49 protein-coding genes, 2 pseudogenes and 1 riboswitch (1 of these 52 running past the window's edge) are annotated in these 57671 nt (G+C 44.7%); of the genes and pseudogenes, 23 read left to right on the plus strand and 28 right to left on the minus strand.

Features of this window, described 5'->3' with window-relative positions:
• The 3 genes from EYS00_RS05685 to EYS00_RS05695 all read left to right on the plus strand — a co-directional run.
• Positions 1-958, plus strand: a 958-nt coding sequence (locus EYS00_RS05685) for an ATP-binding protein (RefSeq protein ID WP_130635605.1), incomplete at its 5' end; no start/stop codon positions are given.
• Between the two features lie 87 nt (positions 959-1045).
• Positions 1046-3136 carry a TonB-dependent siderophore receptor gene (locus tag EYS00_RS05690; RefSeq protein ID WP_130635606.1) on the plus strand — a complete coding sequence of 697 codons (2091 nt, stop codon included), beginning with the start codon at positions 1046-1048 and terminating at the stop codon, positions 3134-3136.
• Positions 3137-3162: 26 nt separating this feature from the next.
• On the plus strand, positions 3163-4278 hold the full coding sequence (locus tag EYS00_RS05695) for a PepSY domain-containing protein (protein WP_130635607.1): 1116 nt from the start codon (positions 3163-3165) through the stop codon (positions 4276-4278).
• Between the two features lies 1 nt (position 4279).
• Here the strand turns inward: EYS00_RS05695 and yfbR are convergent.
• Together yfbR and EYS00_RS05705 are read right to left on the minus strand one after the other, a co-directional pair.
• A pseudogene (yfbR, locus tag EYS00_RS05700) lies at positions 4280-4838 on the minus strand (5'-deoxynucleotidase).
• A 41-nt stretch (positions 4839-4879) separates the two neighbouring features.
• Positions 4880-6100, minus strand: a complete 1221-nt coding sequence (locus EYS00_RS05705) for a pyridoxal phosphate-dependent aminotransferase (protein WP_130635608.1) — start codon at positions 6098-6100, stop codon at positions 4880-4882.
• A 244-nt stretch (positions 6101-6344) separates the two neighbouring features.
• Here EYS00_RS05705 and EYS00_RS05710 point away from each other — a divergent pair, with 244 nt between their 5' ends.
• From EYS00_RS05710 to EYS00_RS05720, 3 genes are all read left to right on the plus strand, one after another.
• A complete protein-coding gene (locus EYS00_RS05710; RefSeq protein ID WP_130635609.1) occupies positions 6345-6866 on the plus strand; it encodes a lecithin retinol acyltransferase family protein in 522 nt (173 codons plus the stop codon).
• A gap of 233 nt (positions 6867-7099) precedes the next feature.
• Positions 7100-7894: a DUF2189 domain-containing protein gene (locus EYS00_RS05715; protein WP_130635610.1), complete on the plus strand. Its 795-nt coding sequence runs from the start codon at positions 7100-7102 to the stop codon at positions 7892-7894.
• Between the two features lie 371 nt (positions 7895-8265).
• Positions 8266-8586: a DUF3718 domain-containing protein gene (locus tag EYS00_RS05720; protein ID WP_130635611.1), complete on the plus strand. Its 321-nt coding sequence runs from the start codon at positions 8266-8268 to the stop codon at positions 8584-8586.
• Between the two features lie 77 nt (positions 8587-8663).
• On the opposite strand, the gene EYS00_RS05725 is transcribed toward EYS00_RS05720, so the two are convergent.
• From EYS00_RS05725 to EYS00_RS05745, 5 genes are all read right to left on the minus strand, one after another.
• Positions 8664-11729 carry an efflux RND transporter permease subunit gene (locus EYS00_RS05725; RefSeq protein ID WP_130635612.1) on the minus strand — a complete coding sequence of 1022 codons (3066 nt, stop codon included), beginning with the start codon at positions 11727-11729 and terminating at the stop codon, positions 8664-8666.
• Positions 11716-15015: an efflux RND transporter permease subunit gene (locus tag EYS00_RS05730; protein ID WP_130635613.1), complete on the minus strand. Its 3300-nt coding sequence runs from the start codon at positions 15013-15015 to the stop codon at positions 11716-11718. The genes EYS00_RS05725 and EYS00_RS05730 overlap by 14 nt, the downstream gene beginning before the upstream one ends.
• Before the next feature lie 26 nt (positions 15016-15041).
• Positions 15042-16124, minus strand: a complete 1083-nt coding sequence (locus EYS00_RS05735) for an efflux RND transporter periplasmic adaptor subunit (RefSeq protein WP_165399323.1) — start codon at positions 16122-16124, stop codon at positions 15042-15044.
• A 181-nt stretch (positions 16125-16305) separates the two neighbouring features.
• Positions 16306-16710, minus strand: a complete 405-nt coding sequence (locus EYS00_RS05740; protein WP_130635615.1) for an OsmC family protein — start codon at positions 16708-16710, stop codon at positions 16306-16308.
• Positions 16711-16725: 15 nt separating this feature from the next.
• Positions 16726-17595 (minus strand): S1 RNA-binding domain-containing protein, encoded by an 870-nt coding sequence (locus EYS00_RS05745; protein ID WP_130635616.1) that lies wholly within the window; start codon positions 17593-17595, stop codon positions 16726-16728.
• A gap of 65 nt (positions 17596-17660) precedes the next feature.
• On the opposite strand from EYS00_RS05745, the gene EYS00_RS05750 reads away from it, so the two are divergent.
• The 4 genes from EYS00_RS05750 to EYS00_RS05765 are packed head-to-tail and all read left to right on the plus strand — an operon-like array spanning position 17661 to position 20934.
• Positions 17661-18401: a 5-oxoprolinase subunit PxpA gene (locus EYS00_RS05750; protein WP_130635617.1), complete on the plus strand. Its 741-nt coding sequence runs from the start codon at positions 17661-17663 to the stop codon at positions 18399-18401.
• Positions 18402-18423: 22 nt separating this feature from the next.
• Positions 18424-19143 (plus strand): allophanate hydrolase subunit 1, encoded by a 720-nt coding sequence (locus EYS00_RS05755; protein WP_130635618.1) that lies wholly within the window; start codon positions 18424-18426, stop codon positions 19141-19143.
• Positions 19136-20077: a biotin-dependent carboxyltransferase family protein gene (locus tag EYS00_RS05760; RefSeq protein ID WP_130635619.1), complete on the plus strand. Its 942-nt coding sequence runs from the start codon at positions 19136-19138 to the stop codon at positions 20075-20077. The genes EYS00_RS05755 and EYS00_RS05760 overlap by 8 nt, the downstream gene beginning before the upstream one ends.
• Positions 20068-20934: an aminotransferase class IV gene (locus tag EYS00_RS05765; protein ID WP_130635620.1), complete on the plus strand. Its 867-nt coding sequence runs from the start codon at positions 20068-20070 to the stop codon at positions 20932-20934. Before EYS00_RS05760 ends, EYS00_RS05765 begins: the two co-directional genes overlap by 10 nt.
• A 51-nt stretch (positions 20935-20985) precedes the next feature.
• Here EYS00_RS05765 and fur read toward each other — a convergent pair whose 3' ends face one another.
• Positions 20986-21414 carry a ferric iron uptake transcriptional regulator gene (fur, locus tag EYS00_RS05770; RefSeq protein ID WP_130635621.1) on the minus strand — a complete coding sequence of 143 codons (429 nt, stop codon included), beginning with the start codon at positions 21412-21414 and terminating at the stop codon, positions 20986-20988.
• Between the two features lie 386 nt (positions 21415-21800).
• Here fur and EYS00_RS05775 point away from each other — a divergent pair, with 386 nt between their 5' ends.
• Positions 21801-23807, plus strand: coding sequence for a methyl-accepting chemotaxis protein (locus tag EYS00_RS05775; RefSeq protein ID WP_130635622.1), 2007 nt, complete (start codon positions 21801-21803; stop codon positions 23805-23807).
• Positions 23808-23865: 58 nt separating this feature from the next.
• Here EYS00_RS05775 and fldA read toward each other — a convergent pair whose 3' ends face one another.
• From fldA to EYS00_RS05800, 5 genes are all read right to left on the minus strand, one after another.
• Entirely contained in the window at positions 23866-24390 is a 525-nt protein-coding gene (gene fldA / locus EYS00_RS05780) for a flavodoxin FldA (RefSeq protein ID WP_130635623.1), read from the minus strand.
• 48 nt (positions 24391-24438) lie between these two features.
• Positions 24439-24657, minus strand: a complete 219-nt coding sequence (locus tag EYS00_RS05785) for a DUF2788 domain-containing protein (RefSeq protein ID WP_130635624.1) — start codon at positions 24655-24657, stop codon at positions 24439-24441.
• Positions 24658-24769: 112 nt separating this feature from the next.
• Positions 24770-25546 (minus strand): alpha/beta fold hydrolase, encoded by a 777-nt coding sequence (locus tag EYS00_RS05790; RefSeq protein WP_130635625.1) that lies wholly within the window; start codon positions 25544-25546, stop codon positions 24770-24772.
• Positions 25547-25619: 73 nt separating this feature from the next.
• A complete protein-coding gene (locus tag EYS00_RS05795; protein ID WP_130635626.1) occupies positions 25620-26015 on the minus strand; it encodes an H-NS family nucleoid-associated regulatory protein in 396 nt (131 codons plus the stop codon).
• Between the two features lie 99 nt (positions 26016-26114).
• Entirely contained in the window at positions 26115-27761 is a 1647-nt protein-coding gene (locus tag EYS00_RS05800; protein ID WP_130635627.1) for an electron transfer flavoprotein-ubiquinone oxidoreductase, read from the minus strand.
• A 353-nt stretch (positions 27762-28114) separates the two neighbouring features.
• Between EYS00_RS05800 and EYS00_RS05805 the strand changes: the two genes are divergently transcribed.
• Positions 28115-28867, plus strand: a complete 753-nt coding sequence (locus tag EYS00_RS05805) for an electron transfer flavoprotein subunit beta/FixA family protein (protein ID WP_130635628.1) — start codon at positions 28115-28117, stop codon at positions 28865-28867.
• Positions 28864-29790, plus strand: coding sequence for an electron transfer flavoprotein subunit alpha/FixB family protein (locus EYS00_RS05810; RefSeq protein ID WP_130635629.1), 927 nt, complete (start codon positions 28864-28866; stop codon positions 29788-29790). Before EYS00_RS05805 ends, EYS00_RS05810 begins: the two co-directional genes overlap by 4 nt.
• A gap of 61 nt (positions 29791-29851) precedes the next feature.
• Here EYS00_RS05810 and EYS00_RS05815 read toward each other — a convergent pair whose 3' ends face one another.
• Positions 29852-30160, minus strand: a complete 309-nt coding sequence (locus tag EYS00_RS05815; protein ID WP_130635630.1) for an isoamylase early set domain-containing protein — start codon at positions 30158-30160, stop codon at positions 29852-29854.
• A 346-nt stretch (positions 30161-30506) separates the two neighbouring features.
• Here EYS00_RS05815 and EYS00_RS05820 point away from each other — a divergent pair, with 346 nt between their 5' ends.
• The 4 genes from EYS00_RS05820 (at position 30507) to EYS00_RS05835 (ending at position 37513) form a co-directional block, all read left to right on the plus strand.
• Positions 30507-31742 carry an efflux RND transporter periplasmic adaptor subunit gene (locus EYS00_RS05820; protein WP_130635631.1) on the plus strand — a complete coding sequence of 412 codons (1236 nt, stop codon included), beginning with the start codon at positions 30507-30509 and terminating at the stop codon, positions 31740-31742.
• A complete protein-coding gene (locus tag EYS00_RS05825; RefSeq protein WP_130635632.1) occupies positions 31742-34891 on the plus strand; it encodes an efflux RND transporter permease subunit in 3150 nt (1049 codons plus the stop codon). Before EYS00_RS05820 ends, EYS00_RS05825 begins: the two co-directional genes overlap by 1 nt.
• Positions 34892-34919: 28 nt before the next feature.
• On the plus strand, positions 34920-37022 hold the full coding sequence (locus EYS00_RS05830; protein WP_130635633.1) for a prolyl oligopeptidase family protein: 2103 nt from the start codon (positions 34920-34922) through the stop codon (positions 37020-37022).
• A 137-nt stretch (positions 37023-37159) separates the two neighbouring features.
• Positions 37160-37513 carry a hypothetical protein gene (locus tag EYS00_RS05835; RefSeq protein WP_242618669.1) on the plus strand — a complete coding sequence of 118 codons (354 nt, stop codon included), beginning with the start codon at positions 37160-37162 and terminating at the stop codon, positions 37511-37513.
• A 54-nt stretch (positions 37514-37567) separates the two neighbouring features.
• Here EYS00_RS05835 and EYS00_RS05840 read toward each other — a convergent pair whose 3' ends face one another.
• A complete protein-coding gene (locus tag EYS00_RS05840; RefSeq protein ID WP_130635634.1) occupies positions 37568-39841 on the minus strand; it encodes a TonB-dependent receptor in 2274 nt (757 codons plus the stop codon).
• Between the two features lie 200 nt (positions 39842-40041).
• A complete protein-coding gene (locus tag EYS00_RS05845) occupies positions 40042-41034 on the minus strand; it encodes a GlxA family transcriptional regulator (RefSeq protein WP_130635635.1) in 993 nt (330 codons plus the stop codon).
• Positions 41035-41171: 137 nt separating this feature from the next.
• Between EYS00_RS05845 and EYS00_RS05850 the strand changes: the two genes are divergently transcribed.
• From EYS00_RS05850 to EYS00_RS05865, 4 genes are all read left to right on the plus strand, one after another.
• Complete coding sequence (locus EYS00_RS05850) at positions 41172-42974, plus strand: acyl-CoA dehydrogenase (protein ID WP_130635636.1); 1803 nt, start codon at positions 41172-41174, stop codon at positions 42972-42974.
• A 74-nt stretch (positions 42975-43048) separates the two neighbouring features.
• Entirely contained in the window at positions 43049-43813 is a 765-nt protein-coding gene (locus EYS00_RS05855) for an SDR family NAD(P)-dependent oxidoreductase (protein WP_130635637.1), read from the plus strand.
• A gap of 10 nt (positions 43814-43823) precedes the next feature.
• Complete coding sequence (locus EYS00_RS05860; protein WP_130635638.1) at positions 43824-44585, plus strand: SDR family oxidoreductase; 762 nt, start codon at positions 43824-43826, stop codon at positions 44583-44585.
• Between the two features lie 21 nt (positions 44586-44606).
• Positions 44607-45065, plus strand: a complete 459-nt coding sequence (locus tag EYS00_RS05865; protein WP_130635639.1) for a YaiI/YqxD family protein — start codon at positions 44607-44609, stop codon at positions 45063-45065.
• Positions 45066-45127: 62 nt separating this feature from the next.
• On the opposite strand, the gene EYS00_RS05870 is transcribed toward EYS00_RS05865, so the two are convergent.
• From EYS00_RS05870 to EYS00_RS05910, 10 genes are all read right to left on the minus strand, one after another.
• Positions 45128-46585 (minus strand): sodium:solute symporter, encoded by a 1458-nt coding sequence (locus tag EYS00_RS05870; protein WP_130635640.1) that lies wholly within the window; start codon positions 46583-46585, stop codon positions 45128-45130.
• A 75-nt stretch (positions 46586-46660) separates the two neighbouring features.
• Positions 46661-47671 (minus strand): HesA/MoeB/ThiF family protein, encoded by a 1011-nt coding sequence (locus tag EYS00_RS05875; protein WP_130635641.1) that lies wholly within the window; start codon positions 47669-47671, stop codon positions 46661-46663.
• Positions 47668-48270 carry a thiamine phosphate synthase gene (locus EYS00_RS05880; RefSeq protein ID WP_130635642.1) on the minus strand — a complete coding sequence of 201 codons (603 nt, stop codon included), beginning with the start codon at positions 48268-48270 and terminating at the stop codon, positions 47668-47670. The genes EYS00_RS05875 and EYS00_RS05880 overlap by 4 nt, the downstream gene beginning before the upstream one ends.
• Positions 48271-48280: 10 nt before the next feature.
• On the minus strand, positions 48281-49054 hold the full coding sequence (locus EYS00_RS05885) for a thiazole synthase (RefSeq protein ID WP_130635643.1): 774 nt from the start codon (positions 49052-49054) through the stop codon (positions 48281-48283).
• A gap of 2 nt (positions 49055-49056) precedes the next feature.
• Positions 49057-49257: a sulfur carrier protein ThiS gene (gene thiS / locus EYS00_RS05890; RefSeq protein WP_130635644.1), complete on the minus strand. Its 201-nt coding sequence runs from the start codon at positions 49255-49257 to the stop codon at positions 49057-49059.
• A complete protein-coding gene (locus EYS00_RS20665) occupies positions 49258-49644 on the minus strand; it encodes an FAD-dependent oxidoreductase (protein WP_242618670.1) in 387 nt (128 codons plus the stop codon).
• Positions 49645-49681: 37 nt separating this feature from the next.
• Entirely contained in the window at positions 49682-50272 is a 591-nt protein-coding gene (locus EYS00_RS20670; RefSeq protein WP_207301685.1) for an FAD-dependent oxidoreductase, read from the minus strand.
• Positions 50272-51105, minus strand: a complete 834-nt coding sequence (gene thiD / locus EYS00_RS05900; RefSeq protein WP_207301686.1) for a bifunctional hydroxymethylpyrimidine kinase/phosphomethylpyrimidine kinase — start codon at positions 51103-51105, stop codon at positions 50272-50274. The genes EYS00_RS20670 and thiD overlap by 1 nt, the downstream gene beginning before the upstream one ends.
• Before the next feature lie 59 nt (positions 51106-51164).
• Positions 51165-51270: riboswitch (TPP riboswitch) on the minus strand.
• A 143-nt stretch (positions 51271-51413) separates the two neighbouring features.
• Positions 51414-52604, minus strand: a complete 1191-nt coding sequence (locus tag EYS00_RS05905; protein WP_130635645.1) for an amino acid aminotransferase — start codon at positions 52602-52604, stop codon at positions 51414-51416.
• 133 nt (positions 52605-52737) lie between these two features.
• The gene (locus EYS00_RS05910) at positions 52738-53505 is read right to left on the minus strand and encodes an NRDE family protein (protein WP_130635646.1); all 768 of its coding nucleotides are present in this window, start codon (positions 53503-53505) and stop codon (positions 52738-52740) included.
• A 185-nt stretch (positions 53506-53690) separates the two neighbouring features.
• Between EYS00_RS05910 and EYS00_RS05915 the strand changes: the two are divergent.
• Positions 53691-54937, plus strand: a pseudogene (locus EYS00_RS05915) (cystathionine gamma-synthase family protein).
• Between the two features lie 75 nt (positions 54938-55012).
• Here the strand turns inward: EYS00_RS05915 and EYS00_RS05920 are convergent.
• Positions 55013-56386, minus strand: a complete 1374-nt coding sequence (locus tag EYS00_RS05920; RefSeq protein WP_130635647.1) for a DUF4397 domain-containing protein — start codon at positions 56384-56386, stop codon at positions 55013-55015.
• A gap of 427 nt (positions 56387-56813) precedes the next feature.
• Positions 56814-57299: a glutathione peroxidase gene (locus EYS00_RS05925; RefSeq protein ID WP_242618698.1), complete on the minus strand. Its 486-nt coding sequence runs from the start codon at positions 57297-57299 to the stop codon at positions 56814-56816.
• Positions 57300-57515: 216 nt separating this feature from the next.
• Here EYS00_RS05925 and EYS00_RS05930 point away from each other — a divergent pair, with 216 nt between their 5' ends.
• Positions 57516-57671, plus strand: the start of a protein-coding gene (locus tag EYS00_RS05930) for a prolyl oligopeptidase family serine peptidase (RefSeq protein WP_130635649.1). It continues 2331 nt past the right edge of the window; the window shows 156 of its 2487 coding nt (coding positions 1-156); it begins with the start codon at positions 57516-57518; the stop codon falls past the right edge of the window.

A 57671-nucleotide genomic window follows, 5' to 3' on the forward strand; every position in this document is an offset into this window, starting at 1 on the left:
TTTACTGGTAGCATTGCCACCAAGAATGCGCCCCGGTTCGTACTGGACCATCACTCGAATTACACTACAAGTTTTGTTACCCATGGGCGTTTTGATCTTGCTCTCTACGGTGCTTTATCACCATATCATGAACCCGTTGCGTGAGCTTGATGCTGCTACACAAGCTTTCAGTAATGGGAACTATCTAGTGCGCGTGAAGGAGCAACTTGGCTCCCGTGACGACGAATTGGCTCATCTGTCACAAACTTTTGATTCCATGGCTGACCACATTGGTGATCTTATTATGCGTCAGAGGCAGCTCATCACTGACTTGTCTCACGAGCTTCGAACGCCGCTGACAAGACTCGATATTGCTACCGAAACACTGTTAACGACAGATAAAGCCGACGCTGAAACACTGCAACGCAACTTATCTCGAGTACACAGAGAGTCGGCACACATACGAAAGCTTGTAGATGACACTCTAACCTTATCTTGGTTAGAGAATGAGCAACCTGATTTGCGCAACGAGTCTGTAGATATTGCTGAGTTGATTGGGATCATTGTAGAAGATGCGCGATTCGAATATCCCGACAGAACCTTAGTAGTCAATATGCCTGGTAGCGCCATTATTGAAAATACTAACCACAGGGCATTGGGCCAAGCAATCGAGAACATACTTCGCAATGCGTTGCGATATACGCCCGCGGGACTTGATGTCATTGTCGATTTAATCGCCTCTGAGAGCGGTTACGAAATTCACGTTTCTGACAAGGGACCTGGTGTTCCCGACCAACATTTACGCGCTATATTTCGTCCCTTCTATCGAGTTGAAAAATCTCGTCCGACAGATGGCTCCAGCTTTGGGCTGGGTTTAGCCCTTGCACAACGTCAATTAAAAGCGATATGCGCTTCTATCAAAGCTGACAACTTAGCTCAAGGTGGGCTAAAGGTGTCGATACAGTTGCCGCACAGATAACACAATTCAACGCTCTAGTAATGTTGCATTCAGCAACAAATGTAACAAATGTAAAAGTGATAGCGATTGATATAGATGTTAATGATAATGGTTGTTATTATCATAAAAACAAAAGCAGGAACACACGTGAACAAAGTTGCCTTACTTGGACTCGCTGTTGCAACACATGCTACAGCGGTAAACGCAAATGATACAGATACTGACAGCCTAAAAGGAATTGAACAAATTTCAGTTGTTGGTGCCGCTACTAACCTTAATATTGACGCTGAAGATCTAGAAAATATTCAAGCTAATGACCTGTCAGATGTATTTCGCCTATCTCCATCAGTAAGTGTCGGTGGCTCAATTGGTATCGCTCAAAAAGTGTATATCCGTGGTTTAGAAGATTCCATGCTGAATGTCACTGTAGACGGTGCTCAGCAAACATCGACGTTATTCCATCATATCGGACGCGTGAATATTGACCCTGATCTACTTGAACGTATCGAAATTCAGGCCGGCGCGGGTGAAGCAACAAGTGGCCCAGGTGCAATAGGCGGCTCTATTCGTTTTAAAACAAAAGACGCAAACGACCTACTTGCAGATGATGAAGTATTCGGCGGTCGGTTGAAAGCGAACTACTTTTCAAATGACGGCACACGATACAGCGGCACAGTGTATGGCAGATTGAGCGACGATTGGGGCGTACTCGGCTATTACAGTGATGTTGAACGAGATAATATGGAAGATGGCAATGGTGATCCAATTCTGGGGTCTGCAGCCGATCAAACCATGTTGTTCGTGAAAGCGAGCGGCTCTATTGGTGAGAATCAGTACCTTTCAGTGAGTGCTGAGCGTCGTGACGAAGAAGGAGCATTCTCTGCACGCCCTAACTGGATTGTACAAGAAGGGGACGCCCTTTATCCAAGTGATGCAGAACGTACCACTTACGTAGCTAACTATCATATTAACCATAGCGAGTTAGTGAATATTGAGGCGACAGCTTATTCAACATCGTCATCTTTCCGCGGTGGACGTTTTGATTGGTTAGCAGAAATCGATACCTTTGGGTTTGACCTGAGAAATTCTAGTGACTTTGGTGATCATACTTTCATTTATGGTGTGGATTATCGAAGTGACGAAGTCGACAGCGGATATGCTATACCACAGCCAGAAGAAGACCACGCAGAAGAAGGTAGTGTGACTGGTTTGTATGCCCAAGGTTACAGCGATATCACACCTCAGTTACTGGTAAGTTATGGTGTTCGTGTTGATGATTACAGCTACGAGCAAAAGATCTTACTCGATGATTACTACGGCGACGTTATTACCGACGAGCCAGCAACATTAGACGACACTGAAGTCAGTATTAATCTCGGTTTGTCATACACAGTTAATGAGTTCTGGACCCTTGGGCTAGGTTATGCAGAAGCTGCGCGTGGAAAGCAAATTGGTGATGGTTTTACCTTAGACAGCTACTTATATGACCGCACTGAAAATCCAGTGGTTAACGACGATCTTAAACCCGAAACCGTTGCTAACATTGAAGCGTCAGTAGAATACAGCGGTGAGAATCTATCGGCTAAATTTGCGGTATTCCAGTCAGCCCTTGACGATGTTATTTTTGACGGCGCCAACGCAACGTCAGTCTATAACAATATCGGTACTATTGATTCTGACGGTATTGAGTTTGATGTGGCATATCGTTGGAACGATCTCAACTTGTTCTTTGGTGCTTCAACGGTAGATGCCGAACTCGATCCTCGCGATGGCTTATATGCTGTGGACTATAGCTCTGTTCCTCTGAACAGCTATGCATTCAATGCGTTAGGTAATAGTCGCGGAGACACGTTTGTTCTTGGTGCCGAATATGAATTAAGTGAAGACATTCAGTTTGGCGCGAATATTACTCGTGTTAGCTCACTCACGATAGAAACTTTGCATTCAGATTTGGATCAAGGTTGGGTTGATGCGCTCTATCAATTGAATAAGCCGGGTTACACAACTGTTGATACGTTTGCTAAATGGCAAGTTACCGATAGTGTGCTTGTGAATCTGGCGGTGACCAACTTGTTTGATAAGCTGTATCGCGATCATTCAAGCGTTGGTGATTACAGCGGAGTACCCGGTTACGGTATCGTTGTTGGGCCTAACGAAGCTGGGCGAGATATTCGCCTCTCAGTGTCATTTGATTTCTAATCATATCGCGAAGTAGTACCTAAACAATGCTGAATGTGGTTAAACAAGTACTGTTTTGGTCGCACTTGGTGTCAGGACTTATCGCAGGTGTTGTGATATTTGTCCTGGCACTGTCAGGTGCCTTGCTGACCTATGAACGCCAAATTCTTGAATGGGATGAGGTTCGTCACACCGTTGTGACCCCTCAGCCTGCTCAAAAGGCATCTAAAACAGCCCTGTTACAAAAACTATCCTCACTTGCTCCAGATGAACATCACATATTTATGCGATTTGTGAATCGCGAAGGAGCAGCGGTTCCCGTTTGGGCAGGCTCTAATGCCTTTTTACTGGACCCTCACACAGGTGAAGTTCTCAGAGATGGACCGGGAGCATTGGCTATCGCGTTTTATGTAGTGAAGAACATTCATCGTTGGTTAGCTTTTAGTGGCGACTATCAAGACATTGGTAAAAGTGTTACCGCGTACGCTAACTTGGTTTTCATTTTTCTTCTGTTTTCTGGATTGTATTTATGGTTCCCTCGCAAATTTACTAGGCGGGGGTTAAAACAACAGTTGTTGTTAGGAAGCAAATACGCCAATAAACATTCAAAATATCGTCGATGGCATTTTGTTTTTGGCTTTTGGAGTCTAATTCCGTTAATTGTTATTGCGACAAGCGCGACGATTTTTCACTTTAAGTGGGCTAACGAATTTGTTTACGCTTTCTATGGTGAATCTGTGCCCCAGCGCGAAACCCATGAAGAACTCACGCACTTTGATACTCGTAGTATTGACATAGATGCTTTATTTGATGTGGCAACGCAACATGCAAAAGACAATGGTGCTGAAGATTGGTATTCAATGTGGCTAGAGCTTGGAGAAGTGGACAACGAAGCGCGATTTTTTATCGACAAAACCATTGGCCATCAACATGATCAAGCATATTCTTTGTTTGTGGATACGCGAACTCACGAAGTCTTAAGGGCTAAATTTCAAGGCGATTGGTCTAAAGGTGATCAAGCCTGGGATGTGGTTCGCTTTCTCCACACTGGTGAGTACTTTGGAGTAGTGGGGCAAACCATCGCGGGTGTTGTTTCTTTGTTCTGCTGTTTGCTTATATACACTGGGTGGTTATTGGCCTGGAAACGGCTCAAGAGGGCGTAATTTACGCTTCCTCTTGAGTAATTTCGTCTAAACTCAATGAAAAGCTGGGCACATACTGGGTTAAAAAGTAGTCCACCTCATCTGAGTGGTAGTCTTTAAGCTGTGCATCTAAGCGCTTTTTCGCTAACTTAAATTCTTGATTACCTGCCGCCAGTTCTTCCAACGTTTTCAAGTAGGCACAAAGTACATCCGCTGCTTTAACGATGAATGCTTCTTCCGGTGAATGATGGTGACCATCAATCAATCGCGCATAATCGTCTTTAAAGGCTTCAGGCGCCATTTCAATCAAACGGTTTTCAGCAATCTTTTCAATCTTTTTGTATTCGTCTTTAATTGCCGGATTGAAGTACTTCACTGGGGTAGGTAAGTCGCCAGTCAGCACTTCAGATACGTCATGAAAGAGAGCAATCGTCGCTATTCGCTCTGGGCTTAAGGTTCCACCGAAAAACGATTTTTATCAATGCTAAGGCGTGAGCCACCATGGCTACTTGCAAACTGTGTTCTTGAACGTTTTCGGTGCGTACGTTGTGCATCAAAGGCCAGCGATTGATGAGTTTCATTCTGGCCAAGTGAGCAAAAAAGTGGCTTTTATCTGACACGGTTACGGCGCTTGTTGATAGTGTTGAAAGAAATTGCCTATACGGTCCATGGCAGGTACAAGAACATCGCTATGCGGAAGAAACACCAATCTAAAATATACTCCGTCTTGCAAGTTAAATGCTCGTCCATGAACTAATAGTATTTTTTCCGAACTCAGAAGATCTAACACCATTTGTTCGTCATTTTTAATATTGAATTTTTTCTCATCAACCCGAGCAAAACAATACATAGCACCTTTGGGCTTAACACAATGAATGCCATCTATGCTATTTAGCATATCTGATGCAACATCGCGCTGAATGCGTAAGCGACCTTCTGCGTGAATAAGGTCGTTGATGCTTTGGTATCCACCAAGCGCCGTTTGAATAGCACTTTGACAAGGCACGTTGGCACACATGCGCATAGACGACAGCATGTTGAGGCCTTCAATGTAACCTTTTGCTATGCGCTTGTTACCGCTAACGACTAACCATCCAGCGCGAAAGCCTGCAACGCGATAGTTTTTAGACAAACCGCTGAAAGTCACAAAGAATACGTCATCTGCCAGCGACGCTATACATGTGTGTTTTGCATCGTCATAAAGGATCTTGTCGTAAATTTCATCGCTGAACACAACAAGATTATGTTCTCTTGCTAGCTCGACAACTTCTTGAAGCAGTGCTTTGTCGTAAACCGCTCCCGTCGGGTTATTTGGATTAATGAGTACGATGGCGCGTGTTTTACTGGTGATTTTACTTTTGATATCAGCAATATCAGGGAACCAACCGGCTTGCTCATCACATCGATAGTGTACGGGCGAACCAGAAGATAAACTTACCGCCGCTGTCCATAGGGGATAATCTGGGCTTGGTAACAGCACTTCATCACCTTGGTTAAGCAAGGCTTGCATCGCCATCATGATAAGTTCGCTAACACCATTACCAATAAAAACGTCGTCAACGCGAATACCCTTGATATTCATTTGCTGGTAATACTGCATTACCGCAACCCGGGCTGCATAAATACCTGTTGAGTCTGAGTAACCCTGTGACGTGGGTAAATTGTGGATCACGTCTTTCAGAATATCGTCTGGGGCTTCAAAGCCGAATGGGGCAGGGTTTCCTATATTCAATTTAAGAATACGGTGGCCTTCGTCCTCCATCTTTTTTGCTTGTGCAGCAATGGGGCCTCGAATGTCGTAGCAGACGTTATCTAATTTATGCGAGCGTGATACAGAGTTCATGATGTTATTGGTTGATTTACATACCCCGAGAGTAACGTAAAGTTAATACCGTTGCGATGCTATTTTCGTCGATTTTTAATAAAAATGCGCATGATCGACCACAATTTGAACGACCTTATTGTAATGCTATGTGCTAGCACATAATTTTGCGGTATACGACACGTTTTGAAACATAGTTTTATGTGGGTTTTGCACAAAAAAGCGCCATACTAACGGTTGGATAGCATACGTTTGGAGGTGGAACATGCCTGCGCCACTTATTTGGTTAGGATTAGGGTTAGCAGCTACCTATGCAGGGACGCAATACGCTCGTCAACAGCAGATCGACAGTGGAGACTTACGCCATTTTCCAGGTGATTGCTCAATCAAAGTGAAACCCAAAAACGGTTCAATCGTGTGCTGCGGTATATATGAAGTGTTTCAACACACAGGCATATGGGTAGATGACAGTATTATAGAGTTACGCGGGAACGGACTTGTTCGCAGTATTTCACCCTCGCGATTTTTGTCGGACCGGTCTGGTGAAAGGATATATGTCGCCTGCGATGACAATCTTGACCCCCTGTGCAAAGATGAGATCGCCGAACGCGCACTGGCGAACGTTTTTACTTACCTTGATTACGATGTGATTAAAAACAACTGTAATCGATTTACTCACTATTGCTTAACCGGGCAATGGGCCGGCATCACGCGTTTCGCTGAGCTTAATCAAGCTGTCCGAGAACACTACCAATCGTCAATTTCTTGGCAACCTATAACCAGCTAAGTTGTAGGTTGCGCAATCAAACTGTACAAACTGAACCTTGGCGTAATAAAAGACGCTACTCAGGGGATCAGCGCTCTCTTACTAGATCAACAAAGTCGCATGGCGCTTTATTAGCTGTTTTTTCTGTTAAAAATTTGTGAACTTATAAATCTCTGCCTATCGTATTAATAGTGCTTCAAGAAATGACAGCACAAGACAACGCTATAGGATCGACGAGTAGAGGTAACCTATCTATGTCTCACAAATTCGAAGAAACGCCGGAAAACGCAATAACACAGAGCGGTATAGCCAGAGTTATACCATGTAAAGAATTAGACTTGGGCGACCCTATTAAGTGGTTGTCCCTTGGACTCAGAGATGCCCTAAGAACTCCTGGGCTTACACTATTTTATGGATTGCTTTTTGCCGTCATTCCGTGGGCAATCGTTGCATTAGTACAAATGACGGGATGGCATTTAGTTATTCTGCCTGCCATTGTTTGCTTTATGTTGGTGGGGCCTTTCCTTGCGGCGGGCTTGTATGATACCAGCTGGGAATTAGAAAAAGGCCACAAACCTTCTTTGTGGCATTCCATTAAAGCTATGAAAAGAAACGCGGTTAACGAGTGGGGTTTTGGCATATTGCTAATGGTATTGATGATATTTTGGTTGCGTGTCGCGTCTCTCATTCATGCGTTATACCCTTCAAATGTTGAAACTACCCTTGAATCTCTCATGCCCTTCTTAGTGCTTGGTACTATTGTTGGCGCAGTGTTTACCGTTGGAATGCTATTTATCACCGCGTTTACTCAACCAATACTGATGGAGCGGAAAGTGGATCTAGGCACTGCCGTGCTCACGAGTGTCAATGCGGTTTGGGTAAACAAAGTACCCATGATGATATGGGGCGCTATTATATTTACGGCTGTTGCCATTGGTTTTGTTACCGGATTTGTAGGCTTTATCGTGCTCATGCCTCTCATAGGATATGCTTCGTGGCATGCTTATATTGATACTATCGAAACCAAAGTTGCTCGAAAATATGAGTAAATTTTGAAATAAAATTACAAAATTGCGTGTTTTTGGCTAGTTTAAGTACGTTAAAAACACGTTATTTTGTAAAAATTACGATAATTTCGTATTTTTATTACAGCTTTTTCGTCTTTTTATTAGAGTTTTTTAAACTAAAAATAAATAAATATATTCTTTGTAGTTATATTGGTTGAATCTATATTTATAAATATCAATGACTTATGTAAAGTTAACTGTTGTAACATTAAACTTTACTACAGGTTTACCGAGTAGATACAAACTTTCAACAGAAATGCTTTCAGTTTTCAGGCTTAATTAAATGGCGTTGAGGGGAAACATCAAAACCCAAAACGTATTAACGAGTTTGCCAAAATTTAGAGGATTTAATCATGAAAGTATTAAAAGTATTATCTGCTGCTGCAACATTGTTCTTCGCCGTTAGCGCTTCGGCTGCTGATTCATCAAAAGACCTTCGCTTTACAGGTGACACCCAGTTTTCTGGTTTCTGCAAAGCAATCGTTTTAGACGACGTACGTGTACTACGTTCTAGCCTAGCACGTAATGTTGGTCGTATCGGTGGAAGTCAACGCGAAGTTCTACGCTTAGTAACTGCGGAAGATGGCTTGACATGTAACGGCGTTAGCCTAATTGAGTTTTCAGTTGAGCGTGATGCGAACTCAGTACATGAATTCCTAGTTTCACGCAGCTAATCATGGCTTGCACAAGCACGCGGGTGAACTCGTTATAACCTAACGAACCACCCGCTGCGAAATGCGGTTATCCCTTCTTAAACTCTTACCCACTTCGAAACTCTAGCTTTGCTATCTTGTATCATACGCTGCGTATGATAACGCGCTTTAAGTAGTAATACGTATGCCAGCGGAACCAAGTACAAGCTGGTTAATGTTGAAAATACCAAACCACCAATAATAGCGATTGCCATCGGTGAATAAGGTGGGCCGTCACCACCGATTCGTGTTGTTCCCATAGCCAATGGAACAAGTCCAAGTACTGTCGTAGCCACAGTCATGAGTATGGGGCGAATACGAGTTGATGCTCCGAGTAATACAGCATCGTATAAACTCATGCCTTGCTCAACGAGTTGATTTATTCGGTCCACAAGTACAATACCGTTGTTGACCACAATACCCATTAATATAAGCATGCCTATCATACCCATCACTGACATTGGTGTGCCTGTTACCATAAAGGCCCAAAAAACGCCGGTAAATGAGAACAGTAAGGACGTGATCACTGACGTAGGCAACACAAGCGATTCAAATAGCGCGGCCATTACTACGTAGATCATACAAATGGCGAGTAACATGTTCATCTGCATAACCGCAGCTGCTTCATCTTGACGTCTGAATCCACCATCTAGTGTCCACTCGTAGCCTGTTGGTAGGTTCACATGTGCCATAGCCTGTTCTATGCGATCTCGGGCTTGGTCCATAGTCGTGTCGTCACCGAGATTAGCGCCAATGGTAAGCGATGTTTGTCTGTAACGACGGTTAATCTGAGACAGCTGCGGTTTTACTGTGAAAGTTGCGATTGATGACAATGGGATAGACTGTCCTTGCAAGAAGGATACACTAACATTCTTGAGCTCAGACAAAGACTGCTGTACGTCGCTACCGAACTTTAATTGAACATTAACTTCGCCTGCATCACCATACCGGAAAGTACGTAAATTAGTGCCTCTGAGTGCCGTACCTACTAGGCGTGCGACATCCCCAACATTGACACCTAATCTATTTGCCTTTTCACGATCAATACGTATTTGTACTTCATCTCGTTGAGAGCCCGTATCCGCTTTCACATCCTCAAGCCCCTCAAGGTTTGAAAGAATTGGGGTTAGATTGTCTGCGAGTTCTAATAGCTTTTCTGACGATTCACCTAATAAAGTCACACGTACACCACCCCCATTGCCGCTACTCCATTCAAAAGAAGGGCGTGCACGCACAAATGCAGGCATGTTTTCACGAATATCTTCTTTGATTGAGGCTACGGTTACCGGTAAGTCTTCGTTTAGCGTAATACCGCTCACCGCATGACCTGGTGTGAAATAGGTGTATACCTGTTTAATGTGAAAACGTTCCTGGTTTTCATACAAGTAGGCTTCCATGATATCCACAGTTTTTTCAACTTCACTCAAGGTGTAATTTTGGGTGATGTGATAGTTCATCCAAATTCTTTCTTGATTGTCATTGCCCTCATCATCAGAAGACACTACACCAATCGGAATCGCGGTAGAGGCGAGAATGAATACGGCAATAAGTGACGTCTTGCCCTGGTTTTTCATAGACCAAGCTAATGTTCTTTCATAAAAGTCCATGTAGAAGGGCTTTTTAACTTCAGTTTCTTCAGGAATCGCAATTTTAGTCGTCAGTAGTGGTATCAGCGTTTTTGCGATAAACAGCGAAGCGAACAAGGAAATACAAATAGCAATTGCAACGTGTTCAAGGAACACGGTCACGTCAATTTTTACCCCGACAATATTCGGTAGGAATACGATTGCCGTAGTAGCCGTGCCTGCAATTACTGCCAGACTTACATTGTTTACACCTCTTTGTGTGGCTACTGGTATATCGCTACTGTTGCGACGTTCCTGGAATACGCTTTCTGTGATAACTACCGCGTTATCAACGAGCATACCCACCGCGAGCATAAGTCCCATTAACGACAAGATGTTTAAGGTGTACCCCAACAAGTACATTACACCAAGAGTAATACAGATAGAGAAGGGGACCGACAATACAACAATCAATGTGGTGGAGAGTTGTCTTAGAAACAGGTACAACACCACAATCGAAAGTAGGGCACCTATCAGCCCGGCATTCAGTAAGTCAGACAAGGAAGACGTTACACTCTTCGCGGTGTCGTCCATAATGAAAAGGTTAATACCGTTGAATGCAGGGTCTGTTTTCGCCTCTTCGATGACTGTCATTACACGGTCAGATACTTCTACTAAGTTACTGCCAGATTCTCGAAAGATGTTGAATCCCACAGCAAAGGTACGATCTAAATGTCGGCCTTCACCTCTTTCTGGTAGTTCGTAACTAACGGTAGCAATATCACTCAACACCACATTATTGCTAACCCACATATCTTCAAAGTCTCTAATGTCACCAAACTCACCTTGAGGGTTAACTAGGATCTTCTCGTTGTCGTCATACATGTAGCCGGCAGTCATCGAGAAGTTTGCGCTTTGTAGAGTTTCGGAAAGTCTTGTGGCATCAATTTGGTATGCTGCCATCTTTTTGGGGTCTAAGCGTATGGTGATTTGACGCTTTAATGTACCGTAGAGCTCAACTCTGGAAACACCCGCAACACGTTCAAGTGGGCGCTTAAGGTTGCGGTCAAGCAGGTCATAAGCACTGGATAAATCTCTATCACTCGATACCCGAAGCTGAAAAATAGGCATGTCACTGGTGTTAAATTTGTACACCATAATGCGTTCAACATCGTCTGGTAGTAGATGTCGAATGGCGTCTATTTTTTCGCGAGCTTCAATGCTTTTGGCTTTGAGGTTCTCGTCCCAATCAAATTGAACAACCACCTGAGATCTGTCTTCAAAAGACGTCGCCCACATACGTTTTATGCCCGACATGGTCGCTACGGCTTCTTCTACCGGGCGAGTGATCATGGTTTCAACTTCTACTGGCGTCGCATCTGGGTAGGGGATCTCCACGACCATTTCAGGAATATCGATACCCGGAAACTTTTCTAAGGGTAGCAGTCGGCCAGCCACTGCGCCGAACAGCAGCATGGAAAGAAACACCATGCTAACCGTAACAGGGCGGTTTAATGCAAATCGAGCTAAAGCTGCGCCTAATCCATCAAGCTTTCTCATAGCTTTGCTCCTCTGCGTCTACGGTCATATCCTGTTTAACATCAAACATGCTGTACATGACAGGAAGCAACACTAGGGTAAGTAAACTAGAGAATAGCAAACCAAAAATAACGGTAATTGCCATTGGCGTGCGAACTTCAGCACCTTCGCCGACGCCAAATGCCATAGGTAATAAGCCAAGTACTGTGGTGAGCGTGGTCATTACAATAGGGCGTAGTCGTGTTTTACCGGCGTCCATGATGGCTGCGTGTTTTTCCATACCTTGACGACGCAGTTGGTTAATTCTGTCAACCAGTACAATGGCGTTATTGACCACAATACCGCACAACATAATTAGACCAATAAACACCACCACATTCAGCGGAGTACCTGTAAGCCACAATCCGTATACTGAGCCTGCACCGGCAAGGGGAACCGCGAACAAAATGAGTAGTGGGTGAAGTAGCGATTCAAACTGCGATGCCATTACTAAGTAGACCATAAATACCGCAAGCATCAGAGCAAATTGAAGAGATTGGAAGCTTTCTTCCATATCTTCGCTTTGACCGGTAACTTCAGCTTTGAGCGTGAGAGGAAGTACAGTGTTATCTAATATTCCTTGTACTAATTGAACTGCTTCATCAAGATTGCCTTTTGATACGTTTGCTGAAATGAGTGCTACTCGCTGTTGTCCTACACGGGTAATCTCACTTGGACCAACGCTCATATAAACATCGGCAACCGCGCTTAATGGAAGTGGCTGAGCCGCACCGGGATTAACGATAATCGAGCGAATGTCGTTAATATTGTCACGCTGGCTATCTAATGTTCTTACTAGCACATCGATTTTTCTGTCTTGAAGACTGTATTGGGTGGCGACTTTTCCACCCACTTTCGAAGCAATCAAGTCTGATACGGTAGCAGCGTTTAGATTAAGTCGCGCTAGTTTTGCATGGTGAAACTCAATCTTGAGTTCAGGGTTACCCTCGCGAATACTCGTGGTCACGTCGGCAAGTCGAGTATTCTCCTCCATACGCGATGCAATCTGTTTACTGTACGTTTGAAGTTGAGTTAAATCATAGCCTCTTAGCTCGACTTGAATGGGCGATGCAAAGGTGAATAGTGCCGGTTCAGAAAATGTCGCTTGTACATCTGGCTTGCGGCTAATGTGGTCGCGAAGTTGTGCTTTCAACGCTTCCATATTGTCAGCACTGTCGCTGGGTTGCATCACTATGTTGAGTCTACCCCAATGATCACCACCTTGACTTGGCGCGGCACTGATGAGGCTACCCGTTCCCGACATTGCATAGGTGCGCTCGACGTTGTCGTCTGCTTGCGCAATGGTACTCAGCTCACTCAAAATACTGTCTGTTTGTGATAAACGACTTCCCGCTGGCAGCGTCACTTCTACAGAAAATTCACCTTGTGACAGAGTGGGAATGAGTGACATCCCAAGTTTGGGTAGTAGTACTAAAGCACCGGCGGCTATCGCAAAGGTTGCAATCATTACAGCTGCGCGAGCTTTTAAGCTGATAGCTAACAATTTAATGTAGCTGTTCTCTAGAATATTGAAGCCCTTATTGAACGCCCACGTTAGTGGTGAGAATGCAAAAGATAATCCTTTGCTAACCAGGCGCCAAATACCCACCACAAGAGTAATAATTACGGTTGGAATTACCACGAAGACAAGCTTTAAAACCAGTCTAATAGGTAGGGTTACCCAGTAACCAATTTTGCCCGTTACGGTAGTTGGTTTTTGGGCTGGTGCGGCGTTAAATGCATCATGGTGTTGCAGTTGTTTTGCTTTTTTCCTATTCGCCATGGCAGGAATAAGAGTCAGTGCAACCACTAAAGAAGCTGCTAGCGCGAAAGACACCGTTAGCGCCTGGTCGCGGAATAACTGACCTGCGATACCTTCGACAAAAATGAGCGGAACAAAGACTGCCATGGTGGTAAGGGTTGATGCAAAAATCGCACTTGCAACTTCTTTCGTACCCGATGCTGCAGGTGGATTCGACACATCTTCGCTGCTGTTGTGTTGTTCATGGCGTTGTTTATGACGATGAATGTTTTCAAGCACAACAATACTGTTATCAACCAGAAGGCCTACTGCGAGGGCGATTCCACCCAAGCTCATCATATTCAAGCTGATGTCGTTACCGTACATTAGGTTAAACGTTGCGATAACCGATACTGGGATAGATACAGAGATAATAACGGTTGTCCAAAAATCTCTGAGGAAAAGATACAACACCAACATGGCGAGTAAACCACCTACGAGGGCGGCAGATTTAACGTTGTCGATGGCTTGCTTGATAAATAAGCTTTGATCATAGACTTGAGACAATGTGTACGATTCGGGTAAGGCTTGATTAACGCGCTCGAGTCGACTTGCTACGCGATTTGCCACATCCACCGCGTTTGCGTCGCCCTCTTTATATATGGCAATTTCAATACCTTCAATACCATTGAAACGTGTTACTACATCGCGATCTTTAAATGCGCTTTTAACGATAGCAAGGTCACGTAATTTGATGCTGGTGTCGTTGAATCTGCCTATATACAAGTTCTCTATATCGTCTAAGCTTTCAAATTGATTGAGTGTACGTACAAGAAATGCTTGTTCTTCACCATCGATACGGCCGCCTGCCGCATTGACATTTTCTGCCTCGATACGAGAAATGATGTCGGTGATAGGAATATTCAGCTGGCTGGCTTTACGTTGATCGATAAGAATGTGAACTTGGTTTTCCAAACCACCGCCAACGCGCACCGAGGCAACACCTTCAACGGATTCTAGTGAACGTTTTATTTGCTGTTCTGCATATACACGAAGACGTTTCATTTGTTCTTCGGAAATACCATTCATATCCGACGTTGCCGTCAGTCCAAGTTTAATCACTGGATCTAAACTCGGGTTAAAGCGAAGTAGACGAGGTTTCTCTACATCAAGGGGAAGTTGAAGCACATCGAGTTTTTCACGCACTTCGAGGCTGGCAAAGTCCATGTCGGTGCCCCATGAGAATGAAAGCACTACATCAGACTGACCCGCTCGTGACATTGACGTTACATTTCTAACGCCTTTTACCACGCCGATGGCTTCTTCAATAGGTTTAGACACTAACTGTTCGATTTCAGCTGGGGCTGCACCTGTGTAATCTGTGCGTATGGTCAGTGTTGGATAGGAAAGGTCGGGCAGTAAGTTGACTGACAACCGACCTAAGCTCACCATACCAAACAAGAGTACGGCGAATGTGAACATGGAAACAGCCACGGGACGTTTAACTGCAATATCAACTATCTTCATTGTAATAACTCCTTTAAAGATAGCCCTTAGCTATTTACTACTTCTATAGGCGCCTGATCTTTAAGGTTTTGATGCCCAGCAGTAACTACAGTTTCATTTCCATTAAGCCCATCCATCACTTCAATGAGGCCGTTTTGCTCGAAACCGGTTGAGATATTTACTTTTTTCGCTACACCGTCTTCCACCACAAACACGCTGTGTTGATTGTCGATAGTCACTAGTGCACGGCGGGGAAGCAATGTGGCATTACTGTGTTGTGCATATTCCAGTGCTACATCAGTGAACATACCGGCTTTGAGATAGCCGTCTTGGTTTGGTACTGACAGTGTTACTTTGAATGTACCTGTGGCAGCATCAATCACGGGACTAATTCGTTGAACTTGACCTGAAACCTCAGCATTGTTTAATGCCGACACTACAAGTGTTGCTGGTTGGCCAAGCTTAACGTTAGTCAGCTCGTTTTCAGGTAGGTAGACAATACCTTGTAGGTTGCTTTGCTGAACGATATGGAACATACGTTCCCGTTGAAAAGACTCGGTAAGGTTTCCCACTTTAGCGTTGCGTTCAGCCACATAACCGCTAATTGGTGCAATGATGGTGGTTTCTTTAAGATCGAGTTCGGCAAGTCTTACTAAGGCTTGGACCGACTCGTATTGAGCAGTGAGTTTGTCATAAGTGTCATCACTAATAAGCTGCTGAGAATACACTTTGTTGACCTTTTCAAGTTCACTCTCTAACCCTGCAAGATCAGCACGGGCTTTAGCGAGGTTAAGTTCGTAGCGACGTTTGTCTAATTGAGCAAGTACTTGACCTTTTTCTACGTAATCACCTTCTTCAACGTAGATGGCTTCGATAATGCCCGAGGCTCGAGCAACAACAAATGCTTCTTCTTTCGCTTCTAAAATTGCGGTGGTGGCGTAAGTTGCACTAATACTACCTGTCGTTAACGGCTGCGCTTCAACGGGAATGGCAATAACCGTTTCTACTTCTTCTTGAGCTGCTACATCGTCAACGGCGTCGGCGTCACTGCAAGCCACAAGACTTAGGCTGAGAGCTACTAGGCCGCCAGTGAGAATCGCTTTTTTAAGGAGTTGAGCATATGTTTCCATGGTACTGTACCTGTTCATTAGGTTGTTTTGATTATATGTGCCTAATGAGCAGCATCTGTGCCACAGTACATGAACTTTTATTATCGGTTTTTATCAGTAACTTAGATGGTTTAGGTATGAGAATTAAAAAGGCCAACACATGGTGTTGGCCTTATTAACTATAGAGTAGTGAAATCTACCACTATGAGGTTTTTTCTACTATTTCGTAGCTGGTGGTAATATCTACGTTATCTTTTAGCATGAGCATCACGGAACAATACTTTTCTGCTGATAGTTGAACAGATCGAGCAACTGCTTTCTCCGACAGCCCTTCACCAGAGACGATGTACTTAGCGTGAATTGAGGTAAATACTCGTGGGGGTTCTTCAGCGCGCTGTGCCTCTAGCTCACATGAGCAATGAGATATGTCAAAGCGGCCTTTTTTGAGAATATCCACCACATCAACACTAGAACAGGCACCGACAGCAACGAGTACCGATTCCATGGGCGAGATGGCATTGCCGTTTCCGTCCATCACGGCTTCATAGCCCGAATCCATGGTACCTTTGAATGTGAGATCTTTATCCCAAACTACTTTTGCTTTCATTATGTGTCCTGATTTTTACGGTTTGTCGTTAAGTCTGATGGCATCCGGCTTTATAGTAATTTTCTTTTGCTTGAACAAAGCGCCTAATGCTTTTTTATACGCGTTTTTACTCACATTAAAATGTTGGTAGATAGCATCGGGTGGACTTTTATCAGTCAGTGTAGATATCCCACCGTGTGCCTCTAAATCGTCCAAAATAGCTTGCTGTAGTTCGTCGCGCCCAGTTTTATCATCTCGTTGCAGCACAACGTCTATCTTTCCGTCGCTGCGAACATTCTTGATAACTCCTGGGGTAGACTGGCCAATTTTAAGCGGCTTGAAGGCATCGCTATGGAAGATCAAACCCAAATATTCGCCGTTAATAACGACCTTGAATCCCAAATCAGACTGAGCATATACAAGGCACTCAACACTATCACCCTCGTTGAGATAGGCGCTTCCTTCTTTCAGGAAATAGTGTAATTTTGTAGAGCCAATAAGGCGTTGGGTTTTCTTGTCGTAAAATGCGTGAACCACATAATACATGCCAGGGTTAATGGGAGCTTCCTGATAGTCTTTAGGGACCAATAAATCGTTGTCTAAACCCCATTCAAAAAAAGCACCGAAGTGTGTACCTGAAACGGCCTTTAACACCTTAGTTTCACCGGCTAGAATTTCAGGTGTTTTTGTGGTGGCTACAAGATCCCCACGTTGATCTGTACCTACAAAAACTTCAATACGTTGACCGATAGCAAGTTCGCCCTCAATGGCGTCATGGGGGAGTGTAACTGTGGTAACTTCTGTGGGCTCCGACACTTGGTCGTCGGCAATTTCAGGCGCAAGTGCATACCCAAACGGGTATACTTCGGCGACCTGCAATGTATTAATTTTTCCAATATTTATCATTAACACTGACTTTTTAATAAGAACAGGTAACATGATATCGGATACAGGGTCAGAGCTAAACTATTATGAAGTTAAATTGTGATTTAGGCGAAAGTTATGGCGCATGGAAAATGCCCGTTGAAAACGAGGTCATGGAATATCTTGACCAAGCCAACATTGCCTGCGGATTTCACGGAGGTGACCCTGTAACGCTGCAAAACGCAATAGCGCTCGCTAAAAAACATGGTGTCAGTGTGGGGGCGCATCCATCGTATCCCGATCTGCAAGGTTTTGGTCGTCGAAGCATGGCTATGGCGGCCGAAGAATTAATTGCTGCTATTCAGTATCAGGTGTCCGCATTGTCTGGAATGGCGGCTATACAAGGCGTTACCTTGGAGTACGTAAAGCCTCACGGTGCACTGTATAACGATATGATGAAAGACATGAGCATCTATGAAAGTGTGTTGACAGCAATGCGCGATATTCAAACAAGTTCACATGCGGTGGCGCTTATGATTCAAGCCGTTCCTGAATTTGAGACCTATCAAGCGCTAGCATCCCAACATAACGTGCCTTTATTATTTGAGGCGTTTTCTGATAGGCGCTATACGCCAAAGGGACGATTGACGCCCAGAACACAAGCAGGTGCTGTACTCGATACTCAAGAGGCAATAGAACAGGCAAACCACCTTGTTTCACAAGGGAAAGTCATTACGAGTGATGGTGCTTCGTTGTCGCTAAAAGTAGATTCCTTGTGCGTGCATGGTGATACGCCAGATGCCGTGAGTTTGGTTAAGTGCATCCGCCAACTTATCAACACTAAGTAATCATAGAACGAGGGTTTGTTGCATGCGTCCGTTTGGCTACGTAAGTGGTATTGCTCCGGCGGGAATAAATGGCTTAATACTCTATTTTAGTGGCGCCACCAGCGTGGAGCAGAACCAGCGTGTTAGTCAATTCGTTAGTGCTGTAAAAAATGCGTCTCCTCCGTGGGTTTCAGAGATTCTGCCGTCGTATAATAGTTTGCTGATTGTATTTGATGTCATTCAAGTAGATAGCCACTATGTCTATCAATTTTTGAGCAACATGGTGGTCGACGACAACAGTCAGCATAGACACGCTAAACATCACAAGCTACCCGTTTGGTACAACGCCCCAAAAGCATCAGATTTTGACATTATATCTGCACAGACTGGCCTTAGTTTTGACACAATTATCAGTTTACATAGTGGGTGTGCGTATCAGGTATTTGCCGTTGGGTTTGTTCCCGGATTTGGTTACTTAGGCGATACGCCCGAACCCTTGGCGTGTCCAAGGTTATCGACCCCTAGGGTTAAGGTTCCTCAGGGGGCGGTGGCAATTGCGGATCGTCAAACGGCGGTGTATCCCTCAGTATCACCTGGTGGTTGGAATTTACTTGGTCTGTGCCCAGCGTCACTTACCTTTGCAGATATCAATGGGGAAGATGATTCAAGAACCCTCTCATTACAAGCCTTGTTGAGCGTGGGGGATACTGTGGAGTTTTACCCAATAACCGAGCAAGAGTACCAGGCATATTGCGATGATTAAGCTTATTGATAGTGGATTGAGAAGTATCATTGTTGACAGTGGCCGTCGGGGTGTTCAATGCGATGGTTTTTGTCAGTCAGGCCCTATGGATGACGAGGCATATTGGTGGGGTAATTATATGGTTGGCAATCGCCCATCAACACCACAGTTAGAGGTAATAGGGGCTGTTACTTTATCAATAGAAAAGGCAGGCATAGTCTCCGTCACGGGGCGAGGCGTTGTTGCCAAGGTAAACGATAAACTCGTTGATACTTGGCAGCCGATAGCAGTGGACGAAGGTGACACACTGAAGTTTGAGTCTTCTCCGCTGGGCACGCGAAGTTATTTGGCTGTCAATGGTATTTGGAATGTACCTTCAGCCATTGGTAGTGCGTGTACCGTTACCAGAGAGAGCCTTGGTGGATTGAGGGGTGACGGCTCACCACTACAGCCAGATGATAGAATTGACATAAAATCGTCGACATTGAACATTACAGCTCACGTTGAAGCTGAATCGATATCACCGAATTACTCGCTAAGTACACCTATTGACGTAATCTTGGGCTATCAGCATGCGGCGTTTTCTGGGGGGAGTCAACGTACGTTTTTCAATAGTACTTATACTGTGAGCAACAATATTGATCGTATGGGGTACCGATTGTCGGGCCCTTCGGTGGTGAGTTCACTCAAGAATCTCCGATCTGAAGGCATCAATTTAGGGGATATCCAATGTCCACCTGATGGTCAACCCATTGTGATGATGCGTGATAGACAAACCTTGGGAGGCTATCCCAAAATCGGAACAGTAGCGGCGTATGATATTGGGCGTTTAGCGCAGTCGGTCCCCGGCGAAACGGTTACCTTTCGTCAAATAGATATGAATAATGCGAGAGCTAAATACCTTTTGCACCTCGCAAAGAGAAAAAATTTAATAGGAGAATTTGGATGTCTATAGCCTTCCTAAATGGACAGTTTATGCCATTAGCATCTGCGTCAATTTCGCCACTCGACCGAGGCTTTTTGTTTGGTGATGGCATTTATGAGGTAATTCCTACGTACAGTGGAAAAGCGGTGGGAATGAAAGGGCACCTCTCCCGTTTAAGTGACGGACTACAAGCCATACAAATTGACAATAGTTATTCAAATAGCGAATGGGAATCGCTGTTTACTGAGCTGTTAGAAAAGAATAGCACGGTACACAATAGTGAAAATATTGGTATTTATCTTCATGTTACGCGAGGCGCCGATACCAAGCGTTTTCATGGCTTTCCTGATGGTGTTAAGCCCACGGTGTTTGCATTTACCTTTGAGATTTCACCACCTCAGCCAAGTTCAAAAGCTGCAGCTAAACCATTAACGGCGTTTCTTGAGGAAGATAAACGCTGGCGACGTTGTCACATTAAATCAACTGCACTGTTGGGTAACGTTCTCCATTTTCAGGCAGGTCAAGCATCTGGTAATCACGAAACCATTTTGCACAATGAAAAGGGAGAAGTGACAGAGGCGAGTTCATGCAATGTATTTATAGTAAAAAATGAGGTGATTTATACGCCGCCATTAAGCAATGAACTGTTACCGGGCATTACTCGAAATATCGCGATTGAGTCTTTCAAAAAAGCAGGTTTAACTATCGAAGAACGTGCCTTTAACACAGAGCAACTTTTTGGCGCAGATGAGGTGTGGCTTACGTCATCGAGCAAAGAAATTGCACCAGTAGTAGAGGTCGAGGGTCGAAGTATTGGCGATGGTAGGATTGGCGACATGTGGGAACGCGCTATCGCTGCCTATCATGCACATAAGTTTGTTGCCTAAATACAATAAAAAAGCCGAGCAATTGCTCGGCTTATCGAACTAGTATTTGTTTCAGCTGTTGTCGTTTTCACAATTTTCTTTTGTGCATTCGCCGTAAAGATACAAACTGTGATGGGTAAGCTTGAGATTGTGCTGTTTTGCAATCAATTCCTGACGTTCTTCGATTATGTCGTCTTCAAATTCGATCACTTTTCCGCACTTCAAGCATACGAGGTGATCGTGATGATCTTTGTGACTGATTTCAAACACTGATTTACCGCCTTCAAAATGGTGACGAATCAGTATGCCTGCGTCATCAAATTGGTTAAGTACACGATAAACGGTGGCTAAACCAATTTCTTCGCCCTGGTCGATCAATATTTTGTAAACGTCTTCAGCACTGATATGTTGGTTTTCAGGCTGTTGCAAGATTTGCAATATCTTAAGACGAGGAAGGGTAACTTTGAGTCCTGCCTTTTTAAGTTCTTTATTTTGATCCATGTGTACCAGAAATGGCTGTTAGCTTATGGGGGTTATTATAGGTAACTGAAACAGATTTGAAAGTAAAACTCGTCGAGATTACTTATAAATTATTGAGTTTGGCTAAATTTTTCAGCGTAGCAACCGATGTATTAACATTAACATTTGTAGGTGTTTTGTACTAAATTTAGTCAAGTCAATGATGTTTTTAGTTATTGGCCAAAAAAAATTTTATTTTCCGTGTCCCTTTGAGGCCTTGCTGTAACTGGCCCGATGAGTAGTTGGGCTAAAAATTGAGGCTATTTATTAAGCGTATATTTTTAAAGGGAATACACAATAAATTTACACACTGTTAAACTAAGTCTAGAACATATTTTTCCATCCAATTGTATTCAGTGGACGTGATTATGCAGTTAACTGTTGTAAATAAGATAAAGTTTGGATTTGGTATTTTTGGGTGCTTACTGCTGCTCACTAGTGCACTTTCATACTTTGGACTGCAGGATATTCGGACCTCCGCTGAAGATGTTGTATCCAGACTTTTACCAATTCAGACGAAAATGGTAGAGGTAAAAACCGAAGTTTTGACCCTCGCGGTGATTACTGCCAATGCATTTCATGAAGAGTCTCCTGAATCACTTGATAGAAACAAACAAGAGTTTACTGATATTTCAACGTCATTCTTGAGTGACATAGACAGTTTATTAGTGCTCCTTTCCGATAATGCAAAGGCAGCTAGTGCTGCAGATGCTAGTCGTAGTTACATCACTAATAGTCAATTGATGTATGAAGCCATTCAACAACGACTGACCCTAGAATTAGAAATTTCCCAGAAACTAGAGACACTATTAATGGCTTCAGATGAAGCGAGTGCTTTGATGCTTGATCTGTCATACCTTGATTCAGATAGTCCAGACCTAGATACCCTTATTGGCGCGGGAACCAACATAGACAACAAACTGCTCACTCTCAACACGTCAATATCCGAGCTAGCAGAGTCATCAGATCGCGAATCTACGCGTGGGATTATTGAAGATATCGAATATCAGATGAGCAACTTAACCGTCGACAAAGATTACGTAAATCGCCTGGCTGAGCGGGTAGACGATGGCGGCACTGTTGAAGCGTTCAATGAGCAGTTCGACTTACTTCAGTCTCTTCTAATGGAAAGCTCAGGTCTTGTTGCGTTACAAAATCAAAAGTTAAATCAAATAGAACAGAGCATTAATACAAAAAATGAAGGCAACAACGCTTTGACTGCCGCCCTTCAGCTGATTGGTGAGCTATCTGACAACGTACAGACTTCTTCGGTAAAAGGTCAGAATGCCATCGTTGAGACAGTACAAAGCAGCCTTTTGCAGAACTTACTGGTCGCAGGCGTGGGGTTAATTGCTGCCGCAGGTTTGGCTATTGCTGTGACTAGAAGCATCGCCGTACCTTTGTTCAGAATAAATCGAGGCTTATCTCAGTTACGTGAAGGAGATCTCAGCAGAAAGCTTCCACAACGGGGCAATGATGAGTTTTCGGCGTTGTCTGAGAAAGTGAATCATTTAACCGACGGATTGCGTCAGCTGGTGGGCAATATACTTGATCAAGAGTCTCGCTTGATTGACATTACCAAAGAGAGCTTATCGTTGGGGGAACAGAGCCTACGGGATGTTGATGAGCAACGTGAGCAAGTAAAGCAAACATCGTTGAATACCCAAAATGTTCAAGCCACCAGTCAGAGTAACCTCTCGCAGATTGAATCGGCCATGCAAGCGTTAAAAGATGTACGCGAGCAAAGTTCAAATATTGGTAGGTTAGTCGAACAAAATCGACAGCAAGTAAACAATCAGGCTAAGCAAGCTGAGATGTCTGCAGAGATCATTAATCGTCTTGACGATAATTCTAGAAGTATTGGTAGCATTCTTGACGTGATCAAAAATATTGCCGAGCAAACTAACTTGCTAGCGCTCAATGCTGCCATCGAAGCGGCTAGAGCAGGGGAGCAAGGGCGCGGTTTTGCTGTGGTAGCAGACGAAGTAAGAACCTTAGCGAATCGGACGCACAATTCTACCGAAGAAATAGAATCTATGATCATCAATTTACAAAAGGATGCAGGTGAGGCCGTTTCAGCAATCAAGCATGGAGAAACTCAGGCTAAGCAAAGTGTAGAAGTGACTCAAGAAGTTGCTTCTCAGATGGTTCAGATTCAAGAAATTATCGATAATCTAAGCCAAATCAATGAAACTATTGTAAGCGATACTAGACAGCAGGATGTGCTGTTGGCGGACGTTGCGAAGAGCTTAAACACCATTGTGCAGCTTGCGGATTCCAGTGCGCAAAGCACTCGACAGGCCAATGAGTCTGCGACAAAGCTAGACGCGCAAACAGAGAGTCTACGAAAAGCGGTAGAGCGTTTTAAACTGTAGGTACTGCGGGAGAAGGATTAATTAGGGTGCTCGCAATCAAGCACCCTGACGGTAGGAATTAAGCGAGTTCAGCTAAACAAAGTTCTTCGTTAATTTGCTTACACCATGCTTTTACACGCTCATCGGTTAACTCTGGTTGACGATCTTCGTCAATACCTAGTCCAACAAAATGCGTGTCATCTGCCATGCCCTTTGATGCTTCAAAGTCGTAGCCTTCAGTAGACCATTGTCCTACCAAGATCGCTCCACGAGCTTCTACGATGTCTCTGATCATGCCCATAGCGTCTAGGAAGTATTCGGCATAATCTTCTTGGTCACCACAACCAAAAATAGCGACAAGCTTATCGTTAAAGTCGATCTCTTCTAGCTCAGGAAAAAAGTCATCCCAGTCGCATTGCGCTTCACCATAATACCAAGTGGGAATACCAAAAATAAGAAGATCGAATGCAGCAATATCTTCTTTACTACTCTTTGCGATGTCTTTCACATCAATAAGTTGCTTACCTAATTCTTTTTGAATCATCTTTGCAACATGTTCGGTATTACCCGTATCGCTTCCGAAAAACAGGCCAACGCTTGCCATATTTAACCTCTATTCACCGTATATTTAGCGTCATTATTACAATGACTGCTACACACCACTACTAAGCCAAAACCACTCGATAATGCCTTTTGCCAAAAAGCCAATAGCACCAAGTCCTAATACGCCGTAAGTAACTACACGTCCAACAAGTGGAACGTCGTTTTTCGTTAGTACGTCGTGTACCGCGAATGCCATTAAGGCAAAGAGGATAGACAAACCGCCGTAAAGCATTACCGATTCAATGAGTTCGAAGTTTTCTGCTAGCATGGAGTTAAGACTGAAAAAAAACTGGCGGAACTATAACACAACTTGGGTGTTTAGCTGAATGCCTAAAACTTCAAAATATTGTAATAGTATTCATTTGTATTTAGCGGCTATTTTACTTCAAGTAGTTTTCAACAATTCGATTAAAGGCCGCAGGTTTTTCCGCATGTAGCCAATGACCAGTACCTTCTATAACGTGTGCTTTGGCTTTGGGGAAATGCTTTGCAATCGATGATCTGTGCTCAGGCAAAATATAGTCTGAATCATTACCTTTAATAAACAGGGTCGGGCATTGGGTAGATAGGCTAATGTCAGGCCAACTAATGATATTCGGGTAGCTTTCAATAAGACCGTGCAAATTAAACCGCCAGCGCCAAGCTTTGTTTTCGTCTTGATATAGACTCTTCAATAAAAACTGTCTAACACCTGGCTCAACAATGTGCTGAGACATTAATTGATCCGCGTGCTTTCTGCTCTCCAAGCTTTCGAGGGTTACTGCGGTTAAGCCATCAAAAACTGCTTGATGCCTATGGGTATAGTTTACCGGAGCTATATCAGCGACGATGAGTTTAGTAACATTGTCAGGATGCGTTAGTGAAAAGAGCATGGCAACTTTGCCGCCCAGAGAATGTCCTAATATTGCACAACGACTAATACTTAACGTATCCAATAATGACTTCAATTTTATTGCTGCATCATCCAGTGTAAATTCGTTCGACCAGTCTGATTGACCATGGTCAGGCAGATCCACACTGACAATGTTGTATTGAGTCGCAAAGTGCCTTTTTACAACAGCCAGATTATCTGCATTACCAAACAAACCGTGAATCAATACTAGCCAGGGCGCTTGCGCGTTTGTGGGAGAAATAGATATAGAATGGTGGAGCGACACGTGAAAAATCCGTAATTAATTGAGAGAAGATGAGTGAGTTGGCGTTATGATTAAACGCCAACTAGCTTACATACTATACCGCAAAATCCTCTAATGTTTTGCCTGCATCAAGGGCAGCTTTATAAACTCGAGGCATTCTTCCAATACCTGTCCAAGGGTGCTCTGTGCCGCTGTCATCAGTGATTTTATATTTCACTGGGCGCTTTTTACCTGCTTTTTTTACAGGCGAGGCACTGAGTGCTTGTAGGTCCTCAACATTCAGACCCGCTTCTTCCATTTGTTTTTGAATGTCGGCGAGTTTTTCGCGTTTTTCTTGCTCTGCTTTTTCTAATGCTAGTGCTTTTTCTTTTCGCTTCTCAATAATTGAAGCTAATTTTTCTTGAACTGCCTCTAGTTCGGCGATTGATAATTCCTTTACTGAACCTTGTAAACGTCTTCCATGGGTTAAAATATCTAAAAATTCGCTCATTTAATAACCTTACGTTTATCGTGAATTCGATGATTCAAATAATAGTGAATAAATTTATTAAAAAAAAAGCGGAGATACTAAATACTCCGCTTCTCAATATTACATGTTAGGGTAATTAGGACCTCCGGCACCCTCAGGAACCACCCACCTGATATTTTGTGACGGATCTTTTATGTCACACGTTTTACAGTGTACACAGTTTTGCGAATTAATTTGGAAGCGCTTATTTCCCTCTTCTTCAATTACTTCATACACTCCAGCAGGGCAGTATCGCTGGGCTGGTTCTCCGTATTTAGGTAAGTTGATTGAAATTGGAATAGACGCATCTTTTAACTGTAAGTGGCAAGGTTGGTCTTCTTCGTGGTTAGTATTAGACAAGAATACTGAAGATAGTTTATCGAAGCTTAAAACCCCATCAGGTTTTGGATAGTTAATTTCTACCGAGCTTTGCGTTGATTTTAATTGTGCATAATCTTGATGATCATCTTTTAATGTAAAGAACAAGTTTCCATTACAAAAATTCTGTTCAAACGTATTAAATGCACCCCCCCAGAAATTACCGAATTTGTGAATTGCTGGGCCAAAGTTTCTTGAGCGATACAATTCGTCGTACAACCAAGACGATTTATATTTCTCGGTGAACGAAGCTAGTTCAGCATTTGATTCTGAGTTCTGTGATAACGCTTCAAAAATTGACTCCGCCGCCAACATTCCCGACTTCATTGCGGTATGATTACCTTTAATTTTTGCGAAGTTTAATGTACCAGCATCACATCCAACGAGTAATCCGCCGGGAAAGGTCATTTTGGGAACCGAGTTAAAGCCGCCTTTTGCAATGGCTCTTGCACCGTAGGAGACACGCTTACCGCCGTCAAGGTACTGCTTGAATACGGGGTGGTGTTTCATGCGCTGAAATTCGTCAAATGGGCTTAATGACGGGTTCTCGTAGTTTAAATCTACAATAAGGCCGACGAATACTTGGTTGTCTTCTGCGTGATACAGGTAGCTACCGCCAGTGGCATCATTTAATGGCCAGCCGGCGGTGTGTACGACTAAACCTTCTTGATGTTTTGCCGGGTCTATGTCCCAAATTTCTTTAAAACCGATAGCATAGTGCTGAGGCGATACGTCTTTATCCAGCTCAAATTTGCTGATGAGCTCTTTACCTAAATGACCCCTGCAGCCCTCTGCGAAAACGGTGTACTTGGCCCGCAATTCCATACCTGGCATATAGCCGTCTTTAGGCTGACCATCCGCTCCTACACCCATATCGCCAGTGAGCACGCCACCAACACTACCATCATCATTGTAGATAACTTCGGCTGCTGCGAATCCTGGGAATACCTCAACGCCAAGTTGCTCTGCCTGTTCAGCAAGCCAACGACATACGTTACCCATAGAAACTATGTAGTTCCCGTGGTTTTGCATAGTTTTTGGCGTGATGCCGTTAGGTAGGCGTTTAGCTGTAGCATCGTCCTTTAATAGGTATATGTGGTCTTCGGTAACTTCAGTTTTTAACGGCGCGCCTTTTTCTTTCCAATCTGGGAAGAGTTCGTTCATTGCACGAGGTTCAAAGACTGCACCAGACAATATATGTGCACCGACTTCAGAGCCTTTCTCAACTACGCAAACCATTAGCTCCTGATCATTCTCATTGGCTAACTGCATCAGCTTACAAGCGGTTGATAACCCAGCAGGGCCAGCACCGACGATGACTACATCAAACTCCATCGATTCTCGTTCCACGGGAAGCTCCTTATATTTGTTTTTTTATAGTGCACTATTGATGAAACAAATGATGCACAGTGTCAAAAAGATGTAAATTAATTGATGACCTGAAAGGTAATCTAGGTTGACGTTTACGTCAACTGTAAGTAAATTGCTCGGCAGTTTACGCTTACGTCAATCTTTACAGGCGGTAAAGCCTAACTTAAGGCGGCGTAAAAGCCGAATCACTGAACCTTATTTTAGTTAATAACAGGTTAAGCATAACGCTAATCTTCATACTATTGTTAAAAGGCTCAGATGTAGCGGAGGCGATTGCTAATGGACACAAGAGCAACGCATTATTCCCGTGGAACTCAACCATTGAGGTAACTATGAAAATACTCGTACCGGTCAAACGCGCGATCGATTACAACGTAAAGGTGAGAGTAAAAGCCGATAACTCTGGCGTTGATCTTACCAATGCCAAAATGGCAATTAACCCATTCTGTGAAATTGCAGTTGAAGAAGCTGTGCGCCTTAAAGAAAAGGGTGTGGCAAGCGAGATTGTCGTTGTTTCAGTCGGCGATAAGAGCTGCCAAGAACAAATTCGCACAGCACTTGCCTTAGGTGCAGACCGCGGTATTCAAGTTGATACAGACGTAGCGCTTGACTCATTACAAATCGCGAAATTACTCACAAAGGTTGTCGAAGAGGAACAGCCTGAGCTGGTAATACTGGGTAAGCAGAGTATTGACTCTGATAACAACCAAACTGGGCAGATGTTAGCGGCGCTAACAGGCATGCCACAAGGAACCTTCGCTTCTGAAGTTTCTGTTGACGGTGAAACCGTTAACGTTACCCGTGAAGTCGATGGTGGTCTTCAGACTGTCGCACTTAATCTTCCTGCGGTGGTAACTACTGACCTGCGCTTGAACGAACCTCGTTATGCATCTTTACCCAATATTATGAAAGCAAAGCGCAAACCATTAGCGGTTAAGCCTGCAGCTGATTATGGCGTTGAGTTAACCTCAAACGTTCAAGTATTGAAAGTGACACCTCCTGCTCAGCGCGAGGGTGGAGTAAAAGTGGCTGATGTGGCTGAACTTGTAGAAAAACTTAAAAACGAAGCAAAGGTGATCTCATGACAGTACTCGTATATGCAGAACACGACAACGTTAGCTTAAAACCTGAAACGTCGAAGCTAGTCAATGCAGCACAGCAAATGGGCGGCGACATCCATGTACTAGTCGCTGGAGAAGGCTGCCAAGCGGTGGCAGACGCAGCTGCTCAGATTGATGGTGTAGCGAAAGTACTTTTGGCAGACGATGCTGCATACAAGTATCAATTGGCCGAAAATACAGCCGATTTAGTGCTATCGCTTGCGGAAGACTACAGTCATTTATTAGCTGCCGCGACTACAACGGGCAAGAACTTTATGCCTCGTGTTGCTGCTTTGCTTGATGTGGCACAAATTTCAGACATTATTGGCGTGGAAAGCGAAGACACTTTCGTTCGTCCCATTTACGCAGGTAATGCGATTGCTACCGTTCAGTCTTCAGACAGTAAAAAGGTCATCACTGTGCGCGCTGCTTCTTTTGACGCTGCTGCAAGTGGTGGTTCGGCGGAAGTTTTCTCCTTGACTGACGTTAAGGAAAACACTAAATCGTCGTTTGTATCAGAAGCGTTGACTGAATCAGAGCGCCCTGAGTTAACCGCTGCAGATGTAGTAGTGTCTGGTGGTCGCGGTATGCAAAATGGTGACAACTTCAAATTGCTTGAAGGCATTGCTGATACACTAGGTGCTGCTATTGGTGCTTCTCGTGCAGCGGTAGACGCTGGCTTTGTGCCAAATGACATGCAAGTGGGTCAAACAGGTAAAATTGTTGCGCCACAACTGTATATTGCCGTAGGTATCTCTGGTGCTATTCAGCATTTAGCAGGTATGAAAGACTCTAAAGTGATTGTCGCCATCAACAAAGATGAAGAGGCACCTATTTTCCAAGTAGCCGATTACGGTCTGGTAGGTGACTTATTTGAGGTTCTACCAGAACTAGAAAAAGCACTGTAAAATAGGTGCTAACTCAATAATGAAAGGGTAGCGTGTGTGCGTTGCCCTTTTTTATTGGCAATTAAACGCTCACTAGTGAGTTGTCGTCAAAGCTTACACTGCTTGGAATGTAGCCGTCAGCTTGCCAATCATTTTCCCATTTTTCGTCGTCTAGTAAATAACGAAACTGGTAATCGTGGTCTTTCTCTAAATCCACGGTTAACGTGAAATCACCATTTTTCAGTTTTTTCATTGGAAGGGAATTCGCTTCCCAATCGGTAAAATCGCCCACCAATGACGCTGTTCCCGCGTTCTGCGCTTCTTCTGCGTTTAGTCGAAACGTGACTTTACATACAGGCTTTGACTTGAGGTATTGCTTTTTCAAACTCATGATAAATATCCATCTAAACTTTAATGCTTCCGACAGTACTGCCTGCTTCTCTGTCGTATCTGCCACCGAACAGATGATCAAATAATCAACGAAAATGCTTTATTTATCAATCTTACATTTTCTTTGTCCGCATTATTTTTTAAAATTGACCGCAGTTAGGAATCTGTAGTTGTTAAAACACAAATTTTAACAAGTTTAAGAAAGCAATATAAAAATGGAATTAGTAAACTAGTGTGTTATTAATCCAGTATTTTATAACGAAAATAATAAGTGTTAGTTGTGGGTATGGTTTAGGACTGCAAGGTCAGGTCATCTCTTCTTACTTGCAACTTCAAAGGGACAGTGAATGAAAGACTCTATTTTGGTCAAAAGTGGTATACCCCTAATCATTTTGATAGTAGCAATTGTCGTTGCCGCCATTATGATTTCCTCTCGAAAACCTCCCGAATCAATACCGGTTGAGACACAAGCTTTTCTTGTTGAAGCTAATGCGGTTGATTCGCAGTCAGTCAATTTTGTTGTCACCTCACAGGGAAATGTCGTTCCCAAGAATAAGACGGCGTTTAGTGCACAAGTGAGTGGCAGAGTCGTGTCTTTGGCTGACAACTTCGTCGTTGGTGGAATGTTTCGCCAAGGTGATGTGCTTGCAGTACTAGAGCAGGATGATTACATCACCGATGTGCAGTTAGCTGAGGCTGAATTGGCGCAAGCGGTAGCCGCGTTAGAAGAAGAGGTCGCCCGGGGTAAGGTAGCCGAGCAGGAGTGGCGCTCGGTGAATAGCATTGCACCACCAGAGTTGGGTTTACGCAAACCACAACTCGCTAAAGAGCAAGCCAATGTTAAGGCAGCTAAAGCCAAATTGGAGCGGGCCAAAAGAAACCTTGCTCGTACCGAAATCAAGGCACCCTACAACGGTATCGTGGTTGAGCGTAACATCGACTTAGGCCAGTTTGTTGGTGTGGGGGCCTCGGTGGCTATGCTTTATTCAACTGATGTGGCTGAAGTTCGCCTGCCCATTACAGACAATGACTTGGTGTACGTCGACGTAAATTCATCGAGCGCTAAACCTTCCGTTTCGCTACGCGCAACGGTGGGCGGAATTACTCAGTTTTGGCAAGGTACCTTAGCTCGCACCGAAGGGGTTCTCGACGCGAGCAGCCGTGTAGTTTATGCAGTTGTTGAAGTACTCAACCCCTATGATCAAGGTGCATCTGGCCAGTCGCCATTGCGTTTTGGTCAATTTGTTCAGGCAGAGATTACGTCTGCTGAATCACACAGTTTGACTGTTTTACCGCGCAGTTTGCTGAGGTTTGATAACACAATTCTTACCGTGAATGACGATCGTGAGATTGCAATAAAACCGGTAGAAGTTGTTCGTACAACCACTGATGACGTATTTATCAGTGCAGGCATTGCATCGAGCGACCTAGTTATTTCAAGTCCGGTACCTAACCCTTACAATGGGATGAAAGTGCGTTTACCGGGAGATGCACCTGAATTACCACCTGAAGCGCAGAACGATGTTGCTGACGATACAGAGTCCGTATCTATGTCAGATGAATCAACGTCTGGAGACGAATAATGCGTCCAATTGATACAAACTCTGGAGTTATCGCGTGGTTTGCGCGGAACAATGTCGCTGCCAATCTACTCATGTGGTTATTGATTGTTGGTGGGCTATTTGGCGCTGCTAGTGTTCAAAAGCAAGTCTTTCCATCCTTTGAAATCAACGTTATTAACGTTCGCGTTCCCTATTTGGGCGCAGCGCCTCAGGAAGTGGAAGAAGGTGTAATCTTAAAAGTTGAAGAGGCGATCAAGGATCTGCAGGGGATTAAGCAGATCACCTCTAATGCCGTTGAAGGGATGGGTACTGTTTCCATTCAAGTGGAAGATAATTACAACGTTCAAGATTTACTCGATGAAGTAAAAGTTCAAGTTGACGCCATTCCTAGCTTCCCCGCTGATACCGAGAAGCCAGTGGTTTACCGCCAAAAAATTCAACAAGACGTGCTATGGATATCGGTTTACGGTGATGCTTCAGAACGAGAGCTGAAAGAATTTGCTAAATCATTGCGTGACGACATTGCTAATCTCTCTGGAATTTCCAGTGTACAGGTTGTCGGGGCGAGAGATTACGAAATTTCTGTTGAGCTATCTGAAGTTGATTTACAGAAATACAATCTCACGTTCACTGATGCAGTGGCCCGTTTGGCACAATCAAGCATTGATTTACCTGGTGGCTCAATTCGCACTGAAAACGGCGACATATTACTGCGTACCAAAGGGCAGGCCTATACGGGTTGGGACTATGCTCAAATACCACTAGTCATTAATACCGACGGTACTAGAGTTACCCTTGGCGATGTTGCATATATCAATGACGGTTTTGTCGAGAACAATCAATATGCATTGTTTGATGGAAAACCGGCAGTCAGTGTGCGAGTGCAAGCCGTAGGTGATCAAAATGCGCTAGAAATTTCTGAGCAAGTTAATCTTTATCTCGATGAGGTAAAGCCAGGCTTTCCTGCCAATATCACTGCAGATACATGGGGGGATAGTTCATTTTATCTCGCTGACAGACTGAACATGATGATTGAAAACATGTTCTTTGGTGCATTGTTGGTTTTCATCGTACTGTCGCTGTTCATGAAAATTAAGCTAGCGTTTTGGGTTATCGTTGGCTTACCAGTGTGCTTTTTAGGTACCTTGCTGGTTATGCCAATGGATATGATTGGCCTGTCTATCAACATGCTAAGCCTTTTCGCGTTTATCTTAGTACTTGGTATTGTGGTGGACGACGCCATTATTATGGGTGAATCCGCCTATTCAGAGATCGATAAACACGGTCACAGTGCGGATAATGTCATTCGTGGCGTCAAAAAAGTCGCCATGCCAGCGACCTTTGGGGTACTAACAACCATTGCGGCGTTTTCGCCTATGCTAATGGTGTCAGGGCCTTTCGGTATCATTTGGAAAACTATCGGTTTGGTAGTGATAGTTTGTTTGGTGTTCTCGCTCGTTGAGTCCAAACTTATATTGCCTGCTCACTTAGTGCATATGAATATGAAGCCCTATGACCCTGAGAAGGCCAATGGTTTCCAACGTTTTCGCGATATTTTTAGTGAAGGTATCAAGTCATTTATCGAGAACAAATATGCTCCGTTCCTAGAAAAAGCCATCAAAAATCGCTACACCACAATGTCGGTATTTTTAGCGGCATTAATACTGACCATAGGTCTATTTGGTGGTGGAATTGTTCGCTTTGTTTTCTTCCCCAATATTCCAAGCGATTTCATGTTTGCCAGTGTTGAGCTTGAACCCGGTTCTTCGTTATCTCAGCGCGACGCTGTACTTACCGAACTCCGTCAAGCTATGCGTAGAATGGACGAGCAGTTATTTGAAGAGACAGGCGAGCGTGTAGTTAATCATGCCATTGCTTATGACAATGGTGATTTGGGCGGTGAAATATTTGTTGAGCTCACCAAAGGTGAAAACCGCACCATGACAGATTTCGAAATTCATCAGCGGTGGCGTGATGAATTACCCGAGATTCCTGGGGTTAAATCGCTGAATATTGGTTCTCCGGGCGGTCCAGGTGGTGGTTCTGACTTGAGTTTTGAATTTAGCTCGTCGGATATAGCGTCACTCCGAGAAATCAGTAGCCAGTTGAAAGATAAACTTCGCACTTATAATGGTGTGACAGATATCAATGATACCTTTTCAGGAGGAAGCGAAGAGATTCAACTGGCGTTGAAACCTCAGGCCGATGCCCTTGGTATTTCGTTGCAACAATTGGGACAGCAAGTACGATTCGGATTTTACGGTGCTGAAGTTCAACGTATTCAACGTGACGACGAAGAAATCCGAGTGATGGTTCGCTACCCAAAATCTGAGCGTACCTCTATCGAACATCTCAAAAACATGCGTGTTAGAGCACCAAACGGTCAGGAAGTCCCATTTGATCAAGTGGCTACGTTTAGCTTGGGGCAGGGGTTTGATTCCATTATTCGTGTAGACGGTAAGCGCTCTGTCACGATTACCGCGAAAGTTGATAAAGCTTTGATGGATCCGCAAGAAATCACCATGGACGTTATCGATAACACCATGCCTGATTTATTGGATCGTTTCCCCAATGTAGAGTTCCAATTGCAAGGTAACTCGAAAGAGCAAGCCGACGCTATGATGGGCCTACTCAAAGGGCTACTATTTGCATTGTTTGCTATTTACGCTTTGCTGGCGATTCCACTGCGCTCATACAGCCAACCCATCATTATTATGTCGGTAATTCCGTTCGGTGTTGTTGGTGCAATTATTGGTCACTTGGTGCTGGGCATGGCAGTTAGTGTACTTTCAATTTGCGGGATAATTGCATTGTCTGGAGTAGTGGTAAACGACAGTCTTATCATGGTTGATTTTGTAAACCGTGCACGAGCAGAGGGCCACTCACTGATGAGAGCGGCAATTAGCGCAGGTACCCAGCGCTTTAGAGCGATCATTTTGACTTCTTTGACTACCTTTATGGGTCTAATGCCCATTGTTTTTGAAAAGAGTCTTCAAGCACAGATTGTTATCCCAATGGCAATCTCACTCGCGTTCGGAATACTCTTTGCCACGGTGATAACACTGCTGTTGGTGCCGTCTTTATATATCATTTTAGATGACATCAAAGGCGTGTTTAGGAAAAAGCCAGTACCTACGACTACTGATTCGACAGTGAATGATGGCGCTTAGTGCAAGGTGTATGAACTGAGAACTAATTATGAAAAATAAGTTGATTGCTGGTTTGAGTTTGAGTATTGCTACTGTGCTAGGTGCATGTGCGACGTTACCTTCAGAAACGTGGATTTACCCTACAAGTCGTACCGTAGACCAGGTAGATAACTATCATGGCCAAGACGTGACGGATCCCTACCGTTGGTTAGAAGCACAAGATAGCGATGAAGTTAAAGGCTGGGTAGGTGAACAAAATGCGCTGTCCCGTCCTTTTTTAGAAATGTTGCCAACACGTGAGGCCTACAAAGCGAGACTGACAGAGCTTTGGAATTACGAAAAATACCAAGTTCCGTATTTGGTGGAAGGTAAGCTTTTTTATTCTCACAATGATGGCCTGCAAAATCAGTATATACTGTGGGTGGCAGATAGTATTGATGCAACGCCAGAAGTACTTATTGATCCCAATGAATTCAGTGATGACGGTACTGTGTCTATGGCAGGCTACGAAATTAGCGATTCAGCTAATTTCATCGCTTACTATAAATCCGACGGTGGCAGTGACTGGAATACGGTTCATGTCAGAGACGTAAATACCAAAGAAGATCTTGTTGATAACCTTTCTGGCATCAAGTTTTCAAACATATCCTGGTTACCTGATGAGTCTGGTTTTTACTATTCCCGTTATCCCAAAGATGAAAGCGGTGAGTGGGATGATAGCAAAGCCGTGTCCATCTACTTTCACAAGTTAGGAACGCCTCAATCGGAGGACTCTCTCGTTTTTGGTTTTAGTAGTGAGCCTACTTGGAACCCATACCCCAGCGTGCTTGATGATGGCAAAACTCTTCTTGTTAGCGTATTTGAAGGATACCAAGCGAATGCTGTTTACGCCTTTGATACTGAAGAAAAAACGCTTACTGCGTTGTTTGATAATTGGGATGGTCGTTACTCATTGATTTCTCAGGTAGACCAAGACTTGTATTTTACATCTACTGCCCAAGCTCCGACAGGAAAGGTCATTAAACTCGATATGACCACTGGTAATGTGTCTGAGGTGCTGGCGGCTAAGGATGAAACGCTTCGTTCAGCGACGATTATCGGTGATACGATTTTCGCTCAGTATTTAAAAGACGTTAAGTCTCTTGTTGAAGTTTATGACCTAAATGGCAACAAAACGTCGGACATTACTTTTGATGACATTGGCAGAGTACAAGGGTTTTACGGGACTAATGATAGCAATGTTACCTTTTACAAGTTAACAGGATTTACTAATCCGGGCGCTGTATATCGCTATGACGTGGAATCTGGGGAAAGTTCGCTTTATAGATCCATTGAAGCGAACGTGGATTTCTCGCAATACGAAACTAAGCAAGTGTTCTACACCAGCAAGGACGGTACGCAAGTTCCCATGTTCCTCGTACATAAAAAAGGCTTGGAACTAGACGGCTCCAACAAAACACTCCTCTATGGCTACGGTGGTTTTAATATTTCAATGTTACCAGGGTACTCTGTCTCACGAATGGTGTGGGTAGAGCAGGGTAATGTACTGGCTATTGCTAATCTCCGCGGTGGTGGTGAATACGGTCAAGAGTGGCACAAAGCAGGCACAAAACTCACCAAACAGAACGTGTTTGATGATTTTATCGCTGCTGCTGAATGGTTGATTGATAACAACTACACTACCTCGTCTCGCTTAGGTATTCAGGGCGGAAGTAATGGTGGATTGCTGGTTGGTGCCAGTATTACACAGCGCCCAGAATTGTTTGCTGCTGCGCTTCCCGCAGTAGGTGTGCTAGATATGCTTAGGTACCATACGCCGAGTGCTAATGCTCGCGCATGGTCTTCAGATTACGGTTTGAGCGAAAACAAAGAAGAATTTGAAGCGTTATATGCGTATTCACCGTTGCATAACACTAAGCCTGGCGTTTGTTATCCGGCTACGCTGGTAACTACAGGTGATCACGACGATCGTGTGGTGCCATGGCATAGCTATAAATTCGCTGCGCAGCTACAGGCTGATCAAGGCTGTACCTCTCCAGTGTTGTTGCGCGTAGAAACCCGTGCAGGCCATGGCGCTGGCACTCCTACGTGGATGCGTATTGAAGGATATGCCGATGAATGGGCTTTCTTGGAGGAAGCACTCAGCAATTAGTCGTAAAGCCTTTCCAATATCCAAAAACACCTCGCAATTGCGGGGTGGTTTTTTTATGCACAAATTAAAATATGTGCTTGCATTTTATTCGGTTTAAAATAAACTGTATATATATGCAGTTTATTTTGGAGGGGATTATGACAGGCCACAAAGGTATCGATCAGTTGATTCAGCGATATGGGTTACTCACCGCGCCAGGAGAAGATGCTTTTCAGCGCTTAGGTTATATGCAAGGCGGTGATAAACGTGCAGAAAATTTACCGTTTTGTATGTATCAAAAAGTAATGCAGTGTCCGGTTTCTCATCGATTTAGCGTCCACCAGTTTTTTCTTCCCAATAAGAAAGGGCGGTTAGCGACGTTTCTGTTTGATGAAAAAGGGCAACTTATCGAACAGGTTTACTATGTTCGGGTATCTCGCTTGACGCAAGTATGTAAAAAGTTAGAAGGGTTACTTAGAAGGCGAGAACAAGATATGAAACTCGCCGCATAAAAAAGCCACTTTGTTTAAAGTGGCTTTATGACAATACCTCCGTTAACTAAGGTATTAGTAGAAGTTTACGCGTGCTTCTACACCAATGACACGAGGTTCGTTAACGATACCTGTTAGATTGTTGAAATCGATGGCACCTTTAACGTTGTCTTCGTCGGTTATGTTTCTACCGAATAGCGCGATAGTATAATTGTGCTCGAAATTCTCGTAGCCCAAACGTAATCCGCCTTCAAAGTTGTCGTCTGTTGAAAATTCAACAGCGTCATACAAGAAGAGATTCGTTTCACCTTGGAAAGCCCAGTCAGTAAACGCGAAGAATTCGCCATTTTCACCCGCAGGAATAGTATATCGTGCTGTGAAGTTGAAAATAGTCTCAGGCGCTTGTGGGAAAGGGTTGCCGTCGATAATCGCGTTAAAACCATCAGGACGAGGATCTCGCACGGTACAGTTGCCAGCAAACCCAGTGCCTGCGTTGCTTCCGCACGGAGCAACGGTCAGTCTGTTATCTTTGATTTCAGTATGGTTATAGCTAAATCCAGCCGTCAGTGTTAACGCATCTGTTGCTAGCCATTGTGCATCAATTTCGAAACCGTACGCTTCACCTTCGTCTGCATTGACCAACGCAGTAAAGTTATTACCACCACCAATAGCAGAGAGTTGCATGTCATCAACGGTGTAGTAGAACGCCGCTAGGTTCAAACGCAATGTGTCGTCGAGTAGGTCGGATTTAACTCCCGCTTCAATTGAATTAATTGTCTCGGCATCTGCAACAGACGGTGCACCTTCAAAAGCTACATCACGACCTTGAATGGTTTGCGCTCTGAAACCATTCGCATAACGAGCAAACAATGACATGTCTTCTGTTAGTCGATAGTTCGCACTCAATTCAAAGCTAACCTGACCATCATCTACGGCGATTGGCTCGTAATCTTGTACTGAGGCTGCGCCGATTACCACAGCAAATCCGTCTACGTTCTGCCCGCCCACGACGAGAGATTTTTCATCGTGTGTATAGCGAAGGCCACCAGTAACGTTCAGCTTTTCATTCACTTGGTAAGATGTTTGACCGAAAACAGCCCACGTAGTGTTTTCATGAAAAACCGTTGTCGCACCAAAGAACCCATCGATACTTGTTACATTAAATGATGCATCGTAGTAAAACGCACCAATTTGCCAATTAAGGGCATCAGCTGTATCACTCGCGAGTCTGAACTCTTGAGTGATTTGTTCTAAGTCGTCAAGGTTGTCTTGGGTGACCGCCGAAAATGGAATAAAACCTGGACCCGATGAGCCGTCTTGAGTATTGAACCCACCATCGATATCACCCAAACTTGAACCTTCCGCTTCTTCATAAGCAGAAATAGAGGTAAATGTCATACCTTCCATGTCATAAGTTAGCTTAAGTGACGAACCAAATCCTTCATATTGTTGTGGGTTGTTGTCGGCGCCATTTCCGTCTATATCGCCATCGTAGAAAACTGTTTCGCGATCATAGTTTCCATTAAGATCGTTACTGCCTTTATCGAAGATATTTGCACGGAAGATAGAAGCGGTTCCCTCTAAATCACGACCGTGTACATTAAGTAATGCAGTAAAGTCAGCGGTTGGTTCCCAAAGCATTTGTAAACGCCATGCTTTTTCGTCGTAGCCGCCAATAGCGTCATTTTCACCAGTGTAGGCGTTATCAATATAGTCATCACGCTCTTGCGACAGAACCGATATACGTGCCGATAGTTCATCAGTGAGAGCGTTACTGACAGCACCTTCAAAGTTCATTGTACCGAACGAACCAAACCCTAGCTTTGCATACCCTTCAAGGTCTTGTGTGGGCTTTACCGTATCGAACTTAACAATACCCGCGGTAGTGTTTCGACCGAAAAGTGTGCCTTGTGGCCCACGTAGAACTTCGACTTGTTGAATATCGAACAACGGAAAACTCTTAAGAACCACGTTTTCCATTACCACTTCGTCCATGATAATTGAAACGGGTTGAGACGCGGCAAGGTCAAAATCAGTGTTCCCAAGTCCTCGAATGTAAAATCTTGGTGCAACACGACCGTTAGAAGATTCGGCATAAAGGCCCGGAACGCGCACAGCAAGGGCTAAAATATCTTCACCCCCAGCAAACAAACTCTCGAGCTTTTCGCCGTTGAGTGTTGCGATTGATACTGGGACTTCTTGAATTGACTGCGTACGTTTTTGCGCTGTAACAGTAATCTGTTCAAGTGTTGCAGGCGATTCTTGTGAGGGAGTTTCTTGTGCTATAGCGTTCGTGCTTAGTGCTGCACTTATCGCAAGTGCCAGAGATGCAATATTGTGTTTTCTCATGGGTTCACCGAGTGTGTGTAGTGAATAAAGGTCGTTTCTTTATCTGCGGCATGTAAATGAGCCACGCCGGCGGCGCCGGATTGTACACAATAATTAGTAGAACAAATAAGATAACGCAAAATTAAATTCACCATCGTGGTGCATTTTGTTTCCAGTTGGGCATCGATGCACCAAGTTGGTAACTCTTTGTTTGCACTTTTTTAACGCTCTCTGACGAACTTGGCGCGATATTGAGAAGGAGGAACACCAATTCTTCTCTTAAACAAGCGTGCGAATGAACTCAAGTCATCATACCCAACCAAGTTGACTATGGTTTCGATGGGCGTAGAAGGTGTTTCCAGGAGCTTTCTTGCTTGTTCAAGTCTAATACTTTGTAAATATTGCAGTGGCGTTGTGTCTGTTGCTGCTCTAAAACGGCGCAGCAGTGTGCGCTCTGTGATGTTAAAACGTTTGGCGACAGAAGGGAGATTTAACTGGCTCTGATAGTTTGCTTCAATATAGTCTTGTACGGCGAGTATGTCTTTGTCTTGGTGAAACTTGCGCTGCCTACTACTGGCATAAGCCATTTGATTGGTCCTGGATATATCGAGTACATGTGACTTGGCAAGGTCACTTGCTACTTGATGCCCGCAGTAACGTTCTATGAGCAAGAGTGCTAAATCAATCCACGCCATACCACCACCAGAACAAAACACAGAATTTTGTTCGGTAACCATCTTGTCACTTTCGAGGTCAACCAGCGGGTATAAGTGTTTGAACTTATCCGCGTATCCCCAGTGCGTCGTCGCTCGCAAGTCATTTAAAATTCCGGCCTCTGCCAATACAAATACACCCGTACAGTTGCCCGCAATATCAGCCCCTAAATTTTGTAATCTTCTGATATGAACCAGTTGGTTTTGCATAGCAGCGAGCACTTTATCAATATCTCCGCCAATGGTAGGTACAAGTAAAATGTCGGTATGTGACACGTCTTGAATTGCGATATGAGGAGTCATAGTCAGCTGGTTTGAGCAAACAAAAGGTTTACCGTGGTCACTTGCCACTTGGACCTTAAATTTTGGCGTTGCTGTTTGTCCGTGGATCCGTTGCCAGCTAATGCCAGCAAATGCAAAGAGGTCGAGGGCGCCTGTGATGGCCGAAGACAATGCGTGCTCAAAGCCGAGAATGGTTACTACAAACCGTTCACTATTCATAAAAATAACTCAATTTATTACTTACCATAGGTTCCAGTGATTGTTGGCGGTAATGACCATAAATGTGTCATTAATGACAATAATGACACGACTACGAATATGACACAATGTATTAACATTTTGTTTCGGAGCCCGTTATGACCGACCTCTTGATACCTAGACGTGAAATGCACTTTCAACTATACGAAGCGCTAGACACTGCCTCGCTATGTACGAAAGACCGATTCAATGAGCACAATGTAGAAACCTTCAATGCTGTTATTGATATGGCGGAAAAAATGGCTGAAGAGCTCTTTTTACCCCACAACGCAGTGGCTGATAAACAAGAACCAACCTTCGACGGTCATAAAGTCACCATGCTCGATGACGTGAAAGTCGCCTTTGATACCTACAGAGAAGCAGGGTTTATTGCCGGTCACTTTGATTATGAAGATGGTGGAATGCAGCTACCGGTAACCATAATGAATGCCTGTGCAGGCTATTTTCTCACCGCTAACCCTTCTTCAACGGCATATCCGTTCCTTACCGCTGCGGCGGCTAACGTGGTGAAGCATTTTGCGTCAGAAGAAATAAAATCAAAGTTTTTACCGAAAATGCTCACCGGCGATTTTACCGGCACCATGGCGTTGACTGAGCCTCACGCAGGCTCTTCTCTTGCTGACATTCGCACCTCAGCAACGCCCAATGACGATGGTAGCTACCGAATCAAGGGAAGTAAGCTTTATATCTCAGCGGGTGAGCATGAACTCTCCGACAATATTGTTCATCTAGTGTTAGCTAAGATCCCAGGTGGTCCTGCGGGTGTGAAGGGTATTTCCTTATTTGTTGTACCTAAGTATCGCCTCGATGAAAGTGGCGAGCCTGATGTGCGCAATGACGTCACATTGGCTGGGCTTATTCACAAAATGGGTTACAGAGGTACAACATCAACGGCGCTGACTTTTGGTGAAAATGGTGATTGCCATGGCTACCTCGTTGGTGAGGCGCATCAGGGACTGCGCTACATGTTTATGATGATGAATGAAGCGCGTATTGGTGTGGGTTATGGTGCAGCCATGATTGGTTACCGCGGTTATCGCTATTCGCTTGAGTACGCCAAAGACAGAACACAAGGTCGTGCTGCGCCTAACTTGGCGCCAGATGACGATCCTACGCCAATTATTAACCATGGTGATGTTCGCAGAATGTTACTTGCACAGAAGTCATATTGTGAAGGCGGAATGGCCTTGTGTTTGTACGGAAGTACTCTGATTGATGAATTGGCGACAGAGCAAGATGAAGCTAAACGCACAGAGCTTGCACAGTTGCTTGATTTACTCACACCGGTGTTTAAAGCCTGGCCGTCTGAGTTTGGTCCTAAAGCCAATGATTTGGCAATACAAGTGCTCGGCGGTTCGGGATACACCCGCGAATATCCCGTAGAACAGTGTTGGCGTGACAATCGTCTCAACCCGATTCACGAGGGGACTAATGGTATTCAAGCGCTCGATTTATTGGGCAGAAAACTTTGGCAACATAACGGGCAGGGGCTGAACGTTTTGCTTGCCAGAGTAACGGCTGATTTAAAGCGAGCATCAGGACAGCGTACCGCGCCCCTCGCTGCTACATTATCGGTTTACCTTGAAAAGCTTGGCGCGCTAATCAAGCAAGCTGGCGGTGATTTGCAGTCTAAAGAGCAAAGTGTACTTCTTACCAATGCAAGTTGTTTCTTGAACGTATTCTCAGCGTGCGTGGTGAGTTGGATATGGCTTCGCCAAGCCGTAGTCGCAGAGAAAGCGATTGATGAAGGCGCAACAGGTCAAGACGCTGATTTTTATGAAGGGAAATTAGCGGCAGCTCAATACTTCGTTAACTGGGAACTGCCTCTAGTGCAACGAGACATAGACGTTCTTACCTCTCGCGAACCAGTTTGCGACACCGTAAAAGCAGATTTCTTCTAGCACACAAGATCACATTCGAATTACCGAGCCAGTGTGGATAACTGCTGGCTCAACATAAAAGTGGAGCACAACACATGACAGTAGCAAATGTTGAAGGTAAACACATTCTTATTACCGGCGGAGCGTCGGGGATTGGCGCTGCATCGGCAAAGATATTGGCGAGTCGGGGCGCAATTGTGGGTATCGCAGATCTCAATGGTGAACAAGCACAATCCTTGAGTGAAGAGATTAACAGTCAAGGCGGCAACAGCTATGCGGTTACCGTAGACGTAACCGAGCCAGAGCAAATTGCAGCCATGTTTGAAAGTGCGAAAGCGCACAATGAGAAGCTTGACGTGATCATTAACAATGCGGGTATTGATCATTTTCCAGCACCGCTTACCGAAGTGGACGACGCTATGTTCATGAAAAATATTCAGGTTAATTTAGCGGGCGTGTGGTATTGCATGAAACACGCACTTCGCCAAATGACTGCGCAAGGCGGTGGTCATATTATCAATATAGCGTCTGTAGCGGGGCTTCGCTCGTCACCGATGATCAGTGCCTACAGTGCGTCAAAACACGGTGTAGTGGGGTTAACCAAATCAGCTGCGGTTGAATATGCACGAGCAAATATTCGAGTGAATGCTGTATGTCCAAGTTTTGTGGATACACCTATGGTACAGGGGGTTTTGTCTAAACTCGACGAGCGCGGACAGAAAAATATTATTGGCGCAAATCCAATGAAACGTTTGGGTAAACCAGAAGAAATAGCTAACGCAATTGCATGGTTATGTAGTGAAGAATCAAGTTTTATGACCGGGCAGTCAGTGGTACTCGACGGCGGCATGTTGGCGTAAGGAGCAGACAATGAAAGATTTATTCGATTTAACAGGAAAAGTCGCACTGGTCACTGGTGCGAGTCGCGGCATTGGCGAGTCTATAGCGCGTCTACTCGCACAGTACGGTGCGCATGTGATTGTATCGAGCAGAAAGATTGATGGATGTGAGGCTGTAGCGTCTTCAATACGAGACAATGGTGGGCAAGCGACAGCGATGGCATGTCATGTAGGGGATATGCTTCAGATCACTGATACTTTCGAGCGCATCAAAAGTGATTTTGGCAAGCTTGATATCTTGGTCAATAATGCGGCGGCCAACCCATTCTTCGGGCATATCCTTGACACCGATTTAGGCGCATACAACAAGACTGTTGATGTGAACATTCGCGGCTATTTCTTCATGTCGATTGAAGCGGGAAAAATGATGAAAGAGCAGGGCGGTGGCGTGATTTTAAACACGGCGTCGGTTAACGGAATCTCTCCAGGCGATATGCAAGGTATTTACTCAATTACCAAAGCCGCGGTAATTAGCATGACTAAATCCTTCGCAAAAGAATGTGGCCCGCTCAATATTCGCGTAAACGCATTATTACCGGGTTTAACAGATACCAAGTTTGCGTCAGCATTAACAACAAACGAAGCTATCTTGAAAAAGGCACTTAAGGTAATTCCGCTGGGTAGAGTTGCCGATCCTGATGAGATGGCAGGCACGGTATTGTACTTAGTGTCTGATGCATCAAGCTATACAACGGGCACGACAGTAGTCGTTGATGGTGGTATGCTGGCGTAAATTTTTGTTAGAGATTTAGCTATGCACATATGGGTAGATGCAGATGCATGTCCCGCAGTCATTAAAGACATTCTTTTCAAGGCAGCACGACGTACCGGGCTGCCTTTATCTTTAGTGGCCAATCATAGTATGTCGGTGCCGCCCGACAAGCACATTACACTGACACTCGTGCCGTCAGGCTTCGATGCGGCAGACGATTATATTGTAGAGCAATGTAATGAGGGTGATTTGGTTATCACCTCTGATATTCCCCTCGCGTCAGACGTGCTTGCGAAAAAAGCACAAGCCATCAATACCCGAGGCGAACCATTTGATAAGTCTTCAATTCGAGCGACGCTAACCATGCGAGATTTCATGGATACCATGCGGGCGAGCGGTGAGCACACTGGAGGCCCAAAGGCTTTCTCTCAGCGCGACAAGCAACAGTTTGCTAATGCACTTGATAGGATCCTCACCGCAGGCATGCAACGCAAGCCCTAATGCGTTGCATGAAATGCGCGCTCAAGGGCCTTACCCGATTTATAGTTTTTATTATCCGTTAGTTATTGAACATTGTCAGGTTTACTGCCAAGCACATGGACTTTCTTGCCAATGTTGGCAAAGTCGAATCTTACTTGATGGGGCAGTAGTTGTAATAGCAATGAGACCACCATTGGCGCGAAAGTCGCAGCGATAAATGATTCGTATAATTGGGTTGCTTCTTCTCCGGGAAGCGGGAAGTAAAACAATCCAGCGATAACCCCCACAGCAATACTGATACTGGCTTGATAGCCTCGGTATTTTTGATTGTAAAAACCGAAGAATACCGGGAATGCAGCAGCGCAGCAGAACAGGTCAGCAAGTAAAAATAAATACAGAATACTGTAGCCTTGAGCTGCAACAAACAGGGCAACAAGGGAAACTATTGCCAACACCCAGCGAGATACTTTTAGAAGCTTATCCTCAGGGATTGTGGGCACGAGTCGATGCAAATCAACGATCACTAAACTATTGATACCACTGATGGTAGAGTCGGCGCTACTCATTATGAGTGCCAAGCCGAAAAAAATCATCCCGATTAAAAACCACATTGGTGCGTCATTCATAATGACGTTGAACAATGCGGTAGAACCTTCTCCTGGCAGTGACAATCCAACAAATGCCAAGCCAAATACGCCGAGTAGAGCAACAATGGGAAAGCTTAAAAAGCCACTGATTAAAAAGCCATTGCGTAATACTCGGTCTGTTTTAGCCGCAAAAATTCGTTGCCATGTTCCCTGATAAAACAAACCCGTGAGCGCAACCGCTAAAAAGAAAGTCACGCCAGTTTCAAAACCCTGGCTATCGAACGGGTTAAGTAGTGCAGGGGCTTTGTCGTAAAGCCCTTCAAATACGGGGGTAATGCCACCAGTGGCTTGCCAAGCGAAGTAAAACAGCAAAAACAAGAATGGTAGGATGACGTACATCTGCACCTTGTCGGTGAATATGGTAACCGCTAGCCCACCATAGAGGGTATAAATTAGTGTGCACACCATCACAATAGCCGCGGTTAGCCAAAGAGGCACTGGTGCAAATAAAGCCACCATTTGTGCGATACCCGTCAATCCAGCGGTTAGGCCTATAAACAGATAAAACATCATGATAAACAGCACAAATATATACACGCTGCGTCCGTATCTGGCGTGAACAAACTCGGTGAGGGTATGTCCATTTGGCATGAGTGCACGAATACGTTCACCGAGAGGAATCATTACTAAGGACGGTACCAAGCATCCCAACGCATAACCCAAGATTGCGCCTACACCGCCCCATACTGCTGATTCGGCAGGCCCAAAGAGTACCCAAGTACCCATGGTGGTTGCTAGTAAAGTTAGGCTGATAGCATGACTCGTTTGAGAATTTCGCGCGACAACAAAGTCTTCAAGACTCTCTCTCGGTCCTTTCGCAAAGACTAAACCCACGGCAGCAAAAACTACTGAAAATAGTGTTAGCCAGAATATGCCTGTATTCATATCAAGCATTGAGTGACGCTCCCTGTAATAGTACACTTCGTAAGTTTTTCATTGTTATCTTTCTTTGATGCTTTTCATATTTATTCATAGCTTTGATTCACCTAAGGCGACTAACACAATCTTACCTTGCCAGTAGGTTTGTAAATGCCGTGCTGCTTGCCAAGCAGTAAGTCCTGTGCGGCAAACAATTACAGCGCGCTGTTCACTGTGTGGTGACGGTGCATTGGCCTTGAACTCTGCAAGGCTTGTGATTTTCAACTCTGGGGCTTTTCCCTCGGCTGATACATCGTCATAGAGCGATGTTCTCAGGTCGACTACCCAGTCACTGTTTAGAATACTGGAATTACCGATAAAACTCAGTTTACTGGCATCGTCGGGCTCTGGCGCTGAATCGAATCTAAAACTTTGTTGGTTGAACGTTTGAAGGTTTACGCTGACCATCTGTCCGAGAGGAGACGGTGATATATTGAGTAAAATGTTTAACGCCATTTGACACTGCAGCGTACCAAGTACACCCACAACAGGCCCTAACACACCCGCGGTGGAGCAGTTTTGAGCGCGCTGCGGTAGGTCTGGAAACACCGCTCTAACTGAAGGGGCATTAGCACAAAAAGCGCCTACATAGCCCTCGAAACCCAACACCGACGCGGACACAAGAGGAATATTATGCGCAGCACAGTAATCAGACAAAATATAAGTGACTGCGAAATTGTCTGCACAGTCCATGACAATATCTGCTGCTAGGCAAATCTCATCCACATTTTCTGGAGTTAGCGCGTTGTAATTGGTACTTACCTGACATGTCGTGTTTTGCTTCTTGAGTATTGCTGATACACACTCGACTTTAGGTTTGTCGATGTCACTCTCGGTAAATAGTACCTGTCGATGTAAGTTAGATATTGACACAGTATCAGGGTCGACAATGGTTACTTTGCCAATGCCAGAGGCGGCTAAATAGGGCAACACTGCACAGCCCAAGCCACCTGCGCCAATTACTACAACATGCGCTTGCGTAAGGGCAGCTTGGCCTTTGTCCCCAACCAAAGGCAGGCAAGTTTGTCTAATGTATCTGTTTTTAATGTCGGAGGGGGTCATTTACGGTTACACACCTGTAGCCATTGCGTAACTTGCGCTTCTGGATCTTCATTTAGGGTAATATCTGTAACCGCCGACACTATATCAGCTCCCGCGTCAAAGGCTCTCACAGCACGCTCGGGGGTCATTCCTCCAATGGCCACAAGCGGTGTTTCACCAACGATTTGTTTCCACTCGGTGACCCGGTCTAAGCCTTGCTGATGCCACTTCATTTTTTTGAGAATGGTTGGGTAAACAGGGCCCAGTGCAACATAATCCGGTGACAATGCGAGTGCACGTTTTAGCTCATCTTCATCATGAGTGCTAAAGCCGAGTTTGATATTGGCTTGCCTGATGGCCTCGATATCAGCGGTGTCTAGGTCTTCTTGTCCTAAGTGTACCCAGTCACATCCAAGCTCAATGGCAATTTGCCAATAGTCGTTGACTACCAAGATACAATCGTGGGCGCGACACAAAGTTTGTGCTTTTTTAATCTCTTTGCGAATATGTAATTCATCGGCGTCTTTGATACGTAGTTGAACTAGCTTGATACCCAAAGGAAGTAGACGTTCTAACCATTGGGTACTATCAAAAATAGGGTAAAAAGAAGGTAGTTGCATAAATACGATTCTAATCCAAAAATGCTTTGCCTAAGAGAGGAGTGGATGGCTCGGCCATATCCCTCGGTTCCATTGGCTCAGATGCCGCAGCTAATTGACCCGCTTTAATAGCCAAGGCAAAGGCTTCAGCCATCATTGCTGGATCTCCTGCTTTAGCCACTGCTGTGTTGAGTAAAATCGCATCCATACCCAATTCCATCGCTTGGGTTGCTTGACTTGGCAACCCTAAACCGGCATCAATCACTAGGGGGATATCAGGAAAATGTGCGCGCATGGCACGCAGACCAAACACGTTGTTAAGACCCATCCCTGAACCGATAGGGGCACCCCAAGGCATAAGTACTTCACAGCCTAAGTTAACCAACTTATCGGCAACCACAAGGTCTTCAGTGGTATAGGGGAAGACTTGGAAGCCGTCTTCACATAGAATACGCGCAGCCTCGACAAGTTTAAATACGTCGGGTTGAAGTGTGTCATCCTCTCCGATAACTTCTAATTTAATCCACGGAGTCCCAAATACTTCGCGAGCCATGTGGGCTGTGGTAACTGCCTCTTTCACGGTATGACAACCTGCTGTGTTGGGTAACACTTTAACATCGAGCGCTTTGATCAATTGCCAAAAATCTTGTCCGGCTTTGTCACTACTAGATTCTCGTCGCAATGAAACGGTAGCTACACTGGCACCGCTTCGTTTAAAGGCTTCAGCCAATACAGCGGGTGAGGGGTACTGAGCTGTACCGAGCATAAAAGGCGTATGTAATGTTTCACCATAAAACGTACGCATGATTAACCCCCTTGCATAGGTGCGAGAATCTCTACGTTATCACCGTCAGAGATAAGTGTTTCAACGCGCATAGTTTGAGGAACAAAGTTGCCATTAACTGCGGTTGCTACCACGGCTTCGCCATAATCGAGTACTTCGAGCAGCTCAAGTAGCGTACTCACAGCAATGGTTCGCTTTTCGTTGTTTACGGTAACCGTCGCCATTTATTGATGTTCCTTTTGTGTTGCTAACCAAGGTGGAGATACACCGAGTTCAATATAATCAGATACCATGTTCGCCAAGGTGGGTGAGAGTAAAAAGCCATGTCGATAGAGACCATTTGCGCTGACAATATTGCCGTTAACGGTAATCTTGGGAAGGTTGTCTACAAACGCTGGTCGACTATCCACACCAATTTCTAGGATCTCTGCCTCGCCGAAAGCTGGGTTTATCGTGTAGGCAGCATTGAGTAATTCCATGACTGAGCGCACTGTAGCGTTGGCTTTAGCGCTGCTTTCTATCATTGTTGCGCCTAGCATGAAAATGCCATTGCCTCTGGGCACTATATACAAAGGAATTCGAGGGTGGAGAAGACGTACCGGGCGTTTCAATGTTACTTCCGGACACTTCAATACGAGCATCTCCCCCTTAACACCTCGCAGTGCAGCGATATCTTCTCGCGCTTTTTATGCCACGAGTGTCAATAACACGCCCCTCAAGGGCTAACGCTTTTGGGTCTGCATATTCGTACTTAAAAGTAACGCCATTTTTTATCAAAGATGCCTTTAATGCTCCGATAGCGTCTCGTGGTGCAAGATGTGCTTCAGATTCAAAAAACAATCCGTGGTGAAACCTATCCTCAAGATCCGGCTCTAGTGAAGAAATCTCACTTCCATCCAGCGTTTTATGCTGTGCGGTGAGTTTGGCGAACCGTTTAAGCTCATTGCGATCTCGTCCCGTTGCCACTACCAATGTGCCTTGTTGTTCAACCAGTCCAGTGTGTTCTTGCCACCAATCCGCGGCTGTTTTACCGTAGGTCACTACACTTTGCTCGGCACTTTCCGATTCGCAATAAGGGGCGAGCATACCACCAGCCCACCATGAGCAGGATTGTGGGCCTGGCTCTCGTTGGGGCTCGTATACAGTCGGGTAGATGCCTCGACTCACCAGTTCGGTAGCAATGCATAGCCCTGCGACGCCAGCGCCAACAATGAATACTTTCTCCTCGCGTTTGGCCATTATTGTATGTTCCAACAATTGTGAAAATGATGCACGGGCCCGTGACCTTTCCCAATCTCTAGTTCATCGGCACGTTGAATTGCGGCATGCAAATAGGTGTGAGCTGCGGTTACAGCATCGCGCAGTGAAAATCCTTTCGCTAAGTAAGCGGCAATGCTGGAAGAATAGGTGCATCCAGTGCCATGGGTATTTCTGGTGTTTACTCGAGGTGCGGTGAGCACGAGTGTTTCACTTGTGCCGTCAATGAGCATATCGGTACAGGTATTCGAAGCCCCATGGCCGCCTTTTAGAAGCACTGATGTAGCGCCCAACGCCAGCAACTGATTACCTTGTTCAATAAGACTGTGTTTGTCTTCGTTCACCGCTTCAGAAGGTATACCCAATAAGACGTTGGCTTCAGGGTAATTAGGCGTAAGCATAGTTGCCCGAGGTATCAGCTCTGAAATGAGCGCTTCAACAGCTTCATTTTGTAAAAGCAGATCACCTGACTTTGCCACCATCACCGGGTCTACAACAACCTCACCAGTAAAACCTTCAATTGCCTTAACGACGGCACTGACGAGTTCGCTAGAAAATAACATACCGATTTTAATGGCTTTTACGTCAAGGTCGGTCAGTACACTGTGGATTTGTGCGGTGACAACGTCAATAGGCACAGGGTGTACCGCAGATACGCCAATAGTATTTTGAGCAGTAATTGCGGTAACCACGCTAGCGGCATAGGTACCGTTGGCGCTCATGGCTTTTATATCAGCTTGAATACCTGCACCGCCGCCACTATCAGAACCAGCAATGGTCATTACAATCGGGGTATTGCTTTTTGAGGTAGTCATGTATATCACCCAGTGTTACCAAGCGACATAAGGAAAGGGCGCGTGTCACAATATGATTGTGAAAGCGCAAATCCGTTCCCTACGCCGATACTAATCGGATCAGGTTCACCGGGTTGATGTTAAACACCTCTCAGCCCTTTATTAAAGGCACCCCGACGGAAAAAAGACGTTTTGACGTATGCTTTTATGGCACAGCTCAAATCGCCCTGTGAAGATAAATGAGTTACGCTGGATTTACAAGTTTGGATTTTACTAAGGGGAGATTTACGTGCCCCGTAGGGCACGTAAAGATGGGTTTGTCTGATTAATTACAGTACTGAAACAAGGGCTTTTGCTAGTGCTTCAACGTTGTTTTGATTGATACCTGCAATGTTTACGCGGCTTGAGTCAACAAAGTAAACGCTGTGTTTTGCGCGAATCTCACGTACTTGTTCTGGTGTAATACACAAGAATGAGAACATACCTTTTTGCTCGTTAACAAAGCTAAAGTCTTTGGTAGCGCCGTTATCGTGAAGGTTTTGAACTAGCATAGCGCGCAATGACTTCATGCGATTACGCATTTCATCAACTTCGCCAACCCATTCGTTATACAAGGCATCGTCAGAAAGAATAATGTCAACCAATGCACCGCCGTAGCTAGGTGGCATAGAGTAAATACCACGAGCAATTGACTGAATCTGGCTTTGAGCAATGTTGCGAGTAGCGGTGTCTTGAGTAACGATTGCAGCAAGACCCACACGTTCGCGGTACAAACCAAAGTTCTTAGAACAAGACGCTGCAATAATAACTTCTGGAAGATTTTCAACAAGCAGACGCATACCGTAAGCATCTTCGTCTAGGCCTTCACCAAAACCAAGGTAAGCAACGTCGATAAACGGAAGGAATTCACGCTCTTTAGCAACTTCAAGAATCTCATCCCACTGAGCTTTTGTAAGGTCGGCGCCAGTAGGGTTGTGGCAACAACCGTGTAGCAATACGATATCGCCTTTTTCAACAGTGCGAAGGGTTTCCATCATGGCATCAAAACGAATGCTTGCCGACGCTTTGTCGAAATACGGGTAGGTTTCAATTTTAAGACCTGCAGAACCAATCAATGGAATATGATTTGCCCATGTAGGATCACTTACCCATACTTTGCCGTTTTCGTTACAACGAACAAGTAGCTCTGAAAGGATGCGAAGTGCACCACAACCACCTGGCGCTTGAACCGCGGCAACGCGATTAGCAAGCATGGCTTTGCTAGCATTACCTAGTAGCAAAGATAGCATGCCGTCGATAAAGCCTTGATTACCTTGAGGAGTGATGTAGGTTTTGCTGGTTTCTTTTTCAAGCAGCACGGTTTGTGCTTTTGCAACGCTTGATAAAATAGGGGTATTACCTTGTTCGTCTTTATATACGCCAACACCTAAATCGATTTTATTAGGGTTAGTGTCTTCACGATATGCTGCTGATAATCCAAGAATCGGGTCTGGGGCAAGTTGGGGTAATACTTCAAACACGTTATGTCCTCACGTTGCGTTGAAAATTGAGCGAGTCGGCATTATGCCACTGAAAATTTAAAAAACGAGCTTTAAAACTGGAAAACTTATCAAGTATTCAACTTAAGTATGTGAGAATGGAATAACTCAAAAGTTAAACCTTTGAATCGAGCACAAATGTGTGTTCATCCGTTTGGCTTCCCTCACTGTTAAATGTTCTTTCACTCCAATGCATCACACCTTGTCGGTCAACGAGTAGTAGGGTAGAGCTTCGCGTACCGTACTCTGGTGAGGTGATGAATATGGATGACAGACGCTTTTCCCATTCAAATCCCACCCCTGTCTCGGGTAGTTGACTGTCTGCTGCTTGTTGTTGGTCTTTTAGCATGTCAAAAAGAAGATCTTGGTTGACTGATGACATAGAAATAATGTCATTCATTCGTGCTTCGCCTCTAGCGGTTTTAGGCCATGATATATGAATATCGGCGTTCGACAGTCCAATAATGCCGTCGGTCAGTGGGTAAAAATCATCCGTTGTATTGTTATAAACCCAAAGTTCGTTTACGTCTCCAAACACGAGGTTGTAGCCATTGTACTCATCTTTTCGTTGTTGGAGTTGTCGTTGATAGGTCGCCACATCGTCGGTGCCGAGTAGCCAATTGCAGGTTAAGTCACCTCTAGAAGGAGCATTTGGTTTTATTGACGAAGGATCCCGCACATTGGTAAGGGCAGCAATTTTCCCTGAGGTAGTGACACCCATCCACGTGCCTCCGCCCTCTTGGTCTTTCCCGGCAAGAAGGGTGGGATTGGTGTCCCACAAGTGAGATGGAAGTGTAGAGCGCTTGTGAAACTCATCACGGTTGGCGGCAATAATAAGTGGATACTGCTTTGACTGATTGCGAGCGATAAACAAAATACACATGGTTAAATCAACTCGGCTTAGAATCGGTGACTAGCGTTAAATGGTTATAGAACATATCTAAATCTTTGTGTAACTAATACAAACAATCTGTTCATTTTATGCTACCGTTTGCGAAAAGTACCAGTTAACGTTGCGCGTTGTATATTTGCATTGCGCAACCCGCTAGATTTATGGAGTTAGTAGTTGTGTCTAAAGAGGGATTCACTACCCAGCGCGTGCACGCTGATCGTCGTTTGAATTCACCTGAACACGGTGGCGTACATAGCAGTACCTCAAATTCTGTATTGTTCGAATTTAAAGACGCTCAAGGTATTATTGACGCGTTTCAAGGCAAGAAAGCAGCCCACGTCTATTCCCGTTCTTCTTCGCCCTCGGTGGCGGCGTTACAGAATATGGTAACCGATATGGAGCAGGGCTTAGCGAGTCTCTGTTTTGCTACGGGCATGTCGGCGATTAGTAGCGCATTGTTAGCCTTGGTGAAGAGTGGTGATCACCTCATCGTGAGCCAGTATCTCTTTGGCAATACGAGAAGCTTTTTCAGTTCTTTGCTCGACTTAGGTATTGAGATCGATTTTGTTGATGTGTCTAACATTGACGATGTTGCAAATACGCGAAGAGACAACACGGTCGCTGTGTATACCGAAACCGTTGCTAACCCAGTGACGCAAGTGGCAGACCTTTCAGGCATTGGTGAGTTTTGTGAAAAACATGATTTGTTATTCATGGTTGATAACACAATGACCCCACCACCATTGCTAATTGCAAAATCGTGGAAAGCCAGTTTAGTGTTTACCTCGCTTACAAAGTACGTTGGCGGCCATGGTAACGCACTAGGTGGAGCAGTCATTGATACTGGGTTATTTGACTGGACACGCTTTGCTAACATTAAGCCAGCCTATCAAGTGGCAGATACCGCTCAGTGGGGCATTACACAGATTAAAAAACGTGGCCTGAGAGACTTGGGGGGAACGTTGTCACCCGAGGCGGCAAGTCAGATTTCTATTGGCATGGAAACTATGGGTTTGCGAATGGCAAAAGCCTGTGAGAACGCACTGTCGCTAGCAAGCTTCCTGGATAATCACGATAAAATTAAACACGTGTATTACCCTGGTTTAAAAGCTCATCCTCAGCACACTGTTGCCTCGCAACAAATGCCTAAAGGATACGGCGCAATCTTGAGTATCGAGTTAGTGAATGGGGCAGATCCTGTAGCGTTTTATTAACGACCTATCCCTAGTCATTTGTGCCACTCATCTGGGAGATACTCGTACCTTAGCACTGCCCGTGGCACCTACAATTTAGTTTTGAGAATACCGCCGAAGAGCGTGCAGCCATGGGTATCCCCGATACCATGATACGTTTATCTGTCGGTATCGAAGACACTGCTGACCTTATTGCTGACTTTGAGCAAGCGTTAGCGCGTATTTGCTAATACCGTCTTTCATTTAATAAAAAACGCCAGTTCAAAGATGAACTGGCGTTTTTTGTGAAGCACTAGTCTTCTTTCTTAGAAGTCGTCAAGTAAGATAAGTTGTGGTGCGTCGCCGTCGTTCGTACCATCTACAGCAATGGCGGTGTAGATGCTTCCCGCCGCTAGGCTCAGCATACCAGTTTCGATGGCGGCTGTTTTGGTGCCAGCTGCGGTAACAGTAACGTAGTAGTCACCTGCAGCAAGACTCACATAGCCGGTTTCTGCAAGCATATCTGTGCTGTAACCTACGCCTGCAAATGCTGGATCAACGCTGTCTATCATGCCATCGCCAGTAACATAGATATCTACATCGCCAGCATCAGGTGAAGCATGGATAATTCGTACTTGCACTTCAGTTGCGATATCACGAGGCATATCCATTAACAAATCTAACTCAGGCATAGCTAGCGTGTTATTGGCAATTGCTGTGTAGAACTTACCTTGCTCAACAGTAATCATCGCGTCATCAATCGGTACGATGCTGTTGTCGGCATCTGCAGCAACGTCAATTAAATAATCATCTGCTGCAACGCTAATGTAATCGGTGGCTGCTAAGAATGCTGCACCGTCTACTAGCGTTAGTGCGTTGTTAGCAATAACGTCCACTGCTGGCGCGTCGCTAATACCGTGTACCACACGAATGTCAGCAGTTGCGTTAACGTCCCAAATCATGCTGCTTGACGTACCGTCTGCAACAAGCAAGGTAACAGGTGATTCACCCGTACCAACGTTGTTAGTCGCAGCAACTAGCAAATCTCCGCCATCTGGTAAAGGAACAGTGCCAGAGTCGAAGGCTACGGTAGTTGTGCCCGGAAGCGTGATTCTGATTTGATATTCACCTGCTGGTACTTGAATCAAATCAGTGGCGTCCATGAAAGCTGCAGTAACGATAGGCTGTTCAGCCGACAAATCAGCACCTGGTGCAGTGACATAAATATCAACTGTAGGTGCCATTGATGCTGCATGCACTATCTGTACTTGCACGTTGCCGGCTTCTACCGCCGTCTCTGCGCTAGTAACAGGAAGAAGCATTAACGTGTTGTCTGCAACACTGCCCACGGCAAACACGTCGTAGTTTGTGTCTGCATCTAATGTCAAATCTGCTTGTAGAACCTCTGCGTCGTCACCAGGGAGAATGGCTGTAACGCCGATGTCGTAAGTTCCCACTTCAACTTCAAAACGTCCGGAAGCTACCTGATAGTCAACACCTTCTAGACCATTTAAAATGGCGTCGTTGGCTGTGATGTTAACTAAAGGTGCGTCTGAACTCGCGTGAATAACGCGAACATTGGCATATTCAGGGGCGGGGGCTGGTGGGTCGACTACTACAACATCGTCGTCATCATCCGAGCATCCTGCTAAAGAAAGTGCTATGATGCTCCCTGCAAGGAGTGCGTTGATCCTCTTCATTTACTAAATCCTCATAATTGTGTTGTGGCAAACTCGATTACGCGACTTATAAATGTGGGGATCATGCTTCTTGCCACATTACGTTAATGTAATGTAAAACTTCTTCTCTTAACTCAAGTTAATCATGCCTTACAGACTGGTATTACCAATCCTCTTTAACTTATTGTAATGTTCGTTTTTAAACCTAACGAAAGTTTTTAATTTTTAATGGGTTAGCTTTGCAATGTAGATTGCACTGAAGAAATGTTTACTTTTTTCGAAATTTTATTGAACTAACTAAAAGTATAATTGACTAAACTTGTGCAGTTAGTTGGAAACATCACGACGATGTTTCGGCTAAAGTGTGTTCCAAGTTGAGTGTGCTTGATTGCCCCGCATTTATTGCGGGGCTTTTTTATGCGCGCTAGTCAATTATTGACCGCTAGAATTACTCGGCGCTGAGTGATGCTGTGATATCACTGAGGAGTTTTGCGTCAGAAGGGGTTACTCGACTTGGATAGTGTGTGATTTGACCGTCTGGCGTCACTAAATACTTGTTGAAATTCCAAGAGGGGGCCTCTCCAGTGGCATTGGTTAGCATCCTAAACATAGGATCAGCGTCGTCACCTTTCACTGACGTTGGTTCAAACATAGGAAACTGAACGCCATAAGTGAGTTCACAAAGCTCTGCTGTCTTACCTTCATCCGCATCTTCTTGGTTAAAATCATGGGACGGGAACCCTAGCACAGTCAAACCTTCGTCTTTGTATTCACTGTAAAGAGCTTCAAGACCCTCAAATTGTTTGGTAAATCCGCAGTAACTTGCGGTATTTACGATCAGTAAGGTTTGTCCAGCGTACTCCGAACACAAGTTTACGGTCTCTTGAGAGTTAAGTTTGCGCTTTACAAACTTTAGAACACTGGGGCAAGACATGTCTGCAAAAGCCAGCCCGCTGACCAGTAAAGAAGTGATTAATATTGAAATGCGTTTCATTGTTTTAGTCCATAGTGAGTTGTGATAGCGACAATTTATACTTTAAATCTTACATATTGGATGCGTTTGATGTGAGATGAATATCGACGAATATTGACCCACTCAGCCACAAGCCGCTTATAATACAATGTACTACAACAATACAAAGACGGAACTATGAAACAAATAACCACCCTTGTGGCCTCTGTATGTTTGACGGTCTCTTTGGCGGCCTGCTCTTCAACAGAGTCACCAGCACAAGCTCCTACTATCGTAGAATTACCTCCTAAGAGCCCTCTCGAAGCTGCAGTTCAGCCAGTGGCCGCAACGACC

Origin of the sequence: Alteromonas sp. KUL49, from assembly GCF_006538345.1 — a bacterium.
GTDB lineage: Bacteria > Pseudomonadota > Gammaproteobacteria > Enterobacterales > Alteromonadaceae > Alteromonas.

Bases quoted from the DNA above. Each gene is read 5' to 3' on its own strand.
- EYS00_RS05690 (WP_130635606.1), top strand. From the start codon at position 1,046: ATGGTTGTTATTATCATAAAAACAAAAGCAGGAACACACGTGAACAAA.
- EYS00_RS05695 (WP_130635607.1), top strand. From the start codon at position 3,163: ATGCTGAATGTGGTTAAACAAGTACTGTTTTGGTCGCACTTGGTGTCA.
- EYS00_RS05705 (WP_130635608.1), bottom strand. From the start codon at position 6,100: ATGAACTCTGTATCACGCTCGCATAAATTAGATAACGTCTGCTACGAC.
- EYS00_RS05710 (WP_130635609.1), top strand. From the start codon at position 6,345: ATGCCTGCGCCACTTATTTGGTTAGGATTAGGGTTAGCAGCTACCTAT.
- EYS00_RS05715 (WP_130635610.1), top strand. From the start codon at position 7,100: ATGTCTCACAAATTCGAAGAAACGCCGGAAAACGCAATAACACAGAGC.
- EYS00_RS05720 (WP_130635611.1), top strand. From the start codon at position 8,266: ATGAAAGTATTAAAAGTATTATCTGCTGCTGCAACATTGTTCTTCGCC.
- EYS00_RS05725 (WP_130635612.1), bottom strand. From the start codon at position 11,729: ATGAGAAAGCTTGATGGATTAGGCGCAGCTTTAGCTCGATTTGCATTA.
- EYS00_RS05730 (WP_130635613.1), bottom strand. From the start codon at position 15,015: ATGAAGATAGTTGATATTGCAGTTAAACGTCCCGTGGCTGTTTCCATG.
- EYS00_RS05735 (WP_165399323.1), bottom strand. From the start codon at position 16,124: ATGGAAACATATGCTCAACTCCTTAAAAAAGCGATTCTCACTGGCGGC.
- EYS00_RS05740 (WP_130635615.1), bottom strand. From the start codon at position 16,710: ATGAAAGCAAAAGTAGTTTGGGATAAAGATCTCACATTCAAAGGTACC.
- EYS00_RS05745 (WP_130635616.1), bottom strand. From the start codon at position 17,595: ATGATAAATATTGGAAAAATTAATACATTGCAGGTCGCCGAAGTATAC.
- EYS00_RS05750 (WP_130635617.1), top strand. From the start codon at position 17,661: ATGAAGTTAAATTGTGATTTAGGCGAAAGTTATGGCGCATGGAAAATG.
- EYS00_RS05755 (WP_130635618.1), top strand. From the start codon at position 18,424: ATGCGTCCGTTTGGCTACGTAAGTGGTATTGCTCCGGCGGGAATAAAT.
- EYS00_RS05760 (WP_130635619.1), top strand. From the start codon at position 19,136: ATGATTAAGCTTATTGATAGTGGATTGAGAAGTATCATTGTTGACAGT.
- EYS00_RS05765 (WP_130635620.1), top strand. From the start codon at position 20,068: ATGTCTATAGCCTTCCTAAATGGACAGTTTATGCCATTAGCATCTGCG.
- fur (WP_130635621.1), bottom strand. From the start codon at position 21,414: ATGGATCAAAATAAAGAACTTAAAAAGGCAGGACTCAAAGTTACCCTT.
- EYS00_RS05775 (WP_130635622.1), top strand. From the start codon at position 21,801: ATGCAGTTAACTGTTGTAAATAAGATAAAGTTTGGATTTGGTATTTTT.
- fldA (WP_130635623.1), bottom strand. From the start codon at position 24,390: ATGGCAAGCGTTGGCCTGTTTTTCGGAAGCGATACGGGTAATACCGAA.
- EYS00_RS05785 (WP_130635624.1), bottom strand. From the start codon at position 24,657: ATGCTAGCAGAAAACTTCGAACTCATTGAATCGGTAATGCTTTACGGC.
- EYS00_RS05795 (WP_130635626.1), bottom strand. From the start codon at position 26,015: ATGAGCGAATTTTTAGATATTTTAACCCATGGAAGACGTTTACAAGGT.
- EYS00_RS05805 (WP_130635628.1), top strand. From the start codon at position 28,115: ATGAAAATACTCGTACCGGTCAAACGCGCGATCGATTACAACGTAAAG.
- EYS00_RS05810 (WP_130635629.1), top strand. From the start codon at position 28,864: ATGACAGTACTCGTATATGCAGAACACGACAACGTTAGCTTAAAACCT.
- EYS00_RS05815 (WP_130635630.1), bottom strand. From the start codon at position 30,160: ATGAGTTTGAAAAAGCAATACCTCAAGTCAAAGCCTGTATGTAAAGTC.
- EYS00_RS05820 (WP_130635631.1), top strand. From the start codon at position 30,507: ATGAAAGACTCTATTTTGGTCAAAAGTGGTATACCCCTAATCATTTTG.
- EYS00_RS05825 (WP_130635632.1), top strand. From the start codon at position 31,742: ATGCGTCCAATTGATACAAACTCTGGAGTTATCGCGTGGTTTGCGCGG.
- EYS00_RS05830 (WP_130635633.1), top strand. From the start codon at position 34,920: ATGAAAAATAAGTTGATTGCTGGTTTGAGTTTGAGTATTGCTACTGTG.
- EYS00_RS05835 (WP_242618669.1), top strand. From the start codon at position 37,160: ATGACAGGCCACAAAGGTATCGATCAGTTGATTCAGCGATATGGGTTA.
- EYS00_RS05840 (WP_130635634.1), bottom strand. From the start codon at position 39,841: ATGAGAAAACACAATATTGCATCTCTGGCACTTGCGATAAGTGCAGCA.
- EYS00_RS05845 (WP_130635635.1), bottom strand. From the start codon at position 41,034: ATGAATAGTGAACGGTTTGTAGTAACCATTCTCGGCTTTGAGCACGCA.
- EYS00_RS05850 (WP_130635636.1), top strand. From the start codon at position 41,172: ATGACCGACCTCTTGATACCTAGACGTGAAATGCACTTTCAACTATAC.
- EYS00_RS05855 (WP_130635637.1), top strand. From the start codon at position 43,049: ATGACAGTAGCAAATGTTGAAGGTAAACACATTCTTATTACCGGCGGA.
- EYS00_RS05860 (WP_130635638.1), top strand. From the start codon at position 43,824: ATGAAAGATTTATTCGATTTAACAGGAAAAGTCGCACTGGTCACTGGT.
- EYS00_RS05865 (WP_130635639.1), top strand. From the start codon at position 44,607: ATGCACATATGGGTAGATGCAGATGCATGTCCCGCAGTCATTAAAGAC.
- EYS00_RS05870 (WP_130635640.1), bottom strand. From the start codon at position 46,585: ATGCTTGATATGAATACAGGCATATTCTGGCTAACACTATTTTCAGTA.
- EYS00_RS05875 (WP_130635641.1), bottom strand. From the start codon at position 47,671: ATGACCCCCTCCGACATTAAAAACAGATACATTAGACAAACTTGCCTG.
- EYS00_RS05880 (WP_130635642.1), bottom strand. From the start codon at position 48,270: ATGCAACTACCTTCTTTTTACCCTATTTTTGATAGTACCCAATGGTTA.
- EYS00_RS05885 (WP_130635643.1), bottom strand. From the start codon at position 49,054: ATGCGTACGTTTTATGGTGAAACATTACATACGCCTTTTATGCTCGGT.
- thiS (WP_130635644.1), bottom strand. From the start codon at position 49,257: ATGGCGACGGTTACCGTAAACAACGAAAAGCGAACCATTGCTGTGAGT.
- EYS00_RS20670 (WP_207301685.1), bottom strand. From the start codon at position 50,272: ATGGCCAAACGCGAGGAGAAAGTATTCATTGTTGGCGCTGGCGTCGCA.
- thiD (WP_207301686.1), bottom strand. From the start codon at position 51,105: ATGACTACCTCAAAAAGCAATACCCCGATTGTAATGACCATTGCTGGT.
- EYS00_RS05910 (WP_130635646.1), bottom strand. From the start codon at position 53,505: ATGTGTATTTTGTTTATCGCTCGCAATCAGTCAAAGCAGTATCCACTT.
- EYS00_RS05920 (WP_130635647.1), bottom strand. From the start codon at position 56,386: ATGAAGAGGATCAACGCACTCCTTGCAGGGAGCATCATAGCACTTTCT.
- EYS00_RS05925 (WP_242618698.1), bottom strand. From the start codon at position 57,299: ATGTCTTGCCCCAGTGTTCTAAAGTTTGTAAAGCGCAAACTTAACTCT.